Raw genomic sequence first — 52,258 nt, 5'->3', positions numbered from 1 at the left:
CCCCCGCAACCCTTCGCAAGGCCCATGGATCTGTTCTCCCTCACCCTGTTCGGGTCGGTCTTCGTCACGCTCTTCGTGATCATGGACCCGCCCGGGATCACCCCGATCTTCCTCGCCCTCACCTCCGGCCGCGCGGCCAAGGTCCAGCGCCGCATGGCCTGGCAGGCCGCCACCGTCGCGCTGGGCGTCATCACCGTCTTCGGCATCTGCGGCCAGCAGATCCTGGACTACCTGCACGTCTCGGTGCCGGCCCTGATGATCGCCGGCGGTCTGCTCCTGCTGCTCATCGCCCTCGACCTGCTCACCGGCAAGGCGGACGAGCCCACCCAGACCAAGGACGTCAACGTCGCGCTGGTGCCGCTCGGCATGCCGCTGCTCGCCGGGCCGGGCGCGATCGTGACGGTGATCCTCGCGGTGCAGCGCGCGCACGGGTTCGGGCAGCAGCTGTCGGTGTGGGTCGCCATCGTCGCGATGCACGTGGTGCTCTGGCTGACGATGCGTTACTCGCTGGTGATCATCCGTCTGATCAAGGACGGCGGTGTGGTGCTGGTCACCCGGCTCTCCGGCATGCTGCTCTCCGCGATCGCGGTGCAGCAGATCGCCAACGGGGTCTTCGGCTTCATCCGCGGCGAGGGCTGACGGACCGTCGGCGGAATCCGGACGCGACGAGGGCCCCGTACCGTGGTGCACGGGGCCCTTCGCGTTCATGGCGTCCGGCCGTGCGGCCACGCCGGGGTGACGGGGCCTTACTGGGCCGGGCGGATGTAGATGCGCTGGCCGATCGCGGCGGCCTGCTGGACGATCTGGTCGACGGAGGCGGCGTCCACGACCGTGCAGTCGACGGCACGACCGTCCTGGTCGTTGAGGCGCATGATCTCGAAGCGCATGGTGTTCACGGCTTCTCCCTTCGTCCGGGCACTCCTCCATTGGAGTACGGGGCTGCTTCGCAGCCGTTACTTGCCTGGGTCATTCATGTATCAACAACAGTTGCCCCCGCGAAAACCTTCCCTGTCCTAAAGAAAATTTTTCCCACGCATCTACCGGTGGGTAGCCACCGGTACCGGCGGTCCTGGTTCCGGTTGTGTGTGCGGACGGAACCGCCGGACAATGTGATCTCTATGAACGACGACGCCCTTTCCGCCATCGCCGCCGGCATCGAGCGCACGAACGAGCTCCTGCAGCGGGTGCTCGCCGAGGTCGCCACGACCCCGGCGACCCACGCCGTGTTCGTCGACGCCGGGTACGTGTACGCCGCGGCCGGTCGCCTCGTCGCGGGCACCGAGGACCGGAGGGCCTTCGAACTCGACGCCGAGGGCATCATCGAGGCCTTCATCGACCGGGCCCGCACCCTCTTCGCCGACAGCCGCCTGCTGCGCGTCTACTGGTACGACGGTGCCCGCCGCCGCATCCACACCGCCGAGCAGGAACGCATCGCCGAGCTCCCCGACGTCAAGGTGCGGCTCGGCAACCTCAACGCCAGCCGCCAGCAGAAGGGCGTCGACTCGCTGATCCGCAGCGACCTGGAGTCACTGGCCCGGCACCGCGCCATCAGCGACGCCGTCCTGATCGGCGGCGACGAGGACCTGGTCTCCGCGGTCGAGGCCGCCCAGGGCTACGGCGCCCGTGTCCACCTGTGGGGCATCGAGGCCGCCGACGGCCGCAACCAGGCCGACCCCCTGCTGTGGGAGGTCGACAGCCTGCGCACCCTCGACCTCGACTTCTGCAAGCCGTACATCACCCGGCGCACGGCCCCCGTCTACGGCGACGCGCCGATCCCCACCGGGCCCATCCCGACCCGTGAGGACGTGCACTTCGTCGGGGCCCGGGTCGCCTCGCAGTGGCTGGCGACGCGCGGCCGGGACTCCCTGGCCGAGCTGCTGCCCGGCCACCCGTACCTGCCGCCCGCCTACGACCAGGAACTGCTCGTCGAGGCCGAGGGCATGCTCAACATCTCGCTGCGCGGCCACGCCGACCTGCGGCGCGTGCTGCGCGACGGGTTCTGGGAGCACCTGCAGGCGCGGCTCTAACCCCAGAAGCCGGTCAGTGCGCCGGCGGTGCGGGCCGGCTGCTCGGCGTTGGGGGAGTGCTCGGCCCCCTCGATCACCACGCGGCGGGCGCCGAGGCGCTCGGCCATCGCGTCCAGCCACGGGACGGGCCAGGCGTAGTCCACCGCGCCGGAGAGCACCAGCTTCGGCAGCGGTACGGCCGCGAGTTCCGCCACCCGGTCCGGCTCGTCGAGCAGCTGCCGGCCCGTGGCCGTCAGCTGCTCGGGCGCCGTCGCCAGCCAGCGGCGGTGCAGGAACTCCTCGACCGCGCCCTCGGCGTTCGCCGTGCCTTCGAGGTCCTCGGCGTCCGGCTCGCGCATCGCGCGCCACACGCCCTCCATGTCCATCGCGGACAGCGCCTCGAGCAGCAGCTTCGTACGGGCCTGCTGGGCGGGTTCGATGGCGGCCGGGCCGGAGCTCATGAGGGTGAGCGACGCCCAGGGCAGGGCGGCGCCGTCGCCGTGCTCGGCCAGAACGGCGGCGCGGACGACCAGGCCGCCCATCGAGTGCCCCAGCAGGTGCACCGGCTCGCCGGGAGCGGTGCCCAGTGCGGCGGTCTGCGCGACGACGTCGGCGGCCAGTTCGGCCTGTGCGTACGCCGCCTCGTCCCGCGGGCCCGGCGACTCGTGCTGGCCCCGGCCGTCCACGGCGACCGTGCGGTAGCCGGCGGCCGCGAGAGGTTCGAGCAGCGCGACGAAGTCCTCCTTGCTGCCCGTGAACCCGGGCACCAGCAGGGCCGTGCCGCGCCGCGGCGTGCCGGCCGGTGGGACGGCGTCCAGCACGGCGAAGGGGCCGCGGGCCGTCTCCAGGGGGTACGCGGTGGCGTTCTCGGGCAGCGTCAGGAACGGCGGTCGGCTCATGCGCCGAGGCTAGCCGGGCCGGGTTGCCCCCACACGACGCGGGCCCCGACCTCCGGCGCCGCGCGGGCGAACGCCGACGGCCGGGCGCCCCACGAGGGGCGCCCGGCCGTCCGGGTACGGGTGTCGCGTCAGCCGGTGGCCTCGTCGGCCGGCTTGGCCGTCCGTGTGCGGCGACGGCGGCGGACGGTCTTGGCCGCGCCCTCGCCCTCTGCGGGAGCCGCTTCCGGGGTCGCCGCCTCGGCGGCGGCCGCAGTCTCGGCACCGGTGGCGGCGCCGGACCGCGTACGGCGACGGCGGGGGGCCGGGACCTCCTCGGCCACCGGGGCGGCGGCCGCGGCGGCCGCGACGGTCTCGGCGCCCGACGTGCCCGACGTGCCCGACGTGCCCGAGCCCGTACGGGTGCGGCGACGGCGGCGCGGAGCCGGAGCCTCGGCGGCCGGGGCCTCGACGGTCTCGACGACCGCCTCCGCCTCGGCGGACGCCCCGTCGAGCGCCTGTCCGCCGCGGGTGCGGCGGCGCTGGCGCGGCGTACGGGTGCGGGCCGGACGCTCCTCCGCCTCGGCCGAGGCGGCCGGGCCGGACTTGCGGCCACCACGGCCGCGCCCGCGGCCGCCGGTCTCGCCGAGGTCCTCGATCTCCTCCGCGTCGAGGCCGGCCCGGGTGCGCTCCGCCCGCGGCAGGACGCCCTTGGTGCCCTCGGGGATGCCGAGCAGCTCGTAGAGGTGGGTGGAGGTGGAGTACGTCTCCTCCGGGGCGTTGAACGGCAGGTCCAGCGCCTTGTTGATCAACTGCCAGCGCGGGATGTCGTCCCAGTCGACCAGCGTGATCGCCGTGCCGGACGCGCCCGCGCGGCCGGTGCGGCCGATGCGGTGGAGGTAGGTCTTCTCGTCCTCCGGCGTCTGGTAGTTGATCACGTGGGTGACGCCCTCGACGTCGATGCCGCGGGCGGCTACGTCGGTGCAGACCAGCACATCGACCTTGCCGTTGCGGAAGGCGCGCAGCGCCTGCTCGCGGGCGCCCTGGCCGAGGTCGCCGTGGACGGCGCCCGAGGCGAAGCCGCGCTGCTCCAGCTGCTCCGCGAGGTCGGCCGCGGTGCGCTTGGTACGGCAGAAGATCATCGCCAGACCGCGGCCCTCGGCCTGCAGGACGCGGGAGACGAGCTCCGGCTTGTCCAGCGAGTGGGCGCGGAAGACGTGCTGGGTGATGTTGGCGACGGTGGCGCCCTCGTCGTCCGGCGAGGTGGCGCGGATGTGCGTGGGCTGCGACATGTACCGGCGCGCCAGGCCGATGACGGCGCCGGGCATCGTCGCGGAGAAGAGCATGGTCTGCCGCTTGACCGGCAGCATCTCGATGATCTTCTCGACGTCGGGGAGGAAGCCCAGGTCGAGCATCTCGTCGGCCTCGTCGAGGACGAGGGCGCGGACGTTGCGCAGGTTGAGCTTCTTCTGGCCCGCGAGGTCCAGCAGACGCCCCGGGGTGCCGACGACCACCTCGACGCCCTTCTTCAGGGCCTCGACCTGCGGCTCGTACGCGCGGCCGCCGTAGATCGCCAGCACGCGCACATTGCGCACCTTGCCGGCGGTGAGCAGGTCGTTGGTGACCTGCGTGCACAGCTCGCGGGTGGGGACGATCACCAGGGCCTGGGGACCGTCGACGACGTCCTCGGGCTTGGCGCGCCCGGCCTCGACGTCGACCGGGACGACGACCCGCTCCAGGATCGGGAGGCCGAAGCCCAGGGTCTTGCCGGTGCCGGTCTTGGCCTGGCCGATGACGTCGTTGCCCGCGAGGGCGACCGGGAGCGTCATCTCCTGGATCGGGAAGGGGGTGGTGATGCCGACGGCCTCGAGGGCCTCGGCGGTCTCGGGGAGGATCCCCAGGTCACGGAAAGTCGTGATGGTGGTCAGGATGCTCTGCCTCTTCTGTTTGGGACGCGGCGCTGAGCGTGTGAACGGGGGAGGGTCGAGCGCAGGGAACTGCGCTGACCGCGCGAGGTGTCGTACGGCCCTGGGTGGCCGAGGTGCGCGGGACCGCTGCCCTCGCGCGCGCCGCGATACGGGCCCCTCCCCACGTGGGGAGGGCGGTCGGTAGGAGCCGATCGGGCCACCGACCGGGCATCCATTCATGCGTGACCCGCCGGGTCACCTGGCGGGTCCATATCACTGTACCCCGGAATCACACACCTGCGGCGGATGGATTTCGGGGTACGTGGGACAGGTCACGCCGAGGCTTCCGCGCGCCGGGCCCGCACGGGATGGTTGCCGCGCTGGTGGGGTTGGCTATTGTGCGCAGCATGGAGACGCCTGACACCCCCGCCGACACCCCCGCCGAGACGACCATCGCCGCCAAGGACTGGGCCGCCGCGTCCGCGGACCCGCAGTACCGCGCGGCGGTCGTGGACCTGCTCGGGGCACTCGCGTACGGCGAGCTGGCCGCCTTCGAGCGGCTCGCGGAGGACGCCAAGCTCGCGCCGTCCCTGGAGGACAAGGCGGAGCTCGCGGCGATGGCGTCCGCCGAGTTCCACCACTTCGAGCAGCTCCGCGCGCGGCTCACCACCGTCGAGGCGGACCCGACCGCGGCGATGGAGCCCTTCGCCGCCGCACTGGACGAGTTCCACCGCCTGACCGCGCCGTCGGACTGGCTGGAGGGTTTGGTCAAGGCGTACGTCGGCGACTCCATCGCGTCCGACTTCTACCGCGAGGTCGCCGCCCGCCTCGACGCCGACACCCGCGAGCTGGTGCTGGCCGTGCTGGACGACACCGGCCACGCCTCCTTCGCGGTGGAGAAGGTGCGCTCCGCCATCGAGGCCGACCCGCGGGTCGGCGGGCGGCTCGCGCTGTGGGCGCGCCGGCTGATGGGCGAGGCGCTGTCGCAGGCGCAGCGGGTCGTGGCGGACCGCGACGCGCTCAGCACGATGCTGGTCGGCGGGGTCGCGGACGGCTTCGACCTCGCGGAGGTCGGCCGGATGTTCACCCGGATCACCGAGGCCCACACCAAGCGGATGGCGGCGCTGGGCCTGGCCGCCTGAGCGGTCCGGGCCGTAGCCGTGGGGGAGCCGTGGGGAGCAGCCGTACGGAGGCCGTGCGGCTCAGGCCGTGCGCGGCGCCGACCGGCGGGCGCTCCGCGGCGGGCGCACCAGCAGCGAGAGCAGGGCGGCCGCCACCCCCACCGACACGGCGAGGCTGATCAGGAACCGGTCCGAGCCGAGGACGGTGCGGGTGACGAGACCGCCGAGGACGGCGGCGACCGTTCCCGTGGCGAGCACCAGCGTCGCCGCGGGAAGAAGGCGCCGGGGGAGCATCCGGGTCGCGGCGTACGCGACGGACAGTCCGACGGCGGCGAACGCGAGCGCTTCCCACATCATCGTGCGGCCCCTCCCGGAGACTTCGGTCGCACGGGTCCTACCCCGCGGGCCCGCACAGCGAAACGGCGGGTCACCCCATTCGGGGGTGACCCGCCGTGCGTCGTCCCGGTGCGCGAGCGGCGAGGCTCTGACCTGCTCTGCCCTGCCCTAGAGCTGGGCGCCGAAGCCCACCCGGCGCGCCGCCTGCTCACCGATCTCCACGTAGGCCAGCCGTTCGGCCGGCACGAGCACGCGCTTTCCGTGCTCGTCGGTGAGGCTGAGCAGCTTGGCGGTGCCCGTGAGCGCCTCGGCGACGGCCTTCTCGACCTCCTCGGCCGTCTGCGCGCTCTCGATGATGATCTCGCGCGGCGCGTGCTGCACGCCGATCTTGACCTCCACGGCTTTTGTCCCTCCGAACGGTCTGCGGTGTGCGCGGTTGGAAATCGCGCCGTACGCAGGACACATTAGCCGCGCCCGGCACCGGGGCACCGGCCGACGGGCACGCCCAGAGCGAACAGCCGCCGTGCGGAGGGTCAGTGCTCGGCGCCGTGCAGCGGGAAGCCCGCGATGCCGCGCCAGGCCAGCGACGTCAGCAACTGCACCGCGGTCTCGCGGGGCATGGAGCTGCCGCTGGAGAGCCAGTAACGGGCCACGACCTGCGAGACGCCGCCGAGGCCGACGGCGAGCAGCATGGACTGCTCGGTGGTCAGCCCCGTGTCCTCGGCGATGACCTCGCTGATCGCCTCGGCGCACTGCAGCGCGACCTTGTCGACGCGCTCGCGGACGGCCGGCTCGTTGGTGAGGTCGGACTCGAAGACCAGGCGGAAGGCACCGCCCTCGTCCTCCACGTACGCGAAGTAGGCGTCCATGGTGGCCGCCACGCGCTGCTTGTTGTCGCTGGTGGAGGCCAGGGCGGTGCGCACCGCGTCCAGCAGGGCCTCGCAGTGCTGGTCCAGCAGGGCCAGGTAGAGCTCGAGCTTGCCGGGGAAGTGCTGGTAGAGCACGGGCTTGCTGACGCCCGCGCGCTCCGCGATGTCGTCCATCGCGGCGGCGTGGTAGCCCTGGGCGACGAACACCTCCTGGGCTGCGCCCAGCAGCTGGTTTCTCCGGGCCCGGCGCGGCAGGCGTGTGCCGCGAGGGCGCGCCTCAGTCTGCTCGATGGCTGTCACGCCGCCTCCCATGTGATGTCGTTCTGCGCTGCGGGTGCCATCGTACTTTTCGGTAGCGGGGGCATGCGCTGTGCGAACGCACATTCTCACCAAGTGGAACTCAGCGATAGTCGTCCTCGTCGAGTTCCACCACCCTGCGCTGCTCGGCCACGTCCGCCGGATCGGCGTCGTCGGGGCGTTCGGTGATCGGGACATCGCGGTGCTGCAGCAGTTCGAGGTGCTGTTCGGCGATGTCCGCCTCGGGCGCCTCGATGTCGGTCTCGGCATCCTCCAGGTCGTCGATGACGTCGTCGTCGAAGGTCTCGATGTCGTCGGACACGGGCACCTCCCGTCTGGTCGTGCGCTGCCGTCCCCCGCTGCTACCACTGTCCCCCTCTTTCCCCTTCTGCGAGCGTAGGAGACAGGGACGGGGTGTGCAGAGTGACGGATGGGGCGGAAAATCCCCACGACGCGTGTGAGTGCGAACACACGAGCGCACGCGTGATCACCTCGTAACATTGCCCCATGTCCTCGACGGAGTCGCCTGAAGCCGCGTTCGCCGCCGTGCCCGTACCGCCTTCGGGAGCCAGAGCCGGGGACGGGGAGACGGTGCGGACCGTGGCCTTGCCGGGCCGGACGCTGACCGTACGATCGCGGGCGGAGCAGGCCGAAGGGCTGCCGCCCGCGCTCTTCGTGCACGGCCTGGGCGGGTCGTCCTCCAACTGGTCGGCGCTGATGCGGCTGCTGGCGGACCGGGTGTCCTGCGAGGCCCTGGACCTGCCCGGTTTCGGGCACTCCCCGCCGCCGGACGACGGCAACTACTCGATCGGGGGGCACGCGCGCGCCGTCGTGCGCCTGCTGGAGGCTTCCGGGCGCGGGCCCGTGCACCTCTTCGGCAACTCGCTGGGGGGAGCCGTCGTCACCAAGGTCGCCGCGGCCCGGCCCGACCTGGTCCGCACCCTGACGCTGATCTCGCCCGCGCTGCCGGAGGTGCCGCCCCAGTACGGCGCCTGGCCGACCGCGTTCCTGGGGCTGCCGGGTGCGACCGCGCTGGTGGCCCGCGCCACCCGCGACTGGTCCGTGGAACGGCGGACCCGGCAGCTGCTGTGGCTCTGCTACGGCGACCCGTCGCAGGTCAGCGAGGAGTCCTTCGCCGAGCACGCCACGGAGTACGAGCGCCGGCTGGCGCTGCCGTACTTCTGGGACGCGCTGACCCGCTCGGCGCGCGGCATCGTGGACGCCTACACGCTGGGCGGCCAGCACAACCTGTGGCGGCAGGCCGAGCGGGTGCTCGCGCCGACACTGCTGGTGTACGGGGGCAAGGACAAGCTGGTGGCCCCCCGGATGGCGTACCGTGCCGCCCGGACGTTCCGTGACTCGCGGCTGCTGACGCTCCCCGACAGCGGGCACGTCGCGATGATGGAGCACCCCGATGCGGTGGAGCGGGCCTTCCGCGAACTGCTGGACGCCACGGACGCGCGGACGGATCACTGACTTCATGGGCAGGCACAGCGCACCGGGCGGCCGCGACGGCCGCCGCGACGACGTACCGGGCATAGCCGGCGGCAACTCGGGCACCGGCCGCCGCCGGCGTTCCGGCCCGGGGACGACGACCCCGCAGCGGCCGGGCGGACCGGGCCAGGTGCCCGGTGGTTCCGTGCCGGGCGGGCGGGACGGCTTCCGGCCCGGGGACGCCGGGCACGGTCACGACGACGTCCCGGGCCACTCCCACCCCGAGCACCGCGAGCACTCGGCCTGGGGCCGGGCCGGTTCCTGGGCCCCGCCGCGCACGCCGCGCGGGACCCGGCCCGCGGAGCTGGCGGACACCGCGCTCGGCACGGAGTACCCGGAGGACGACGACCCCCTCGACGCGGACCTCTTCACCGCGCCCCGAATACCGGGCTTCCCGCGCCAGCGCCGGGCGCCCGGCACGGGAGCCCGTGGCGGCCCCGGTCCACGGCGGGACTTCGTCGCGGCCTTCGACGCACCCTCCGCCACCACGGGACCCGGGGCACCCGTGGAGGGTGCCGCGGAGGCAGGGGAGAGCGACGGACAACCCGAACGGCCCAAGAAGGGCGTCAGGACTCGCGCGCTCAGCGGCGCCGGCGCCGCGGCGGTCGTGACGGTGCTGGCCGTCGTCGTCGCGGGCCAGATGGCCGCCGGAGGTGAGAAGCGTCACTCGTCCGCCGCCGCGGCACCGGGCGGCAGCCGGGGCACCGACGACTCCGCGTCCCGCTCCCAGGGCCGGGCGACCCCCTCGACCTCACCGTCCGCGGTCACCGCCCCGCTCACCTACGACCAGGCGATGGTCCGGCGCTACCCGCTCGACCAGGACCTGAGCCTGGCGGGGACGTTCCAGACCGTGGCCGGCCACGAGAAGGCCCCCGGCAAGGGCGAGCTGCTGCGCGTGCGGGTGGACGTCGAGAAGGGCCTGCCGCTGGACGGCCGGCTCTTCGCCGACGCGGTCTACAAGACGCTGAACGACAAGCGGAGTTGGGCGCACGCCGGGTCCCGCACCTTCGAGCGGGTCTCAACGGGCCCGGCCGACATCGTGATCACCCTGGCCAGTCCCGGTACCACGGCCACCTGGTGCGCGAAGTCCGGCCTGGACACGACGGTTGACAACGTGTCATGTGACGCGGCGTCGACTCCCCGGACGATGATCAACGCGTACCGCTGGGCGCAGGGGTCGGAGACCTACGGCCCGGACCGCATGCCCGCCTACCGCGAGATGCTGATCAACCACGAGGTCGGGCACCGGCTCGGCTACGACCATGTGCTCTGCCCCAAGCAGGGTGCCCTCGCCCCGGTGATGATGCAGCAGACGAAGTTCCTCTCCTACGGGGGCCTGACCTGCAAGCCCAACGCCTGGCCCTACCCCCGGGGCTAGCTTTTTGACATCGGGCGATTAATCGTTCAATGTTTTCGGCATGCCGCACAGCCCCGCCACAGACGCCGACGCCAGCATCGAGCTGGCGCTCATCGGCGTGGCCGGGCACAGCGTGGCCGACATCCTGTGTCGGCGCTCCACGGTGCCGGGCGCGTAAAGGGCACGTTCTTCCCTCCCGCCCCGGACCTTCCCGCCCGTGGGCACAGTGCTCGACATTCGATCGATCCTTCACGGCCTCCTCATGAGGCCGTCGCCGCTGCCTGCGGGCCTTCCCCAGCCCCGCCCTCTCCACCTCGCAGCCGCGAAAGGGATCTTCGATGTCTCACCTGTCCGTCACACCTCGCCGCCTCGCAGCGGCAGTCGTCGTCCTGGCGATCACCGGCGGCGCCGCCGCCTGCGGCCCGGAGGACAGCGGGGCCAAGGCGGCCGACGGCAAGCCGGCCAAGGGCGGCACGCTCTACGTCCTCAACCAGTCCCCGCAGGAGGACTTCGACCCGGCGCGGCTCTACACCTCCGGCGGCGGCAACGTCCCCGGCCTGGTCTTCCGCACGCTGACCACCCGCAACCGCGAGAACGGCGCGGACGGCGCGAAGGTCGTCCCCGACCTGGCCACCGACACCGGCACGCCCAACCAGGACGCCACCGTCTGGACGTACCACCTCAAGGACGGCCTGAAGTACGAGGACGGCAGCGCGATCACCACCGCCGACATCAAGTACGGCATCGAGCGCTCCTTCGCCGCCGAGCTGTCCGGCGGCGCCCCCTACCTGCGCGACTGGCTGGTCGGCGGCAAGGAGTACCAGGGCCCGTACAAGGACAAGGGCGGCCTGGCCTCCATCGAGACCCCGGACGCGAAGACCATCGTCTTCCACCTGAACAAGCCCGAGGGCGACTTCCCGTTCCTGGCCACCCAGACCTCCTTCGCCCCCGTGCCGAAGGCCAAGGACACCGGCACCAAGTACGAGAACCACCCGTTCTCCTCCGGCCCGTACAAGGTCGTCGGCAACGAGAACGACGGCGAGCACCTCGTCCTGGAGCGCAACACCCACTGGGACCCGAAGACCGACGAGGAGCGCAAGGCCTACCCGGACCGCATCGACGTCCGCTCCGGCCTCGACGCCGCCGTGATCAACCAGCGGCTGTCCTCCGGCTCGGGCAAGGACGCCGCCGCCGTCACCACCGACACCAACCTCACCGCCGCCGAACTCGCCAAGATCACCGGCGACAAGGAGCTCGCGGGCCGCGTCGGCACCGGGCACTTCGGCTACACCGACTACGTCTCCTTCAACCCGAAGGTGAAGCCGTTCGACGACCCCAAGGTGCGCCAGGCGATCTCCTACGCGGTCGACCGCAGCACCGTCGTCAACGCCCTCGGCGGCTCCTCGCTCGCCGAGCCGGCCACCACCTTCCTGCCCGCGCAGGAGTCCTTCGGCTACACCCCGTACGACGCGTTCCCGGCCGGCAAGAGCGGTGACGCCGCCAAGGCCAAGGAGCTGCTGAAGGAGGCCGGTTACCCGAACGGCCTGACCGTCACGCTGACCCACGACAGCAGCGGCGGCGACGAGCAGGGCCCGGAGGTCGCCACCGCGCTGCAGGACGCCCTGAAGAAGGCCGGCATCACCGTCAAGCTGGAGGGCCTGGAGTCCAGCGCCTACAGCGAGAAGATCCACGGCCTCAAGACCGAGCCGGGCTTCTTCCTCGCCGGCTGGGGCGCCGACTGGCCGTCCGGCGGCCCCTTCCTGGCCCCGATCTTCGACGGCCGGCAGATCGTCAAGGACGGCTACAACTTCAACAACGCCCAGCTCGACGACCCTGCCGTGAACCAGGAGATCGACGAGATCAACAAGCTCACCGACCTCAAGGCCGCCGCCGTGCGCTGGGGCGCCCTCGACAAGAAGATCGGCGAGCAGGCGCTGACCGTGCCGCTGGTCCACCCGGTCTACAAGCGCCTGTACGGCAAGGACGTCAAGAACGTCGTCATCAGCGACTGGACCGGCGTCCTCGACGTCTCGCAGGTCGCGGTCAAGTGACCACGACCGACGTGCTCGCCGCGCCCGGCAGCTCTGGCGGCGGCTGCGCGCCCAGCGCGCCGCCCTCGCCGGGGTCGCCGTGATCGCCCTGCTCGTCCTGGTGGCCCTCGCCGCCCCGCTGCTCGCCGCCCTGGAGGGGCAGGACCCGGACGCGTACCACGCCTCCGCCGTCGACTCCGCCCTCGGCGGCGTGCCGACCGGCTCCTTCGGCGGCGTCAGCGCCGACCACTGGCTCGGCGTCGAACCCGGCACCGGACGCGACCTGTTCGCCCGGCTCGTGTACGGCGCGCGGATCTCGCTCGGCATCGGCCTCGCCGCCACCGTCGTGCAGGTCGTCCTCGGGGTCGCGGTCGGCCTCGCCGCCGGTCTCGGCAACCGCTTCCTGGACAACCTGCTCAGCCGGACCACCGACGTCATGCTGGCGCTGCCCACCCTGGTCTTCTCCATCGCCCTGCTGGCGATCGTCCCCGCCGGCTTCCCGCGTCCGGTGCTGCTGGTCCTCGTCCTCGGCCTGCTCGGCTGGGGCGGCACCTCCCGCATCGTCCGGGCCCAGACCCTGAGCCTGAAGTCCCTCGACTACGTGGCCGCCGCCCGGCTCGGCGGCGCCGGCCGGTGGCGGATCGCGCGCCGCGAACTGCTGCCGTCGCTGGCCGCGCCCGTGGTGACCTACAGCGCGCTGCTGGTGCCCTCCAACATCGCGTCGGAGGCGGGACTGTCCTTCCTCGGCATCGGCGTCAAGCCGCCCACGCCCTCCTGGGGACAGATGCTCTCCTCCGCGACCACCTGGTACCAGGCCGATCCGACGTACGTGCTGCTGCCCGCCGGCCTGATCTTCGTCACCGTCCTCGCCTTCACCGCCCTCGGCGACGGCGTGCGCACCGCCCTGGACCCGCGCGCCGGCAGCCGCCTGCGGTCCCTGGCCCGCAGGCGCAAGGAGGCGCGGTCATGATCCTCCTCACCCGTTTCGCGCTGCGCCGGCTGCTGGCGGCCCTGCTGGTCCTGCTCGTGCTGAGCATCGCGGTCTACGCCCTCTTCTACGTCCTGCCCGGCGACCCGGCACGGCTGGCCTGCGGGCCGAAGTGCTCCGCCGACCAGGTCGCCCAGGTCCGCACCCAGCTGGGCCTGGACGACCCTGCCTACGCGCAGTACGCCCACTTCCTGCACGGCCTGTTCGCCGGCACCGACATCAGCACCGGTGTCGGCACCGAGCACTGCGGCGCACCGTGCCTGGGCTTCTCGTACCAGAGCGGCGAGCAGGTGACCTCCCTGCTCGCCCAGCGGCTGCCGGCCACCGCCTCGCTCTCGCTGGGCGCGATGGTGCTGTGGCTGGTCATCGGCGTCGGCACCGGGGTGCTCTCGGCGCTGCGACACGGCGGGCTCACCGAACGGCTGCTGACCGGGCTCACCCTCGCCGGCAACGCCGTGCCCGTCTTCATCATCGGCATCCTGCTGATGCTGCTGTTCGTCTCGGTGCTGGGCTGGCTGCCCTTCCCGTCCTACGTCCCGCTGACCGAGGACCCCGAGCAGTGGGCGTGGAACCTGGTGCTGCCCTGGCTCTCCCTGGCCATCCTGGAGAGCGCCAAGTACGCCCGGCTGACCCGCAGTTCCATGCTGGACACGCTCGCCGAGGACCATGTGCGCACCTTCCGCGCCTACGGCGTCCGCGAGCGTTCCGTCATCGGACGGCACGCCCTGCGCGGCGCCCTGCCGCCGGTCATCGCACTGACCGCGCTGGACCTGGGGACGATGTTCGGCGGCGCGGTGCTCACCGAGTCGCTCTTCGGCATCCCCGGGCTCGGCAAGAGCCTGGTGGACTCGGTGAAGACCGAGGACCTGCCGGTCGTGGTCGGACTGGTACTGGTCACCGGCTTCTTCGTGGTCCTCGCCAACGCCCTCGCGGACGTCCTGTACGCGGTGGCCGACCGACGGGTGGTGCTGGCATGACGTCACGGCTGATCGAGGTCGAGGACCTCACGGTCGACTTCCCCACCGGCACGGGCACCGTCCGGGCCGTGGACGGGCTCTCCTTCTCCCTGGAGCAGGGCGGCGCCCTCGGCGTCGTCGGCGAGTCCGGCAGCGGCAAGAGCGCCACCGCCTTCACCCTGCTGGGACTGCACCGCGGCAGCGGTGCGCGGATCGGCGGCTCGGTGCGGGTGGCCGGCGTCGACGTCCTGACCGCGGGAGAGAAGGAACTGCGCGGGCTGCGCGGCGGGCTCGCGGCAATGGTCTTCCAGGACCCGCTGTCCTCGCTCGACCCGTACTTCGCGATCGGCGACCAGATCGCCGAGGTGTACCGGGTCCACCACCCCAAGGCCTCCCGGCGGGCGGCCCGCGCGCGGGCGGTCGAGGTGCTCGACCGGGTCGGCATCGCCGACGCACCGAGGCGGGCCCGCTTCCGGCCGCACGAGTTCAGCGGCGGCATGCGCCAGCGGGCGCTCATCGCCATGGCGCTCGCGTGCGAGCCGCGGCTGCTCGTCGCGGACGAACCGACGACGGCCCTCGACGTCACCGTGCAGGCGCAGATCCTCGACCTGCTCGGCGAACTGCGGCAGGAGACCGGCATGGGGCTGCTGCTGGTCACCCACGACCTGGGCGTGGTGGCCGGGAGCGTCGACGAGGTCCTGGTGATGAAGGACGGCCGTACCGTGGAGCGCGGGCCGGTCGGCACCGTGCTGGGCGCACCGCAGCAGCCGTACACGCGGGACCTGGTGGCCGCGGTCCCGCGGGTGGAGACGGCGAAGCCGCGCGGCGCGGCCGTGGGCGAGGTCCTCCTCGAAGCCATCGGCGTGCGGCGGGAGTTCGGCGGGCGCGGCTCCCGGGTCGCGGCGGTCGACGGCGTCTCGCTGACCGTGCGCGCGGGCGAGACGCTCGGCGTCGTCGGGGAGAGCGGCAGCGGCAAGACCACGCTCGGGCGGATGCTCGTGGGGCTCCTGGAGCCCACGGGCGGCGAGCTGCGGCGCCCGGGTGTGCGTCCCGGCCCGGGCACGCCGGGACTGCAGATGGTGTTCCAGGACCCGGTGTCCTCGCTCAACCCGCGGCGCAGCATCGGCGAGTCCATCGCGGACCCGCTGCGGACGGCCGGCGTGCTCGACGACGCCGCGGTCGTCGCCCGCGTGCGGGAACTGCTGGAACGGGTCGGGCTCGACCCCGACTGGTACCACCGCTATCCGCACGAGTTCAGCGGCGGTCAGCGGCAGCGCGTCGGCATCGCCCGGGCGCTGGCGCCCGAGCCCCGGCTGATCGTCTGCGACGAGCCGGTGTCGGCGCTCGACGTCACGACGCAGGCGCAGGTCATCCGGCTGCTGGGCGAGTTGCAGCGCGAGCTGGGACTCGCACTGGTCTTCATCGCCCACGACCTGGCCGTGGTGCGCCAGGTCAGCGACAACGTCGCGGTCATGCGGGCGGGCCGGGTCGTGGAGTACGGGCCCGCCGGGCGGGTCTACGAGGCGCCGGAGCACGAGTACACCAAGGGGCTGCTGGCGGCGGTCCCGGTGCTCGACCCGCAGGAGTCCGCCGCGCGGCGCGCCGCCCGGCGCCACGCACTGGCGGCCACCGCCTGACGCGCCGGGGTGCGCCCGGCCCGGTCGGACGGGCGCGCCCCGCCCCGCCGTGCCGCGCGGCGGTCAGGCGGGGTCCTCGCGCCCGGGCCACAGCTCCACGTCATGGGCGGCCACGGCCGCACGGACGCGCTCCAGTACCACGTGCGCGGGCAGCGGCGGAAGGCGGCGGCCGTCGCGGAGCCGCAGGGCGACGTGCGCGTCCGCGGCCTCCTTCGGGCCGATGACGGCCTGGTAGGGGACGAGGCGGGCCTCCCGGACGCGCGCCCCGAGGGTGCCGCGGTCCGGTGCGCGCAGGTCCGCGCGCAGGCCCAGGCCGAGGCACCGACCTACCAGCGCCTCGGCCTCGGGCAGCTCCGCCTCCGACACCGGCAGGACGACCACCTGGGTGGGCGCGAGCCACGGGGGGAACGCTCCGCCGTGCTGCTCGACCAGGTGCGCCACGGCCCGCTCCACGCTGCCGACGACGCTGCGGTGCACCATGACCGGACGGTGCTTCGCGCCGTCCGCGCCGATGTAGTGCAGCCCGAACTGCCGGGGCTGGTGGAAGTCGATCTGCACGGTGGACAAGGTGGCCTCGCGGCCCGCGCCGTCGGCGACCTGGACGTCGATCTTGGGGCCGTAGAACGCGGCCTCGCCCTCCGCCGCCTCGTAGGGCAGCCCCGAGCGGTCCAGGACCTCGGTCAGCAGGGCGGTGGAGCGTTCCCACAGCTCGGGCTCGGCGACGTACTTGCCGCCGGGCCCGGGGAGGGAGAGCCGGTGACGGGCAGGGGTGATGCCCAGGGCGCGGTACGCCCGGCCGATCATCCCCAGGGCGGCGGCGGCCTCGTCGGCGACCTGGTCGAGGGTGCAGAAGATGTGCGCGTCGTTGAGCTGGATGGCCCGTACGCGGGTGAGCCCGCCGAGCACGCCGGACAGCTCGGAGCGGTACATGCCGCCCAGCTCGGCCATGCGCAGCGGCAGTTCGCGGTGGCTGCGCGGGCGCGAGCGGTAGATCAGCGCGTGGTGGGGACACAGGCTCGGCCGCAGCACGACCTGCTCGCCGCCGAGGTCCATCGGCGGGAACATGTCGTCGCTGTAGTGCGCCCAGTGCCCGGAGATCTCGTACAGCTCGCGTTTGCCGAGCACGGGTGAGTACACGTGGCGGTAGCCCGCCCGGCGTTCGGCCTCGCGGACGTACTCCTCCAGGGCGTGCCGGACGGCGGCGCCGTCCGGCAGCCAGTAGGGCAGTCCCGCGCCGATCAGCGGGTCGGTGTCGAACAGGCCGAGCTCGCGGCCGAGTCTGCGGTGGTCGTGCACGGCGGTCTCCTCGCGGACGGCGGGCGAATGACCGCAAGCGGAAGCCCCGGGCACTCGCCCGGGGCTTCCTCATGACAGGGGTCAGCGCGCCGGGACACTCTCCGGCGTCGTCGTGATGGCAGCGCGCTTCATACCGGTGACGATAACAGCCACGGCCGGCGCCCGCGCGGGATTCGCACCGCGCCCCGCCCGCCCGGGGACCACCCGGTGAACGTCTACCCGGTCACAACGCACAACGCTGGGGAAAGTTACGTCTCTTCACCCCTTTCGGTGGCACGGCGGACAACCGTCCGTCGTGCCCCCACTTCGCCGGAATACGGTCATCGCGCCCGAACGGACCGGTGCGGAGAGGGGGCAGACGTGCGTATCGCATTACTCGCGGAGGGTGGTTATCCGTACGCCCGGGGTGAGGGGGGCGCCTGGGTCGACCGGCTCGTGCGCGGGCTCCCCGGGCACGAGTTCGCGGTGTACGCGCTCGGCAGGAACGAACGGGCCGGGACGGCGGGGCTGCCGGCGCTGCCGCCGCAGGTGCGGGACGTGCGCGTGCTGCCGCTGTGGGGGCCGGCGCCGGGGCCCGGGGGCGTGCCGGGCAAGGCGCGCCGGCGGCGGGCGCAGGCGCTGGAGCAGTACCGCGACCTCGTCGGCGTGCTGGCGGGCGACGCCGGGGCCAATGGCGTGGCGGACCGTTTCGCCTCCGCGCTCTACGGCCTCGCCGAACTCGCCCGCGAGGACGGTGGCGTCCCGGCGCTGCTGCGCTCCGAGCACGCGGTGCGCGTGCTGGAGGAGGTCTGCCGGGCGCCCGGCGCGCGACCCCTCGTCGGGGAGGCGGGGGTGGGCGATCTCCTGCTCGCGGCCGACCAGTTGGAGCGCGCGCTGCGGCCGCTGGCCGCGCCCTGGTACGACGAGTTCGGCGACGCGCTGGCCACCGCCGACCTCTGCCACGCCGTGACCGGCGGCACCGCCCTGCTGCCCGCTCTCCTGGCCAAACGGTTCTTCGGCACGCCGCTGCTGGTGACCGAGTACGGCGTGCGGCTGCGCGAGACCCTGCTGCTGCACCGCGCCGCGGGACTGTCCGCCCCGGTACGCGCCCTGCTCGCCGCCTTCCACCGCCACCTCGCGGGCGAGGCGTACCGCCGGGCCGCCCTGGTCACCCCCGGCAACGCCCACGCGCGCCGCTGGCAGGAGCACTGCGGCGCCGAGCGGGACCGCGTGCGTACGGTCTACCCCGGCTACCACGGGCCCGTACCCGAGCCCCCGGCCGACGCCGAGGGCGGCGAGCCGGCGCTGGTGTGGGTCGGCCGGGTCGACCCCGGCAAGGACCTGGTCGGGCTGCTGCACGCCTTCGGGGAGGTGCGCAAGGAGGAACCCGGAGCGCGGCTGCGCGTCGTCCGCGCCGGCGAGGGCGACCCCGCGTACCTGGAGCAGTGCCGCTCCCTGGCGGCGCAGCTCTTCCCCGACGAGGCGGCCGACGCCGTCACCGCGGGCGAGAACCCGGTCTCCTTCGAGGAGCTCGGCTCGCCGGGCGCCCCGGCGCTCCCCGACGCCTACGCGGCCGGGGACGTGGTCGTCCTCTCCAGCGTCGTCGAGGGCTTCCCGGTCACCCTGGTCGAGGCCATGTTCTGCGGCCGGGCCACCGTCTCCACGGACGTCGGCGCCGTACGGGAGGTCATCGGCGGGACCGGCCTGGTCGTGCCCCCGCGCAACCCGAAGGCGCTCGCCGAGGCCTGCGTCGCCCTGCTGCGCGACCCCGAGCGCCGGCAGCGGCTGGGCGCCGCCGCACGCGAACGCGCCCTGGAGCTCTTCACCGTCGAGCGGAACCTGGCCGCGTTCCGGGAGATCTACCTCGACCTGGTCGCCCACGCGCCCGGCCGTCAGGCCCCGCTGCGCGACCCGGACGGCACCCCCGTCCCCTTCGGCAGGCCCGCCGAATCCCGTGTCCCCGGCCACTGGACGGCCACACCGGCCTGGGCGCTCGCCGCCCGTGAGCCGGCGTACGCCGGAGCCGAGAGGCGGGAACGCGCATGAGCCACGTGCAGGAGACCGAAGCCGGCGCCCGCAGGGGCGGCCCCCGCAAACGCGGCCCCGCCGACCCCGTCCGCGCCCTGATGCACCGTCACCGGCAGCTGTGCGCCGAGGCGGTGGACCCGCTGGAGATCGTGGCCGGACTGGAGGCGCAGGGCGTCACCGACCGCGTCGCGGCGGGCTTCCGGCACCGCGACGTCTTCTCCCTCGCCGAGGAGCTCTACGCCCGGGTGCCCCGCGCCACCGCCCCGCCTGCCGCGGGCCGGCCGGCGGACCGCCCCGCCCTGCTGCTCACCCTCGCCCCGGGCGCCGTCTGTGCCGCCGCCGGCGCGGCGCTGCGCTGGCTGCCGCCGGTCACGGTGGTCGCGGTGGCCGTGCCGCTGCTCCTGCTCGTGCTCCTCGCCGCCCTGCGCCGCGGACCGCTGAGGGCGCCGTACGGCACGGGTCCGGCCGGTGCGGTGTGGAGCTGCTGGCTGGTGGGGTTCGGGCTGTACGGGCCACGCGCCGTCGACGGCTTCGCCGGGGGCGTGCTGCCCGCCGCGGACGCCGCCGAGCTGACCGCGCTCGCGCTCTCCCTCGCGCCGGCCGCCTGGTGCGCCCACCGCTTCGCGGTGCGCTCCCGCGGGCACCTGCTGCGCAGCCGCAGCCTGGAGGAGTTCGGTGGTGCCGTGCGGCCGTTGCTGGCGGGCACGCTCGCGCTCTTCCTCGCCTTGGTGCTCGCGCTGCTGTGCGCCGCCCGGGCCGTGGCGGGCGCCCCGCTCACCCCCGCCGCGCTCGCCGGGCCCGCGGCGCTCGCCCTGCTGCTGTTCACCGCCCGTCTGCTCGCGGTGCACGGCCACCCCGACCCGGCGGCCATCGGCACCGGGCTCGCCTGCGCCACCGAGGCCGTGGCCCTGGCCGCGGCCCTGCTGAACCGGTTCCCCCTCCCGCCGGCCGCCGTCCCCGCGCTGGCCTGCGCGGCCGCCGCCCTGGCGCTGGCGGCCCACGCCCTGACCACCCTCTCGCGTGCGTCGGCGCACACGGCCGCGGCGGCGCCGCGATGAGCGGCCGGCGGCCGGGGCGGCCCGGCACACCCCGCAGTTCCGTAGAAGAAGCCAAGGAGCCATTCACGATGACCCACCCGCACCCCCGACCACGGCGAGCGCAGCGGAGGCGCTCGCTATGAGAGTCCTCCTCCTGGGCGCCAACGGATTCGTCGGCCGTCACGTGGCCGAACGGCTGCTGGCCGACCCCGCCGTGCAGCTGACCGCCCTCGGCCGCAGCGACGACGCGGACGTGCGCTTCGACCTGTCGTCCGGCAGTCCCGGCGCGCTGGCGCGCTTCATGGACGCCGTCCACCCCGGGGTCGTCGTCAACTGCGCGGGCGCCACCCGCGGCGGGGCGCGCGAACTCACACGGCACAACACGATCGCGGTCGCCTCCGTGTGCGAGGCGATGCGCCGCAGCGCCACCTCCGCCCGGCTGGTCCAGGTGGGCTGTGCCGCGGAGTACGGGCCCTCGCCCACCGGTTCCTCGACGGCCGAGGACGCCGTGCCCCGGCCGGGCGGTCCGTACGGGGTCAGCAAGCTCGCCGCGACGGAACTGGTGCTCGGCTCCGGGCTCGACGCCGTCGTGCTGCGGGTCTTCACCCCGGTCGGGCCGGGGACGCCCACCGCCTCGCCGATCGGGCGGCTCGCGGAGGCGATGCGCCGGGCCATGCAGACCGGCGACGGCGAGCTGAAGCTGACCGGACTCGGCGTGCAGCGGGACTTCGTGGACGTGCGCGACGTGGCCCGCGCCGTGCACGCGGCCTCGCTCTCCGCCGCCCAGGGCCTGGTCAACATCGGCACGGGCCACGCCGTACCGCTGCGCGAGGTGGCCGCGGCCCTGGCCAACGCCGCGGGCTACGCGGGCGCCCTCCACGAGGTCGAGGACCCGCACCTGATGGCGAACGGCACCGGCCACCCCCACTACCCGGACGGCTGCGGCGCCTGGCAGCAGGCCGACATCCGCACCGCCCGCGACCGCCTCGGCTGGCGCCCGCGCATCGCCCTCGAGGAATCCCTCGCCGACGTCTGGATGGAGGCGGCATGCCGCGTGTGACACCGATCGGCCTGCGCAGGCCGATCGACCGTTGCGACGGACTGGGCTTCGGGGTCCCCGCGTACGCGCACCCGCTGGTCGCCCCGGGCGAATGGGCCGAACTGGCCCGCCCCGAGGCGCCGATGCACTGGGTGGTGCTCAACGTGGCGCGGGGCCCCGGCGCCCGGATCGACCCGCTCTACACGCAGGCGTGCGCCCGGCTGCGCGACGCGGCCGTGCCGGTGCTCGGGTACCTGGACACCCGGCACGGGGCGCGTCCCTTCGGCCAACTGGTCGCCGACGCGCACCGCTTCCTCGACTGGTACCGGGTCGACGGCTTCTACCTCGACCGTGCCCCGACCACGAGTTCGGAGCTGTCCGACTGCCGCCGGGTGATCACCACCCTGCGCGCGCTGCTGACGGTGGAGGGCGGCAGCACCGGGCATGTGGTGCTCGGTCACGGCTGCCATCCGTACGAGGGCTACGCCGAAGCCGCCGACCAACTGGTGACCTTCGCCGGGCCGTGGATGCAGTACCGCTGGTCGGAGGCCCCGGAGTGGACGGCCGCGTACCCGCCGGAGCGTTTCTGCCACCTGGTGCACGGCGTCCCGGCCCCGCACCTGGAGAACGCCATGCGGATCGCCCGCTGGCAGGGCGCGGCGACGGTCTACTTCACCGACCGCACCGATCACGCGGCCTGGGACGGCCTGCCGGGCTACTGGGACGAGGCCTCGCGCATGCTCCGCCGCCAGCCGCCGCCCAGCATGTGACCCACATCAGTCTCGCCCCTCGGGACGGCGGTCTCGGAATGAAGAAGGGCGTGGCAGTGTTACGGGAATAACCACCGTAGTGATCGATCGACAAACGGAGTCCCCGTGTCGCTGCCACCCCTGGTCGAGCCGGCCGCCGAGCTCACCGTCGACGAGGTCCGCAGGTACTCCCGCCACCTGATCATCCCCGACGTGGGGATGGACGGGCAGAAGCGGCTGAAGAACGCCAAGGTGCTCTGTGTGGGCGCCGGCGGTCTCGGTTCGCCCGCCCTGATGTACCTGGCCGCCGCCGGGGTGGGCACGCTCGGCATCGTGGAGTTCGACGAGGTCGACGAGTCCAACCTGCAGCGCCAGATCATCCACAGCCAGGCGGACATCGGCCGCTCCAAGGCGGAGTCCGCCCGCGACAGCGTCAAGGGCATCAACCCCTACGTCAACGTGGTCCTTCACGAGGAGCGGCTCGAGGCCGACAACGTGATGGACATCTTCAGCCAGTACGACCTGATCGTCGACGGCACGGACAACTTCGCGACCCGCTACCTGGTCAACGACGCGTGCGTGCTGCTGAACAAGCCGTACGTCTGGGGCTCCATCTACCGCTTCGACGGCCAGGCGTCGGTCTTCTGGTCCGAGCACGGCCCCTGCTACCGCTGCCTGTACCCCGAGCCCCCGCCGCCGGGCATGGTGCCCTCCTGCGCCGAGGGCGGTGTCCTGGGCGTGCTGTGCGCGTCCATCGGCTCCATCCAGGTCACCGAGGCCATCAAGGTCCTCACCGGCACCGGCGAGCCGCTCGTCGGCCGCCTGATGATCTACGACGCCCTGGAGATGCAGTACCGCCAGGTCAAGGTCCGCAAGGACCCGGACTGCGCGGTCTGCGGCGAGAACCCGACCGTCACCGAGCTCATCGACTACGAGGCCTTCTGCGGCGTCGTCTCCGAGGAGGCGCAGGAGGCGGCGATGGGGTCGACGATCACTCCCAAGCAGCTCAAGGAGTGGATCGACGACGGTGAGAACATCGACATCATCGACGTCCGCGAGCCCAACGAGTACGAGATCGTCTCGATCCCGGGTGCGCGTCTGATCCCCAAGAACGAGTTCCTCATGGGCAACGCCCTCCAGGACCTCCCCCAGGACAAGAAGATCGTCCTGCACTGCAAGACCGGCGTCCGCTCCGCCGAGGTCCTCGCCGTCCTGAAGTCCGCGGGCTTCTCCGACGCGGTCCACGTCGGCGGCGGCGTCATCGGCTGGGTCAACACGATCGAGCCCGACAAGCCGGTGTACTGACCGACAGGTGAGGCGAAGGCCCGCGGCGTCCGACCGGTTCGGACGCCGCGGGCCTTCGCTGTCCCCGCGGGCCGGACGTCACGGACCTGCCGGCGCGGCCCCGGCCGGCCCCGGGCCGGTGGACCGCGAACGGACCGGCGCGAGCAGGGACTTCCAGGAGCGGTGCCGCTTGAAGGGCAGCTCGAAGACCCGGGCGAACAGCCACGCCACCAGCAGCGAGACGGGCAACGCCACTACGAGGGTGAACCAGAACGTGGGCAGCCCGGGGGAGACGAACCTGGGGGCGACGCGCCTGATGACGGTCATGACGACGGGCAGGTGCACGAGGTAGAGGCTGTACGAGAAGTCGCCCAGGACACGGACGGGGCGTGCGGTCAGGAGCCTGAGCAGGAAGGCGGGCCTTCCGGTGGCGACCGCGGCGATCAGCATCGTCATGGCGGGCGCGACGGCGAGATCCACCCAGAAGTAGTGGTCCACCGTCCAGACCCGGCCCTTGACGGCGGCGAGCGCCACGACCGGCACGGCGGCCAGGACGGCGAACCAGTGCCACGGCAGGCGCCGGACCCGGGCCGACGCGACGACGATCCACGCGCCCGCCAGACCGGCGACGAACACCGGGGCGAGATGCGGGGTGAGCCAGTTGTCCCCCTCCACCGGGGTCGCGTGCGCGGCCATCAGGCCCCGGGCGACGACCAGGAGCGTCACGCCCGCGACCAGGACCACGGCCCCCAGCCGCCGCCGGACGAACAGCAGGAGCGGGAAGAGGAGGTAGAGCTCCGCCTCCACGCCGATCGACCAGAACGTGCCGTTCGGCGTCGGCGCGGTGAACACGTCCTGGGCGACCAGCCCGTACACCAGGACCGTCGCGCCGGTGGGCAGCCCGAAGTGCGAGGCCGGCACCACGAAGAAGGCGACGAGCAGGCTCAGCGCGAGCGCCGCCCAGTACGGGGGGAGGATGCGCCAGGCCCGGCGCCGCAGGAAACGGGCGGCACCGCCCAGCCGCCAGCCGTCGCGCGCCGGGGAGATGGCCAGGGAGAACCCCGACAGCACCAGGAAGAAGACGACGGCGAGACGGCCGTACATCAGCCCGTCCAGCCACCGGGGGGCCGAACTGTCGGGATACCCCGGGAACGTGTACAGCCAGCAGTGGAACAGGAGTACGTACAGTGCGGCCAGGCCGCGCAGGCCTTCGAGGCCCGGCACTTCCTGCCGGCCGTGCGCCGTGCCGGCGCTGCTGACGGGGCGGCTCGCGTCCAAGGGGATCGTTCGGCCCTTTCCCTCCACGTCGGCGACCTGGTGCCACCCACGGTGACAGGTACGTCGCGTTCGGCCGAGCGGTTCAACGGGCGGCGCACGCCGCCGTCCGGGTCACTGCACGCCGTTGCGGATGACGTCCGGGCGGTTGGTGATGATGCCGTCGGCGCCCAGGGCCGCCATGCGGACGGCGGTGGTGAGGTCGTCGACCGTCCACGCGTTCACGCGCAGCGGCTTGCCGTCGGGGCCCTTCGTGCCGTGGACCGCCTGCACGTAGGCGTAGGTGACGTCCTTCTCGTCCGGGTTGATCTGGTCGGCGAAGGCCGCGTACTCCTTCAGCTGTGAGACCGGCGGGCTGCCCAGGAAGCCGGTCTCGACGGCAGGGCGCAGTGCGTGGGTGCGGCGCAGGGCGTCGGCGCTGAAGCTCTGGATGACCAGGCGGCCGGAGAGGTGGGCCCGGTCGAGCCAGCCGGCCTTCTCGAGGGTGTCGACGGTCTGCTTCTCGATGCCGGGGTAGAGCTCGGGCTGCTTGAGCTCCAGCAGCAGGCCCTGCTGGTCGCGGTCGAGGAGGGTCAGGTACTCCTGGAGGGTGGGGACGCGTTCGCCGCGGAAGCGGGGGGCGAACCAGCTGCCGGCGTCGAGCCGGCGGATCTCGGCGAGCGTGAAGTCGGCGACGCGCCAGGGGGAGCGGTCCGGGAAGACCTGCTCGACGTCGGTGGTGCGGTTCAGCGTCGCGTCGTGGATCACCACCAGGGCCCCGTCCTTGGTGCGCTGGACGTCGTTCTCGATCCACTTGATGTGCTGCTCGTTGGCCTTGCGCACGGCCGCCAGGGTGTTCTCGGGGGCCTCGGTGGACGCGCCCCGGTGGGCGAAGACCGTGGGGGAGGAGGGGTCCGCGGGGGCCGCGTGGGCCGGCATGGTGACGAACGCGGAGGCTCCCAGCAGGGCGACGGCCGTGGCGGTACGGGCGAGGTGCTGGTGCATGCGTACTCCTCACGACGGCGCGGGTCCCCTCCCCGACCGAGGGTCGCAGCCCGTACCCGGACACGGCAGTGCACGGCATGACAAACGGGTGAATATCGTCATCCCGTTCCCCCGCCAGGGTGGCACGGATGACGTCCGGCCGCAGGTCCTGAGGCCCACCCGGGTGGCGGCCGCCCGACAACGGGCCGCGGGGCCGCCCGGGGCGCCGCTGCGGGCACCCCGGGCGGCCCCGCCGTCACGGAGCGTGAGGTTCTGTGTGAGGTTCCGGGCCGGGTCCCGGGATCAGCGGTGGCGGCCCTCCACCATCGCCTCCAGCGTGTCCCGGTGCAGGATCAGCGCGTCCGGGTCGGCCGGCATCTCGCGCTCCCCGAAGTGCACCTGGCGGTGACCGATCCGCAGCATCACGATCGCGTGCCGCAGCGCGGCGTACAGGAGGTGGAAGTCCAGGTGGCCCGGGGTGTGCCCGGTGAGCTCCGCGTAGGTCGCCGCGACGCGGTCGCGGTCGAGGAAGTCCGGCATGCCGGGGAAGCCGGCGGAGACGGTGAGGTCCTGGAAGAAGCGGTGCAGGTACACCAGCCAGGCGAGATCCAGTTCCCGGGGGCCGGCGGAGGCCATCTCCCAGTCGAGGACGGCGACGGGGGCGAAGTCAGCGTCGTAGACGATGTTGCCGATCCTGGCGTCGCCCCAGCTGAGCACGGACGGGCCGGGGTCGGCGGGCCAGTGCTTCTCCAGCCACGCGAAGGCCCGCTCGATGACGGGGGAGGGCGCCAGCCCGTCCACGACCCACTCGTAGTAGGCGCGTTGGGCGTCGACGTGCGCGCGCAGCGTCCCCTCGCCGGGGACGGTGTGGAGTTCGGCGAGGACGCGCACCGTCGAACGCTCCAGCCGCGCCCGGTCCTGTTCGGAGGCGTCGAAGAGCCAGTTGCCGCCGTAGGTGTAGGGCATGACGTCCGGCGGGACGCGCCCCGGGACGCGCTCCATGACGAAGAAGGGCGCGCCGAGCGGCCCCGGGTCGGGCTCCAGCCACAGCAGTTCGGGCACGGGGACGCGGGTGCGCGTGGCGACCGTCCGGATGACGCGGTACTGCGCGGCCATGTCGTACGTCGGGAAGACGGTGTAGGCGTCGGGGTCGCCGGCCAGCCGCAGCACGCAGGGGCGGATGCGCTGGCGCGCGGTGCCCTCCGGATGGGGGACGGCCAGGTCGAACAGGACGGTCTCGCTGGACAGGCCGTTCGCGGAGGGGGCGTGCACCGCGCGGCTGTGGGCGCCGGGGTGCTTCGCGGCCAGCCACTCGTCGAGGCGGCTGCGCAGCAGTCGGGGATCGCGGGTGGTGGTGCGCACCGTTGTCACATGGCCTCCTGACCGGTGAAGCCGCTCGGGGTGTGGCGGCCGAAGCTGCCGTGCTCAAAGATGCCGTAGCCGACCCGGCCGTCCCAGGCGAAACGCGCGGCGTGGTCGGTGACTCCGTACGCGGCCGGCGCCATGACCGCCGGATCCGTCAGGTCGTACGCACGGCGGTCGAGCCATCCGCGGCCCTTCCACTCGCCGTGCTGCCAGTCGCGGGCGGGCGGGTAGCCGGCCCCGACGGCGAGCGGGCTGGAGACCAGCACCTCGGCCTCGATCTTCCCGCCGTCGAGGTGGACGACGGCGGTGACCGGGGTGCGGGTGCCCGCCCGGTAGGTGATGCCGACCTGGGCCCGGCCCAGTTGCCGGTCCGGGCCGTGCTCGGTGATCTGCAGGGCCTCGTCCAGGGAGCGGTAGCCGTCGGCGTCCTCCTGGGCGATCACCATGACGAAGCGGTCGTCGAACCGGATCGGTATCCACAGCCAGTGGAAACCTTGCGGGCGGTGTTCCTCCTCGGCCCGTCCCGGGGCCTCGCCGGGCACCGGGCGCACACCCCAGCTGCGGTCCCGGGTGGCCGTCCAGCGGCCGCGTTCCACGCGGATCTCCTCGCCGTCGCCGGTGCGGACCACGCCGTGGCAGGTGCCGGCCTGGACGAAGCGGCTGGCCTCCAGGAAGAGCCGGCCGCCCCGGTACTGGGCGTGGTGCGGCTCCTCGACGGCAGGGAACGCGGCCTCCCATTCCAGGTCGTACGAGAGGAACTCGTCGTCGCAGGTCAGCCGGAGCCTGCGGAGCGGTTCCAGGACGTCGATGCGCAGCGGCCCGACCTGCTGCCGCATGCGGTCCTCGCCGAGCGCGTCCGAGGCGCGCACCGCGAGCATGCCGGTGCCGCGCGTCAGGGTCGCGTAGGCGTCGGTGACGCCGAGGTTGGGATGGACGCCGAGGCCGGTGACGAGCAGGGCCCGGCCCTCGTGGTCGAAGAAGTGGAAGATCGAACGGTCGTAGGCGTTGCGGTCACCGGTCGCGACGTGGCGCATGGAACGGGCGATCTGATGGACCGGATACTCGTCCAGGGGCACGGGTCGAGGCGCGGGCATGCGCCTGATGATGCGTCAGCGCGGTCGCGGTGGGAAGGGGTCGTGCCGCGGCGTCCTGCCGCGCCGTCAGTCCCCGCCGGCGTCGCCGTCCGGCGTGCGCCTGGCCCGGCTCGGCTGCACCCGCAGCGGCTCCCCGGGCATCTTGGGGTGGTCCGGCGGGTACGGCATGTCACCCAGCCCGCGGTCGTGCTCGTCGCGTTCGGCCAGTTCCAGGACGGAGTCCAGCCGGAAGGCGTGCTCCTCCATGCCGGCGTGGACGTCGCCCAGCTCGGCGTAGCGCGCGGGCATGGTGACCAGGTCGAAGTCCCGCGGGTGCGCCTGCGGCACCTCCTCCCAGCGCAGCGGCGCGGAGACCGGGGCGTGCGGCTTGGGCCGTACGGAGTAGGCGGAGGCGATGGTGCGGTCGCGCGCGGTCTGGTTGTAGTCGACGAAGATCTTCTCGCCGCGCTCCTCCTTCCACCACGCGCTGGTGACCTGCCCGGGCATCCGACGTTCCATCTCCCGGGCGATGGCGATGGCGGCCCGCCGCACCCCGGTGAACGTCCACTCGGGCTCGATGGGCACGAAGACGTGCAGGCCCCGCCCGCCGGAGGTCTTGGGCCAGCCGCGCAGGCCCAGCTCCTCCAGCAGCCCGCGCAGTTCGCCGGCGACGCGCACGGCGTCGGCGAAGTCGGTGCCCGGCTGCGGGTCCAGGTCGATGCGCAGTTCGTCCGGGTGGTCGAGGTCGCCGCGCCGGACCGGCCACGGGTGGAAGGTGAGGCAGCCGAGGTTGGCGCCCCAGACGACCGCGGCCACCTCGGTCGGGCAGATCTCGTCGGCGTGGCGGCCGGAGGGGAAGCGGATGCGGCCGGTGGGGATCCAGTCCGGGGTGTTCTTCGGCGCGCGCTTCTGGAAGAACGACTCGCCCTCGACCCCGTCCGGGTAACGCTCCATCGTCGTCGGCCGGTCGCGCAGCGCCCGCAGGACGCCGTCGCCGACCGTGAGGTAGTAGCGGGCCACGTCCAGCTTGGTGAAGCCCGGTTCCGGGAAGTACACCTTCCCCGGGTTCGAGATCCGGACCGTCCGCTCGCCGACGGTCAGCTCGACCGCCTCTGCCATGCCGTCACCGCCTCTCCCGTCCCCGACACGGTAGGCCCGACGGGCGGGCGGCGCCCGTCGGGCGGAGAATCGCGGCATGGACCTGCCGGTGATGCCGCCCGTGAAGCCGATGCTCGCCAAGTCCGCCACCGAGATCCCGCCCGGCATGCTGTACGAGGGCAAGTGGGACGGGTTCCGCGCCATCGTCTTCCGCGACGGCGCCGAGGTGGAGATCGGCAGCCGCACCGGCAAGTCCCTGACGCGCTACTTCCCGGAGGTCGTCGAGGCGGTCCGTGCGCAACTGCCGCCGCGCACCGTCGTCGACGGGGAGATCGTCATCGCCGGCGAGGGCCGGCTGGACTTCGACGCCCTGCTGGAGCGCATCCACCCCGCCGACTCGCGCGTGCGGCAGCTCGCCGAACGCACCCCCGCCTCGCTCGTCGCCTTCGACCTGCTGGCGCTCGGCGACCGCTCCTTGATGGCGGACCCGCAGACCTGGCGCCGCCAGGCCCTGGTCGACGCGCTCGGCACGGCACGGCCACCGGTCCACGTCGCCCCCGCCACCACCGACATCGAGCTGGCCCGGCGGTGGTTCGAGCAGTACGAGGGCGCGGGACTGGACGGCGTCGTCGCCAAGCCCCCGGACGTCGGCTACCGCCCCGACGAACGCGTCATGATCAAGGTGAAGCACGAGCGCACCGCCGACTGCGTGCTGGCCGGCTTCCGCTGGCACAAGTCCGGTCCCGTCGTCGGCTCCCTCCTGCTCGGCCTGCACGACGCCGCCGGCCGGCTCCAGCACGTCGGGGTCTGCGCCTCCTTCGCGATGCGCCGGCGCGAGGAACTCGTCGCCGAACTGGAGCCGCTGCGCATGGAGTCCGCCGAGGGCCACCCCTGGGCCGACTGGGCCGAGGTGGGGGCACACCCGGCGAAGCCAGGGGGAGAGCCCGGCGGCCGCATGCCCGGGGCCCAGAGCCGCTGGAGCGCGGGGAAGGACCTGTCCTGGATCCCGCTGCGGCCCGAGCGGGTCCTGGAGGTCGCGTACGACCACATGCAGGGCGACCGCTTCCGGCACACCGCCCGGTTCCGCCGCTGGCGGCCCGACCGCGACCCCGCCGGCTGCACCTATGCGCAGCTGGAGGAACCGGTCGGCTACGACCTCGGCGACATCCTGCGGTGAGGCCCCGCAACCCGCACCGGGGCGAGCCGCAGCCGCAGCGGCGGCCGCAGCAACCGCCCCTCCGGGCCGGCGGGCAGGGCGGGCTCCGCGGGGCGTGCACCGGCCTGCGCGTAGGCGGCGAACCAGACCACGACGTCCTCGCCGGTGCGCACGGGCAGCGCCGGGAAGCCGTTGGCCGCGTGCTCGGTGCGGTGCACGGCGCGGGCGCAGTCCGGGGGCGCGAAGCCGGACGGGTCGGCGGGGTGGCAGACGGTCGCGACGACCAGCCCGGTGTCGTCCGGCACGCGGTAACCGGGGCCGCGCAGCAGCAGGACGTCGTCGGAGTCGGTCATGGTCGCGTTGGCCTCCTCGCGGTGCGCCCGCCAGACGGGGCCGTCGTAGAAGGCGTGCAGGGCGCGGGTCCTGGCCGCCATGTCGGGGAAGGCCCGCATCCATACGAACCGGTCCGGGTCGTCCAGGTCGCGGAACCGGCCGCCGACCCGGATCCCGGCGGCCTCCTGACCGGTGACGAACTCGCGCTCGAACAGCTCGACCAGGGTGTCCCGGGCGCCGGGGCGCAGGGTGTACTGCCGCAACTCGACGATGTGCGTGGTGTCCATGACCGGGGACCGTAGGGGCGGCCCACTGACATCCCCTGTCAGTGGGCCCGCGTCACAGCGCCTGCCGCCTGGTGAGCTGGGTGAACGCCAGCCAGCCGGGCAGCACCGGCAACCAGAAGGTCAGCACCCGGAACAGCAGCACCGCGGAGGTGGCCGTCGCCGAGTCCAGGTGGCCGATGGTGGTCAGACCGGCGATCAGCGCGCCCTCGACCGCGCCCAGGCCACCCGGGGTCGGGGCGGCGGAGCCCAGCGCGTTGCCCGCCAGGAAGATCACCGCGACCGCCGCGAAGTTCACCTCGCCGTGGAAGGTGCGGATGCTGGCGTCCAGGCACAGCACGAAGGCGAGGGTCAGCAGCAGCGTGCCGCCGATGCCCGTGGTGAGCTTCATCGGCTGCTGCAGCACGTCCAGCATGCGCGGCACCACCCCGGCGAACAGCGCCCGCACCCGCGTGGACACGAAGCGCCGCAACGGCGGCACCGCGGTGACGACCAGGAAGAGCACCCCGGCCGTCAGCAGACCCGCCATCACCGTCCGCGACGGCGACAGGGAGGGCGTTTTCTCGGTGCCCGTGATGTAGCCGAACACCAGCAGCAGGCTGATGTGCGAACCGAGGCCGACCAGCTGCGAGGCCCCCACGCTCGCCACCGCCAGGCCCGGGCGCACGCCCGACTTCTGCAGGTAGCGCGTGTTGAGCGCCACGCCGCCGATGGCCGCAGGGGCCACCAGCTTCACGAAGGAACCGGCGACCTGCGCCAGCGTGGTGCGGACGAAGGACAGCTTCTCCGGCACGAAGCCGGACAGCGCCATCGCCGCCGCGACGTAGCTGAGCGCGGAGGCCAGCACGGCCACGATGACCCAGATCCAGTTCGCCTCGGCCAGCAGCGTCGCCGGGTCGATGCTGCTGATCTGGGAGAGCAGGAAGTACGCGGCGAAGGCGCCCGCGATGATGCTGATCAGCGTGCGCGGCCGCACCCGCTCCAGCCGTACCGGCTCCACCGGGGCCTGCGGACGGATGAGCAGCACCTGGTGGCGGATCCGGGTGAGCAGGTCCTCCTCGCGGACCCCGTCCAGCGCGTCCTCGATCGCCTTCTTCTCGGCCCGCCGCTCGGCCTTGGTCTCCTTGCCCGCGTCCTTGCCGGCTGCCTCACCCGCGTCACCGGTCTCCTCGTCCGCCCTCCGGGCGCGGGACGCGGCCAGCACCGCCTCGCGTTCACGCTGCGCCCGCTCCCTGGCGAGCTGCTTCAGCGTGGCCCGGGTGGTGCGGCTCAGCGCGATCGGCTGCAGCAGCGGCAGGGAGTCGGCGACGGCGTCCGGGCCCAGCACGGCCACGGCCGAGGCCACCGACCGCTCCGGGCCGACGCGCAGCGCCAGGGTGGTGAGCAGCTGCGCCACGTCCATGCGCAGCACGATGTCGCCCGCCGCGATCTCCCCGCCGCGCAGGTCGGTCAGGAAGACGTCGCCGTGGCGATCCATCTTCAGCGCCTCGCCGACCAGCCTGCGGTGCGCGATCCGCCGCGACTGCAGCGCCCGGACCTGCTCCCAGGCGCCGTGCAGCACCTCGTCGGTGATCTCCTCGTCCGACAGCGCGTCCAGGGAGCGCCCGCCCATGTGCTCGTACACCAGCATCACGGCGTCCGGGCCCAGCTCGGAGGTGGCGATCAGCCGCGGGGCGTTGGCGCCGGCGGCGATGGCCGCGTACGCCAGCAGCGCCTCCTGCTCCAGCGCCTGGCGCAGCGACTGCAGGCTGCGCCGCTGGGTGATCCCGCGCAGCTGGAGCCGGCGCCACATGCGGTAGAAGAAGCCGTGCGCCTGCTGCTCGCGGTCCACGACCGTGACGTCGAGCAGCGGGCCCTGCTCCAGGGTCACCAGGTAGCGGCGGCCCCGGTCGGAGTCGGGCGCGTCGGGGAACTCGTCCTCCGCGCGGACCGCCGTCAGCGGGGCGAAGCCCACCCGGCGCAGGCCCGCGAGCAGGTTCTGGCCGGTCGGGCGGACGTTCGGCGAGCCGACCCCGTAGAGCGTGCCGTACGCCACGGTCCAGCCGATGAGCACGGTCACGATGATCGAGAACGGTGTCGTGTAGCCGCCCACCAGCACCGCGAAGGAGTCCACGACCAGCACGAACCACAGCGCCACCCGCCAGCGCGGGCGCCGGGCCATGCCGACCGCCGTCATGTAGGCGATCACCGGGGCCAGGTAGCCGTGGACCGGGTCGGTGATCCCGCCGCCGGGCGCGTCGCGGGTCAGCGCGTCCCGGATCGCCACCGGCGCCGCGTCCGACACCCACAGGTCGGTGGCGAGCGACACCCCGTGGGCCAGGACCGCGGCCAGCACGCCGTCGGCGATGCGCAGCCCGTCCCGCTTGATCAGCCGCTCCACGGCGAACGCCACGGGCACGATCAGCACCGCCACGGTCGCCAGCAGCCCGGCGATCGTGATCAAGGGCTCGGGCGCGTGCGTCGCGCCCTCGGCGATGTCCTGCTCCACGCCGGAGGTCGTCGCGTGCGCGAAGCCCGCGATCATCAGCACGATCGCGATGCCGAGGAGTCCGAAGAGGAAGCGCATCAGGTCGACGGGCCGGTGCACGCGCGCGGGCAGCAGCGGCTCGTCCCGCGCCACCGGGTCGGTGTGCGGGGTGGTGCCGGTGACGGACTCCTCGGCGCCGGGGCCGTCGGCGGTGCCGGGGGCTTCGGTGTCCGGGGCCTCGGCGGTGCCGGGGGTGCCGTCCTGGGCGTCGTCCCCGGACCGCGCGGGCGTCACCGCCGGCTCTCCGGCCGGGGCCTTCGATGTGGCGCGGGTCTCACCGCGCGGGGCGTCACCGGACGCGGACACGGCCTGCCCGGCGCGCTCGTCCGGGGTCGCCGGGGCGCCGTCCCCGGGGCCCTCGGAGGCAGCCGGGACCGCGCGAGCGGCTCCGTTCCCGCTCACGTCGTGCTCTCCTGCTGTCTCTTTTTGATCTCGTATCACCAGTCACCGCCCGGATGATGGTGGCACGAGCGGCGCGCGCATGGGCGCAGGAGGGGGCAATTCGCCGTCCCGGGCGCCCCCGTACGCGCAGGCGCCGGCCGCGACTGTCGGTGCCGTGGGGCACCATGTGACGGATGAGCAAGGACACCGCACACGCCCCGGACGACGGTCCGGACGACGAGGTCCAGGAGCTGCCCGCGTACGCGGAGCGCGTGCTGGACGTCGCCGAGCGGATCCCGCCCGGACGGGTCATGACCTACGGCGACGTCGCCGAGTGGCTGGAGGAGGGCGGTCCCCGGCAGGTGGGCCACGTCATGGCGCTGTACGGCGGGGCCGTGCCGTGGTGGCGCGTGGTGCGCGCGGACGGCGGGCTGCTGCCGGGCCACGAGCTGCGCGCCCTGGAGCACTACCGCGCCGAGGGCACCCCGCTGCGCCAGGCCCCGCGGGCCGCGAAGGGCCACATACCCCGCCTCGACATGCGCAGGGCCCGCTGGGACGGCACGGACCCCGTGCCCGCACCCGGCGGGGACGACTGACGACCGGACGCTCACACCATCCAGCTTCCGCCATCGGCGACCGGTTGATGCCATCGGCCGTCCGGACGGAGTACGGCGCCCCGCGCCCGGCCGCTCCCGCATCCGTACGGGAAGGACGGGACGCGCGGCGGTCCCGTCGACCGGTGGCGTACCGTCGGCACCCGGCCTCCCCCGGCCACCGGCGGCACAGGCCGCCGCACACGCACCCGCACGCACACGGAACCGGCGAACCACGTGACCTCCTCCTCCACCCGCCAGACGGACGCCGCCGCACGGCGCTCCGGGGGGACGGTCGGGCCGTCCGGCGGCTACCGACTGCTACGGACCGCTCCGGAACCGGTGACGCCCCCTGAACTGGACGCCGCACAGCGCGCGGTGGTTGAGCACGCGGGCGGTCCGCTCCTGGTGCTCGCCGGTCCGGGCACCGGGAAGACCACCACCCTGGTCGAGGCCGTCGCCGAACGCGTGCGACGCGGCACCGACCCGGAACGGATCCTCGTCCTCACCTTCAGCCGCAAGGCCGCGGGCGAACTGCGGGACCGCATGGCCGCCCGGATGGGCGGCGCGGCCGCACCGCAGGCGACCACCTTCCACTCGTTCTGCTACGCCCTGGTCCGCGCCCACCAGGACCCCGAGCTGTTCGCCGACCCGCTGCGGCTGCTGTCCGGCCCCGAACAGGACCTGGCGGTACGCGAGCTCCTGGCGGGCGAGGCCGAACTGGAGCGGCGGGGCCGGACCCGGGTGCGCTGGCCGGACGAGCTGCGCGCGGCGCTGACGACCCGCGGCTTCGCCGACGAGGTGCGGGCCGTGCTGGCCCGCACCCGCGAGCTCGGCCTCGGCCCGCGCGCCCTGGCCGCGTCCGCCGGCCGCACCGGCCGCCCCGACTGGTCGGCGGCGGCCGGCTTCCTCGCCGAGTACCTGGACGTCCTCGACCTCCAGGGCGTCATCGACTACGCCGAACTGGTGCACCGCGCGGTGCTCCTGGCCGGGCGTCCCGAGGTGGCCCGCCAGCTCGCCGGGGCCTACGAGGCCGTCTTCGTCGACGAGTACCAGGACACCGACCCGGCGCAGGTGCGGCTGCTGCAGGCGCTCGCGGGCGGCGGCCGCCACCTGGTGGCCTTCGGCGACCCCGACCAGTCCATCTACGCCTTCCGCGGCGCCGACGTGAACGGCATCCTCGGCTTCCCCGAGGCCTTCCGGCACGCCGACGGCCGCCCCGCCGGCGTCCGCGTCCTCACCACCTCCCGCCGTTCCGGTGCCGCCCTGCTGGCCGCCACCCGGCTCCTGACGCGGCGGATGCCGCTGACCCGGCTCCCGGCCGCCGCCGTCCGCGCCCACCGCGAGCTCGCGCCGGTCCGCGAGGGCGGCTCGGCCGCCGTCCGCACCTACCCCACGCCCGGTGCCGAACTCGACGGCATCGCCGACGTGCTGCGCCGCGCCCACCTCGAGGACGGCGTCCCCTGGTCCGACATGGCCGTCCTGGTGCGCGCGGGTTCCCGCTCGCTGCCCGTGCTGCGGCGGGCCCTGACCTCCGCCGGGGTGCCGGTCGAGATCGACGGGGACGACCTCCCGCTGCGCGACGAGCCCGCCGTCGCCCCCCTCCTGCTCGCCCTGCGGGTCTGCGCGCACGCCGCCCTGCCCGACGCCCCCGAGCCGGGCCTGCGCGTCGAGGACGCGCTCACCTTGCTGGTCTCCCCGCTCGGCGGCATGGACGCCGCCGACCTGCGCCGCCTGGGCCGTGCCCTGCGCGAGGAGGAGCGGGCCGCCGGGGTCGCCGTACCGCGGCCGTCGGACGAGCTGATCGCCGAGGCGCTCGCGGAGCCCGAGCGGCTAGTGGCGCACGACCCGTCGTACGCGCGGGGCGCCCAGCGGCTCGGCGGGCTGCTGCGCAAGGGGCGCGAGCTGCTGGCCGGCGGTGGCACCGCCGAGGAGGCGCTGTGGGAGCTGTGGGACGGCACCCCCTGGCCCGGCCGGCTGGAGCGGGCCGCGGCGCGCGGCGGCGCGGCAGGACGCAACGCCGACCGGGACCTGGACGCGGTGTGCGTGCTCTTCGACACCGCCGCCCGCGCCGAGGAGCGCACCGGCGGCCGTGGCGCGCTGAACTTCCTGGAGGAGCTGTCCGCCCAGGACATCGCCGCCGACGTGCTGACCCGGCGCGCCGTCCGGCCGGACGCCGTACGGCTGATGACCGCGCACCGCTCCAAGGGCCTGGAGTGGCGGCTCGTCGTCGTCGCCGGCGTCCAGGAGGGGCTCTGGCCCGACCTGCGCCGCCGCGGCTCACTGCTGGAGGCCGATCGCATCGGCCGCGACGGCCTCGCGGAGCCGCTCGCCCCGGGCGCCCTGCTCGCCGAGGAGCGCCGGCTGTTCTACGTCGCGGCCACCCGCGCCCGTGAGCGGCTCGTCGTGACCGCCGTGAAGGCCGCCGCCGACGACGGCGACCAGCCCTCCCGCTTCCTCGCCGAACTCGGCGTCGAGCCCGTCGACGTCACCCACCGGGCCCGCCGCCCGCTGTCGGTCGCGGCCCTCGTCGCCGAGCTGCGCGCCACGACCGTCGACCCGGCCGCCTCCCCCGCCCTGCGCGAGGCCGCCGCGCGGCGCCTGGCGCGCCTGGCGGCCCTGGAGGACGCGGGCCAGCCGCTGGTGCCCGCCGCCCACCCCGAACGCTGGTGGGGCCTGTACGAGCAGACCCGCTCCGAGGTCCCGCTGCGGGACCGCGACCAGCCGGTCACCCTCTCCGGCAGCGCGCTGGACCAGCTGGCCAACACCTGTGCCCTGCAGTGGTTCCTCGGCCGCGAGGTGAAGGCCGAGCCGCCCTCCACGGCGGCCCAGGGCTTCGGCAACGTCCTGCACGTCCTCGCCGACGAGGTCGCCTCCGGCAGCACCCCGGCCGACCTGGACGTGCTCATGGAGCGGCTGGACTCGGTGTGGAACGCCCTGGCCTTCGACGCGCCCTGGAAGTCCCAGCAGGAGAAGGAGAACGCCCGGGCCGCCCTGGAGCGCTTCCTGCGCTGGCACGTCATGGAACGCGGCCGCCAGGCCGTCGCCTCCGAGCACGGCTTCGACGTCACCCTGGAGACGGGGGACGTGGCCGTCCGCATCCGCGGCAGCATGGACCGCGTCGAGACCGACGCCGAAGGCAACGCCTACGTCGTCGACTTCAAGACCGGCAAGGCCAAGCCCACCGCCGCCGAGGTCGAGGGCCACCCGCAGCTCGCCGTCTACCAGCTCGCCGTCCGCGAGGGCGCCGTCGACGAGCTCTTCCACGGCACCCGGCCCGCCCCCGGCGGCGCCGAGCTCGTCCAGCTCCGCCTCGGCGCCGCCCGCCGCGACGGCGGCGACACCCAGCCCACCGTCCAGCACCAGGAGGCGCTGAGCGGCGACTGGGCCGACACCCTGCTCGCCGGCGCGGCCGCCCGCGTCCTCGACGAGCGCTTCACCCCCTCCACCGGCCAGCACTGCGAGAACTGCGCCTTCCGGGCCTCCTGCAGCGGCCGCCCCGAGGGCCGGCACGTGGTGGAGTGAGGCGGGGGTTTCAGCAGCCGGGGGCCTCGGCCCGCGGCCCGAGGTCCTGGGCAGCCTTCAGCACGAGCGGATCCGCGCCTGCCTGGCCGGCGAGGAGCTGTGCCGTCGCGAGGTGGCTCGAGTCGAGCGGGCGGAGCAGTGGATCACCGTAGGCGGAGGCCGTGGCACGGACGGCTGCACCGATCTCGAACCGGTAGAGCCGGGTGATCACACCGGGGACGCCGGCGAGTGCCTGCGGGGCCGGATGGCATCCGGCGGGAACGGGCGGCGGCGGCCGGTGTCGGCGGTGCCCGATAACCTCCCCTTCGTGTCCTCCCTCATCACCGGTCCCGAGCAGCTCAAGGAGCTGCTGGCCATCCCGTTCACCCCGGAGCAGCTGGCGTGCATCACCGCGCCGCTCGCCCCGCAGGTGATCGTGGCCGGTGCCGGTTCCGGGAAGACGACGGTCATGGCGGCCCGCGTGGTGTGGCTGGTCGGCACCGGGCAGGTCGCCCCCGAGCAGGTGCTGGGGCTGACGTTCACCAACAAGGCCGCCGGCGAGCTCTCGGAGCGCGTGCGCAAGGCCCTCGTCCGGGCCGGGGTCACCGACCCGGACCCGGCGGACCCCGACCACGCGCCGGGCGAGCCGCAGATCTCCACGTACCACGCCTTCGCCGGACAGCTCCTGAAGGAGCATGGGCTGCGCATCGGGCTGGAGCCGACCGCGCGGCTGCTCGCCGACGCGACGCGCTACCAGCTGGCGGCGCGCGTCCTGCGGGCCGCGCCCGGTCCCTTCCCGGCGCTCACCAAGGGCATCCCGACCCTGGTCAGCGATCTGCTGGCGCTGGAGGGCGAGCTGGCGGAGCACCTGGTGCCGCCCGAGCGGCTGCTCGCCCACGACCGGGAGTGGCTCGCCGCCCTCGACGGCGTCCGGCTCACCAACGCGGATCTGCGCAGGCTCCCCGAGACGGCGCGCGCCCGCATCGACCTGACCGGGCTCGCCGCCGCATACCGCGCCGAGAAGAAGCAGCGCGACCTGCTCGACTTCGGCGACCAGATCGCCCTGTCGGCGACCCTGGCCCGCACCCGCCCCGAGGTCGGCCGCATCCTGCGCGAGCAGTACGCCGTGGTGCTGCTCGACGAGTACCAGGACACCTCCGTCGCCCAGGGCCTGCTGCTCTCCGCCCTGTTCGGCGACGGCACGGGCCATCCGGTGACCGCGGTCGGCGACCCCTGCCAGGCCATCTACGGCTGGCGCGGCGCCTCGGTGGCCAACCTCGACGACTTCCCGCTCCACTTCGCGCACGCCGACGGGACGCCCGCCCGGCGCCAGTCCCTGTCGGAGAACCGGCGCAGCGGCGGCCGGCTGCTCGACCTCGCCAACGACCTCGCCGCCGAGCTGCGCGAGCGTCACGAGGGCGTCGAGGCCCTGCGGCCCGCGCCCGGCGCCGAACGGGACGGTGTCGTGCGCTGCGCGCTGCTGCCCACCCAGGAGGCGGAGATCGCCTGGATCGCCGACTCCATCGCGCACCTGGTGCGCACGGGCACCGCGCCCGGCGAGATCGCGGTGCTGTGCCGGGCCGCCGCTCACTTCGCCGACATCCACGCGGCGCTCGTCGCCCGGGACGTGCCGGTGGAGGTGGTCGGCCTGTCCGGGCTGCTGCACCTGCCGGAGGTCGCCGACCTGGTCGCCGTCTGCGAGGTGCTGCAGGACCCGACGGCCAACGCCGCCCTCGTCCGGCTGCTCACCGGGCCGCGCTGGCGGATCGGGCCGCGCGACCTGGCGCTGCTCGGACGGCGGGCCCGGCTGCTCGTACCGGGCCGCGGCGGCACCGCGGACCGGCTGGCGGCCGCCGTGGAAGGCGTCGACCCGGCCGAGGTGATCTCGCTCGCCGACGCCCTGGAGACCTTCGTCGACGGCGAGCCCGACGACCACCTGCCCTTCTCGGCCGAAGCGCGGGTGCGCTTCGCGCGCCTGGCCACCGAGATACGCGAGCTGCGCCGGTCGCTGGCCGACCCGCTCATGGACGTACTGCACCGGGTGCTCGCCGTCACCGGCCTGGAGGTCGAGCTCTCCGCGTCCCCGCACGCGCTGGCCGCCCGCCGCCGGGAGACCCTGCACGCCTTCCTGGACGTGGCGGCCGGCTTCGCCTCGCTGGACGGCGACGCCACGCTGCTGGCCTTCCTGGGCTTCCTGCGCACCGCCGCCCAGTACGAGAAGGGCCTGGACAGCTCGCTGCCCGGCGGCGAGAACACGGTGAAGGTGCTCACCGCGCACAAGTCCAAGGGGCTGGAGTGGGACGTCGTCGCCGTCCCCGGGCTGGTGCGCAAGGGCTTCCCGAGCGAGCGGGGCCGCGAGCTGTGGCACTTCAACGCCAAGGCGCTGCCGCACGCGCTGCGCGGTGACGCCGCCACCCTCCCCGACGTCGAGGAGTGGTCCCGGGCGGGCCTGGCCGCCTTCAAGGCGGCCATGGCCGAACACAACCGGGTCGAGGAGCTCCGGCTCGGCTACGTCACCTTCACCCGGCCCCGCTCCCTGCTGCTCGGCTCCGGCCACTGGTGGGGACCCAGCCAGAAGCGGCCCTTCGGCCCGTCCGCCTTCCTCGACGCCCTGCGCGCGCACTGCGAGGCCGGCCACGGCGAGGTCGAGCACTGGGCGGAGGAGCCCGCGCCCGAGGCCGTCAACCCGGCCCTGGCCCGTACGGCCGAGACGCCGTGGCCGCTGCCCCTGGACCCGGCCGCCCTGGCCCGCCGTCGCGAGGCCGCGCGCAAGGTGCTGGCCCACCTGCGGGCGCCGGCCGCGTACCCGGTGGCCGTCGCTCCCGACCCCGACTGGCCGCCGCCCCCCGAGGACGAGGAGGAGCCGCCGTACGACGCGTACGACGACCAGTACGGCGAGGAGGACACCGGCGACTGGGAGGACTGGTCCGACGACCGGCCGCCCGCCATCCCCGGGCAGCCCGGCCCGCACGGGCCCGGGCCCGCCTCGGTACCCGTGGCCGCTTCCGGGTTCGACGGCGGTGAGCTGCTGCTCCCCGAGGAGGCCCGCGCCGTCGCGTCCTGGGACCGGGACCTCGACGCGCTCACCGAGGAACTGCTCCGCTCGCGCGCGGCCGTCCACGACGTCCCCCTGCCCACCACGCTCAGAGCCTCCGCGCTGCTGCGGCTGGCCGCCGACCCCGAGGGCTTCGCCCGCGAGCTGGCCCGCCCCATGCCCCGCCCGCCACGGCCCGCGGCCCGGCGCGGCACCCGCTTCCACGCCTGGGTCGAGTCCCGGTTCGAGGAACTGCCGCTGATCGCCCCCGAGGAGCTGCCCGGCATCGAGGGCGACGACGAGATCGCCGACGAGCGCGACCTCGCCGAACTCAAGGAGGCCTTCCTGCGGACCCCGTACGCCGAGCGCACCCCCTACCGCGTCGAGGCGCCGTTCCAGATCGACCTCGCCGGGAGGGTGATCCGCGGCCGGATCGACGCGGTGTACCGGGAGGGTGAGGGCTACGAGATCGTCGACTGGAAGACCGGGCGGGCCGGCACCGCCGACCCGCTGCAGCTCGCCGTCTACCGGCTCGCCTGGGCCGAGCGGCACGGAGTGCCGTTGTCGCAGGTCACGGCCGCATTCCTGCACGTGAGGACGGGGGAGCTGACCCGGCCCGAGGCGCTGCCCGGCCGGGCAGCGTTGGAACGCCTCCTGCTGGGCGGCCCGGAGCCCGGGCCGGGGGACGCGCCCGGTGCCGACGCCGAGGGTCCCGGCGTCGCCCGATAGGCTCAAGGGCATGAGCACCACCCCGGACAGCGCCGTCCGCAGTTACGTCGAAGCACATCGTGACGCCTTCCTCGGCGACCTCGCCGAGTGGTTGCGCATCCCCTCGGTCTCGGCCGATCCGGAGCGCTCCGCCGACGTACGGCGCAGCGCCGAATGGCTGGCGGCGAAGCTGAAGGAGACCGGCTTCCCCGTGGCCGAGGTGTGGGAGACCCCGGGTGCTCCCGCGGTCTTCGCCGAGTGGCCCTCCGACGCGGCGGACGCGCCGACGGTGCTGGTCTACGGCCACCACGACGTGCAGCCCGCCGCCCTCGAGGACGGCTGGGACGGCGAGCCCTTCGAGCCGCGGATCCGCGACGGCCGGATGTACGGACGGGGCGCCGCCGACGACAAGGGACAGGTGTTCTTCCACACGCTCGGCGTCCGCGCCCACCTGGCCGCCACCGGCCGCACCGCCCCCGCGGTGAACCTGAAGCTGCTGGTCGAGGGCGAGGAGGAGTCGGGCTCCCCGCACTTCACCGACCTCGTCCGCGCCCACGCCGGACGGCTGGCCTGCGACACCGTGATCGTCTCGGACACCGGCATGTGGGACGAGGACACCCCCACCGTGTGCACCGGCATGCGCGGCCTGGCCGACTGCCAGATCGACCTGTACGGCCCCGACCAGGACATCCACTCCGGTTCCTTCGGCGGCGCCGTCCCCAACCCGGCGACCGAGGCCGCCCGGCTGGCCGCGGCGCTGCACGACGCGGACGACCGCGTGAGGATCCCCGGCTTCTACGACGGCGTCGTCGAGCTCACCGACCGCGAGCGCGAACTGTTCGCCCGGCTGCCCTTCGACGAGGAGCGCTGGCTGCGCACCGCGAAGTCGCACGCGACGAGCGGCGAGGCCGGCTACTCCACCCTGGAGCGGGTCTGGGCCCGGCCGACCGCCGAGGTGAACGGCATCGGCGGCGGCTACCAGGGCCCCGGCGGCAAGACGATCGTGCCGTCCTCGGCGCAGCTGAAGCTGTCGTTCCGGCTGGTGGCCGGGCAGGACACCGACCGGGTGCAGCGGCTGGTCGCCGACTGGGTCGCCGCGCGCGTCCCGGCCGGGATCCGGCACGAGATCACCTTCTGGGGGGCCACCCGCCCCTGCCTGACCCCGCTGGACCACCCCGCGCTGGGCGCGGTGACCCGGGCCATGGGCCGGGCCTTCGGCAAGGAGGTCCTGTTCACCCGCGAGGGCGGCTCGGGCCCGGCGGCCGACCTGCAGGACGTCCTCGATGTCCCCGTCCTGTTCCTGGGAATTTCCGTGCCGTCCGACGGTTGGCACTCGGTGAACGAGAAGGTGGAACTCGACCTTCTGCTCAAGGGCGTGGAGACGTCCGCGTACCTCTGGAGCGAGTTCACGACTCTGTGAGCATCCGCATCCATCCGCGCGCTACGGGGAGTTGACAGAAATCTTGTCCGATACGTCCGGAACCGGAACCACCTTCGACGCGACGGCCTTCCCGCCGCCCCTCGCCCGCCCGTCGGGCGTGGACCGCGCCGCCGAGCACCGGCTCGACGAGGCGTGGCTGGCGGCGGCCTGGAGCCACCCGAAGACGCAGGTGTTCGTGGTCTCCGGGGGGCAGGTCCTGGTCGAGGACACCCCGGACGGCCGCACCGAGCTGGTCATGATGCCGAGCTTCGAGGCACCGGAGAGCGAGGTGCACCGCTACTTCCTCGGCGTCGACGAGGAGGGGGTGCGCTACTTCGCACTGCAGAAGGACGCGCTGCCCGGACGCCTGGACGAGGCCGCCCGCCCGGCGGGGCTGCGGGAGGTCGGGGCCCTGCTGTCGGACCGCGACGCGGGGCTCATGGTGCACGCGGTCGCCCTGGAGAACTGGCAACGCATGCACCGCTTCTGCTCGCGCTGCGGCGAGCGCACCGTGGTGGCCGCCGCGGGGCACATCCGCCGCTGCCCGGCCTGTGGCGCGGAGCACTACCCACGCACCGACCCGGCGGTGATCATGCTGGTCACCGACGAGGAGGACCGGGCGCTGCTGGGCCGCCAGGCGCACTGGCCGGAGGGACGCTTCTCGACGCTGGCCGGCTTCGTCGAGCCGGGGGAGTCCATCGAGCAGGCCGTGGTGCGCGAGGTCGCCGAGGAGGCCGGCGTGACCGTCGGCGAGGTGGGTTACGTCTCCAGCCAGCCCTGGCCGTTCCCCTCCAGCCTGATGCTGGGCTTCATGGCGCGCGCCACGTCCGCGGAGATCACCGTGGACGGCGAGGAACTGCACGAGGCGCGCTGGTTCTCCCGCGAGGAGTACCGCAAGGCGATGGAGACCGGCGAGGTGCTGCCGCCGTACGGGATCTCCATCGCGGCGCGGCTGATCGAGCGCTGGTACGGGATGCCGCTGCCGGCCCGCCGCTGAGCGCGGGCCCGTGCGGCCCGGCCGTGCCTGCCGCGCGGCCGGGCCGGGACGCTCAGCCGGCGAGGGCCTGCTTGACCTGGGCCAGGCTCGGGTTGCTGAGTGCGACCGGCTCGGCGCCGCTCTTGGGGGACACCAGGAGGGTCGGGACGAGCTGGTTGCCCCCGTTGACGCTCTCGACGAACTTCGCCGACTCCGGGTCCTGCTCGATGTTGACCTCCGTGAAGGTGATTCCCTCCCGGTCCAGCTGACCCTTCAGGCGGCGGCAGTATCCGCACCACGTGGTGCTGTACATCGTCACAGTGCCGGACATCGGTGTTCGCTCCTCAAGGTGGGGGATGACGTCGATCCCGAGAACGCTAACCCCTTGCCTCGGCATTCCTTGCAATCGTTCGCGGTACGACCATCCCACCTCAGCTGTGGATAACTTTCCCGGCCGTCTCCCGGGACCTGGCAGCATGGCGGGGTGACTGCACCAACCCACACCCCGCTCTTCCCGGACTTCCCCGCCGTCCCGGACTCGGCGGACGCCGTGCTCGCCGGGCTCGACCCCGAGCAGCGCGCGGTCGCCACCGCCCTGCACGGCCCGGTGTGCGTGCTGGCGGGAGCCGGCACGGGCAAGACGCGCGCGATCACCCACCGGATCGCGTACGGGGTGCGGGCCGGGATGATGCAGCCCGCCAGTGTGCTCGCGGTCACCTTCACCGCCCGTGCGGCCGGTGAGATGCGCGGGCGGCTGCGGCAGCTCGGCGCGGGCGGCGTGCAGGCGCGCACCTTCCACTCCGCGGCGCTGCGCCAGCTGCAGTACTTCTGGCCGCGGGCCATCGGCGGCGACATGCCGCGGCTGGCCGAGCGCAAGATCCAGCTGGTCGCGGAGGCCGGGGCACGCTCCCGCATCCGGCTGGACCGCAACGAGCTGCGCGACGTCACCGGCGAGATCGAGTGGGCCAAGGTCACCCAGACCGTCCCCGAGGACTATCCGGCGGCCGCCGCCAAGGCGGCCCGCGACATCCCGCGCGACGCCGCCGAGATCGCCCGCATCTACACGACGTACGAGCAGCTCAAGCGCGACCGCGGGGTCATCGACTTCGAGGACGTGCTGCTGCTCACCGTCGGCGTCCTGGAGGACCGGCCGGACGTCGCCGAGGCCGTCCGCTCCCAGTACCAGCACTTCGTCGTCGACGAGTACCAGGACGTCAGCCCGCTGCAGCAGCGGCTGCTGGACCTGTGGCTCGGCGGCCGGGACAACCTCTGCGTCGTCGGCGACGCCTCGCAGACCATCTACTCCTTCACCGGCGCCACCCCGGAGTTCCTGCTCGGGTTCCGCAGCCGGCACCCGGAGGCCACGGTGGTCAAGCTGGTCCGCGACTACCGCTCCACCCCCCAGGTGGTGCACCTGGCCAACGGGCTGCTGTCCCAGGCCCGGGGCCAGGCCGCCCAGCACCGTCTGGAGCTGGTCTCGCAGCGCGAGGCCGGCCCCGAGCCGGTCTACACCGAGTACGCCGACGAGCCCGCCGAGGCCGAGGGCACCGCCCGGCGGATCCGCGAGCTGATCGACGAGGGCGTGCGGCCCAGCGAGATCGCCGTGCTCTACCGGGTGAACGCCCAGTCCGAGGTCTACGAGCAGGCGCTGGCCGACGCCGGCGTGCCGTACCAGCTGCGCGGTGCCGAGCGCTTCTTCGAGCGTCCCGAGGTCCGCGAGGCCGGGATGCTGCTGCGCGGCGCCGCGCGGGCGGGCGGCGGATCCGACCCGGGTCTGGACGACGCGGACCTGCCCGCGCACGTGCGGGCGGTGCTCAGCAGCCGCGGCTGGTCCTCCGAGCCCCCGGCCGGGTCGGGCGCGGTCCGCGACCGCTGGGAGTCGCTGGCGGCCCTGGTGCGGCTCGCCGAGGACTTCGCGCGGGCCCGGCCGGAGGCCACGCTCGCGGACTTCGTCGCCGAGCTCGACGAACGCGCAGGCGCCCAGCACGCCCCGACCGTCGAGGGCGTCACCCTGGCCTCGCTGCACGCCGCCAAGGGCCTGGAGTGGGACGCGGTGTTCCTGGTCGGCCTGACCGAGGGCACGATGCCGATCACCTACGCCAAGACCGACGAGCAGGTCGAGGAGGAGCGCCGGCTGCTCTACGTCGGCGTCACCCGCGCCCGGTTCCACCTCGCCCTGTCGTGGGCCCTGTCCCGCTCGCCGGGGGGCCGCGGCGGCAGGCGGCCCTCGCGGTTCCTGGACGGGCTGCGGCCGGGCTCGGCGGCCCGGGGCAGGGCGGGCGGCCGTTCGGCCGCCACGGGCGGCGTGGAGCGCGGCTCGGGCGGCAGGAAGCGGCGCGGGCCGGTGCAGTGCCGCGTGTGCGGCCGCACCCTGTCCGACGCGGGTGAGATCAAGCTGATGCGCTGTGAGGACTGCCCCTCCGACATGGACGAGGCGCTGTACGAGCGGCTGCGCGAGTGGCGGGTGGAGCAGGCGAAGGCACTGGGCCAGCCGGCCTACTGCGTCTTCACCGACAAGACGCTGCTGGCGATCGCCGAGGTGCGGCCCACCACGGAGGGTGAATTGTCCGTCATCTCCGGGGTCGGGGCCCGCAAACTGGACAAGTTCGGCGCCGACGTCCTCGCCCTGTGCACGGGGCAGGAGCCCGTCGGTGAGGCCGGTGACGAAGCTGTTGCGGAAGAGCCCGGAAAATAGTTTGCGCGCCCCGAGGAAATCCCCATAGCCTGCGTGAGCGCGAACGGCGCGGCTCTGTGAAGGACCTTCCCGGAGCGGTGCGATCCGTGATGTACTGACCCAGCACCACCTGTCAGACCAGCCCAACGAGACGCCGAGAGGAGGCGAGACCAGTGACCAGGTTCATGACGAAAATGACCGATCGTCCGGTCGCCGCCGCCTGCTCCCTTGGTGCCTCGCTCCGTGGCACCGGTCTGTCCAGCCGCCTGTCCGGCGGTCTGCCCACCACCGTTCTCTCCATCCGGGAGCGCGGCGGCGAGCGACCGACGCAGGCGCCGGCGGTGGCAGTAATGGCTGAGGCCCAGGCCTATGCCTTTGCGGCGACCAATGGTGCCGGAACCCAGAAGCAGCAGCACCCGAAGTGGGCCTCCCGCGGGCTCGAACCCTGGAGTGATCCAGCCTGATCGACGATCAGGCCGGCACCTCCAGGGCCGCGGAATCCCAGACCGGGATCCGCGGCCCTTCTGTTTTCCCACCCCCCGACAAACAGATGAGGAACGAAGCGATCGTGCATCTCACCCCGCACGCACCGTCCGTACCCGCCCCCGTACGCCCGCCTGACCCGGAGGTCCCCTTGCTGCCCCTCACCGAGCTCGACGACGAGATCGACCGCCTCGGCGTCCCCGTCCCGTGCCGGACCTACGACCCGGAGGTCTTCTTCGCCGAGTCCCCGGCCGATGTCGAGTACGCCAAGTCGCTCTGCCAGACCTGCCCGGTCCTCGAGGCCTGCCTCGCCGGCGCGAAGGACCGCCGTGAGCCCTGGGGTGTCTGGGGTGGAGAGCTCTTCGTCCAGGGTGTCGTGGTGCCGCGCAAGCGTCCCCGTGGCCGTCCGCGCAAGAACGCGGTTGTGGCATGAAGCGCCCTGCCGTCGGAACGATCGACCGTCCCCTCACGCACGACCCCAAGAAGCAGGCCCCGATGAACCCGTCCGCCACCGAACGCCCCGCCCCGCCCTCCGACGCTCCCGCTGAGCGTCAGAACAGGAACCTCGAAATGCAACTCATGCCAGAAGCCATGGCCCGTGCCCATATGCAAGAGCGCCTCTACGAGGCCGAGCACGAACGGATGGCCCTCCGCGTGCTCAACGCCCGGCGCCTGCAGCGCCGCGCCGAACGCGCCTCGCTGCGCGCCCGCCGGGCGCTGGCGATGGCCGTGATGCAGTAGCGCTCACACATCGGCAACGACACACAACCGCGGGGCCGGTCGATTTCGACCGGCCCCGCGGTATCGTCACGAAGTGGACCAGAAGACTCAATTCGAACGGGTCGGGACTGCTCCCACCACGACGACGTGCGCCCGCTGCGGGGCCGTCGCCGAGGGACTCCCCCTCACCTGGACCTGCTCCGTCGAGAACGGCAGTCGCGTGTACTTCTGCGACGACTGCGCCCGCACCAACATCCGCAGTATCGAGGGCCGGCTGGACTCCTCCTGGTGGTAGGGCCGTCCCGGCGGCCCCCCTGTGCCTAGGCCGAGGCGTCCTCGGCCTCGGGCAGCGGGGCCAGGTCCTCCCCGGAGAAGCCCGGTAGCCACTCGAGCAGCTCGTCCCGCAGCCTGACCGTGGCCGCCAGCTGGCACAGCACCCCGATGGTGCTGAGCGTCACCCGGTGGATGAGCAGGTACGAGGGCGGCAGGTTGAGCTGCTTGCCCAACTGGTGCGCGGGTGAGCGCGGGTCGGCGACCCGCGCCGCCTGCGCGCGCATCCAGCCACGCGCGAAGGTGAACTCGTCCACCGCCGCGGGCTCGATGATCGGCCGCAGGTAGTCCAGCACGGCGTCCGGGTCGAGTGCGATCGTCGGCTTGACGAAGCCCTCCTGGCGGAGCATCGAGTGCACCGACTCCGCGTCGTCGGCCAGCGCCAGGCGCAGCGCCGTCCCTATCGGCACCGGCAGGCCCTCCGGCAGGCGGTCGACGGTGCCGAAGTCGAGCACGCCCAGCCGCCAGCCCTCCGCCGGGCCGTCGTCGACGAGCAGCCGAAAGTTGCCCGGGTGCGGGTCGGCGTGGAGCAGCCCCGTGCGGGCGGGGCCGGCGAACAGGAAGCGCGCCAGCAGTTGACCGGCGCGGTCGCGCATCTCCGGCGTGCCCCGCGAGATCACCTCCGCCAGCGGCACCCCGTCCATCCACTCCGTGACCAGCACCTGGTCCGTGCGGTGCACCACGTCCGGCACCTCCACGTCCGGGTCGTCGGCGAACTCCACCGCGTGGGCGTGCTGGGCCTGCGCCTCCAGCTCGTAGTCCAGCTCCTCCGAGACCCGGTCGCGCAGCTCCGAGATCAGCGGCTTGATGTCCATGCCGGGGATCAGCGGCCCGAACAGCCTCGCCACCCTGCCGAGTTGGTTGAGGTCCGACAGCAGGGCGTCCCCCGCGCCGGGGTACTGGACCTTCACCGCCACCTTGCGGCCGTCGTGCCACACGGCCCGGTGCACCTGCCCGATCGAGGCGGCCGCCGCCGGCTGGTCCTCGAACTCGGTGAAGAAGGTGCGCCAGTCCTCGCCGAGGCGCTCGGCCAGTACGGCGTGCACGGTGCGGGCGGGCATCGGCGGCGCCGCGTCCTGCAGCTTGGTGAGGGCGGCGCGGTAGGGGCCCGCGACCTCCTCGGGCAGGGCGGCCTCGAAGACCGACAGGGCCTGCCCGAACTTCATGGCACCGCCCTTCAGCTCGCCGAGGACCTTGAAGAGCTGTTCGGCCGTCCGCTCCTGCAGCTCGGTGGCGACCTCTTCCGCGGGGCGCCCGCCGAGCCGCTTGCCCAGTCCCAGTGTCGCCCGCCCGGCGAATCCCAGTGGGAGCGCCGCCAACTTGGCGGTACGGGTCACCGCTTTGCGCGGAAGATCAGACATGCGCCCCCTCTTTCCGATCGGTCACGTCGTCATTGTCCCCCGCCCCTCCCGGACCATGGCACCGGCCGTGTCACAAACCTCCGGCGTCGTCCGCCGCACCGGCACCCGCGGCGTGCGCACCGCAGCCGCATCTGCGGTCACCCGGCACCGGCCGCACCTCCGCGGTCAGCCGGGCGAGGCCCATCTCGACGCGCCCCCCGCAGCTCGGCGGCCGGCCGCCGTCGACGAAGGCCAGGGCGTGCGCCGCGGCGAGCCCCGCGACCGTGGTGGCCAGCGCGACGTCGCAGGCGGGGACCCCGCTCCGCCCGGACCTCAGCTGCGCCAGCACCCTGGGCCAGGCCGCGTCGGCATCCGCCATCCGCAGTCCCAGACATCCCGCACACCCCGTGCTCCCCGGCACCACCAGGGGACCCACCACGCCCCGGCCTTCCAGCACCCCCGCGTACAGGTGGGGGATCCCGGCGGCCATCAGCGGTTCGGCCTCCTGGGCGTCAGGGGCGTAGGCGGCCAGGCCGTCGCGCGGCGCGACCACCACCAGTGACAATCCGGGCTCGGGCGCGGCGGACGGCCCCCGGCGGCCCACCGCCGCCGCCCGCGGATCGGGCGCCGCCCTGCGCACCAGACCTCGCGCCGCCGCGTCCCGGCGCTCGCCGATGTGTTCGGCGGGGATGCCGCCCGGCGCGGTGTCCCAGGGCTCGACCCGGCCCCCGTCGCGCACGTCGACCCGGCCGACCCCCGCCGCGGAGAGGACCGCCGCGATGGTCGCGCCGACCCGGCCCGCCCCGGCCACCCGTACGCGGGCCGCCCGCCGCCGGCCCATCCGGTCCGCCGCACCACCGGGGTCGGAGTGCACCACGGACAGCGCCGCCAGGTCGGGGCGGAGCCGGTCCAGCGCGGCCGAGTGGTGCCGTATCGTCTCGGACAGCTCGGCGTGCGCCGTCGCGTCGTCGAGCACACCGCCCTCGGCCAGCAATCCGAGCAGCCGCCGCGCCTGCGGGGGCCGCAGCCCCAGCGATTCGGCATCGCGGGCGAGCGGACCGAGTCCGCGCGTGCCGTCGAGCAGGTCGAGGAAGGCGGCGGCCGCACCGTCCACCGGGTCCAGGACCACCGCGTGCGCCGGGTCGACGCCGAATTGCAGGCTTTCCCGGCTGCGCCAACTGCGGCGCATCGCCGGCTTGAGCATGGGACGCATCGCCACCCCCGTGGGCAGAGTTCCCGATCGAGAGATCGTTCCGATTCCGTGTCGGGCCAGCATGCCCGATATCCCCGCACGGGCCGTGAAAGTTATCCACAGGCGATGCAAATGATCATTCGATATGACTACGGCCCGGTATCTCTCTGCTCTCCTTTCTCACCGAGCACCCCCGCGGGCGGGACTTCCCGGACCCGGTGCGGGTAACGTCGGGGCGTGTCCGCCGACCCCGCCCAGAGCCTTTCCGGCCAGCCCCCGCGCGCCCCTCGGACCAGCGCGGTCGAAGTGCGCCGAAGCGCCCGTCGACGCCGGACGGTGTCGGCGTACCGCGAGGGCGACGTCACCGTGGTCCTCATCCCCGCCCGGATGTCCGTCGCCGAGGAGAAGCGCTGGGTGACGGTCATGCTGGACAAGCTCGCCGCCCAGGAGAGCCGCCGCAGGATCGGCGACGACGGGCTGGCCGCCCGCGCCGCGCAGCTGTCCGCGCAGTACCTCGGCGGCCGCGCCATGCCGCGGACCGTGCGCTGGGTCACCAACCAGAACTCCCGCTGGGGCTCGTGCACACCGGCCGAGGGCAGCATCCGCCTGTCCCACCGCCTCCAGGGCATGCCCGAGTACGTCGTCGACTACGTGCTCCTCCACGAGCTCGCCCACCTCCTGGTGCCCGGCCACGGGCCGGACTTCTGGAAGCTGCTGGAGTCCTACCCGCGCACCGAACGTGCGCGCGGGTACCTCGAGGGCGTCGCCGCCGCGGCCCGGCTGCCCCACCCGCCCACGGCACGCGAGGAATAACGGGGGAATAGCCCCTGTCACGGCCAGCGGTTAGCCTGGCGCAACGCAGCAAGTACGTACGTACGGATGGGGGGACGGTCCTTAGCGATGGCCAGGGAATTCCAGCGCGGCCACAAGGCCAAGATCAGTGACCTGACCGCAGGGACGGATCTGTACATCGGCGTGCAGATCAGCGGTCCCGGTCTCGGCTTCGACATCAGCTGCTTCGGGCTCGACGCCGAGGAACAGCTGTCCGACGACCGCTACTTCATCTTCTTCAACCAGCCCAAGTCGCCCGAGGAGGCGATCCAGCAGCTGGGGGCGCAGGCCGGGGACACCGAGTCCTTCCGTGTGACGCTGGACCGGATCCCCGCGCAGATCCAGAAGCTGAGCTTCACCGCGACGATCGACGGCGCCGGGCAGATGTCGCAGATCGGCCCGGGCTACGTCAGGATCGTCGCCGGGGGCGAGGAGGTCGCCCGCTACGCCTTCACGGGCGCCGAGTTCAGCACCGAGCGCGCGGTCATGCTCGCCGACTTCTACCTCAAGGACGTCTGGCGCTTCGCCGCCGTCGGCCAGGGCTTCGACGGCGGGCTCGACGCCCTGCTGAAGAACTTCGGCGGCGAGGTCGCCGAGGAGCAGCAGGCCGCGCCGCAGCAGCCCGCCGCGGCACCGGGCTTCGCGCCCCCGGCGGGTGCCGCGCCCGGGTTCGCGCCCCCGGCGGCCTCCGCGCCGCCCGCCCCGCCCCAGCC

Annotated in this window: 46 protein-coding genes and 1 pseudogene; 28 read left to right on the top strand and 19 right to left on the bottom strand. The window is 73.8% G+C overall.

Annotated elements, in window-relative coordinates:
- The first annotated feature begins 24 nt into the window (after window positions 1-24).
- Window positions 25-639 carry a MarC family protein gene (locus PV341_RS09725; protein ID WP_499513801.1) on the top strand — a complete coding sequence of 205 codons (615 nt, stop codon included), beginning with the start codon at window positions 25-27 and terminating at the stop codon, window positions 637-639.
- A gap of 107 nt (window positions 640-746) precedes the next feature.
- Here PV341_RS09725 and PV341_RS09720 read toward each other — a convergent pair whose 3' ends face one another.
- Entirely contained in the window at window positions 747-887 is a 141-nt protein-coding gene (locus PV341_RS09720; protein ID WP_086020735.1) for a DUF8834 family protein, read from the bottom strand.
- A gap of 231 nt (window positions 888-1,118) precedes the next feature.
- Between PV341_RS09720 and PV341_RS09715 the strand changes: the two genes are divergently transcribed.
- A complete protein-coding gene (locus PV341_RS09715; RefSeq protein ID WP_431960347.1) occupies window positions 1,119-2,027 on the top strand; it encodes an NYN domain-containing protein in 909 nt (302 codons plus the stop codon).
- On the opposite strand, the gene PV341_RS09710 is transcribed toward PV341_RS09715, so the two are convergent.
- Both PV341_RS09710 and PV341_RS09705 read right to left on the bottom strand, forming a co-directional pair.
- The gene (locus tag PV341_RS09710; protein ID WP_500357378.1) at window positions 2,024-2,905 is read right to left on the bottom strand and encodes an alpha/beta fold hydrolase; all 882 of its coding nucleotides are present in this window, start codon (window positions 2,903-2,905) and stop codon (window positions 2,024-2,026) included. The genes PV341_RS09715 and PV341_RS09710 overlap by 4 nt on opposite strands.
- A 128-nt stretch (window positions 2,906-3,033) precedes the next feature.
- Window positions 3,034-4,710, bottom strand: coding sequence for a DEAD/DEAH box helicase (locus PV341_RS09705; protein ID WP_500327972.1), 1,677 nt, complete (start codon window positions 4,708-4,710; stop codon window positions 3,034-3,036).
- Between the two features lie 485 nt (window positions 4,711-5,195).
- Here PV341_RS09705 and PV341_RS09700 point away from each other — a divergent pair, with 485 nt between their 5' ends.
- Complete coding sequence (locus PV341_RS09700) at window positions 5,196-5,930, top strand: ferritin-like fold-containing protein (protein ID WP_499513804.1); 735 nt, start codon at window positions 5,196-5,198, stop codon at window positions 5,928-5,930.
- Window positions 5,931-5,990: 60 nt separating this feature from the next.
- Here the strand turns inward: PV341_RS09700 and PV341_RS09695 are convergent, their stop codons facing one another.
- The 4 genes from PV341_RS09695 to PV341_RS09680 form a co-directional block, all read right to left on the bottom strand.
- A complete protein-coding gene (locus PV341_RS09695; RefSeq protein WP_500327971.1) occupies window positions 5,991-6,266 on the bottom strand; it encodes a hypothetical protein in 276 nt (91 codons plus the stop codon).
- A 147-nt stretch (window positions 6,267-6,413) separates the two neighbouring features.
- Entirely contained in the window at window positions 6,414-6,644 is a 231-nt protein-coding gene (locus PV341_RS09690; RefSeq protein ID WP_499513806.1) for a DUF3107 domain-containing protein, read from the bottom strand.
- A gap of 134 nt (window positions 6,645-6,778) precedes the next feature.
- Complete coding sequence (locus tag PV341_RS09685) at window positions 6,779-7,414, bottom strand: TetR/AcrR family transcriptional regulator (RefSeq protein WP_499513807.1); 636 nt, start codon at window positions 7,412-7,414, stop codon at window positions 6,779-6,781.
- A 100-nt stretch (window positions 7,415-7,514) separates the two neighbouring features.
- Window positions 7,515-7,733: a hypothetical protein gene (locus PV341_RS09680; RefSeq protein ID WP_499513808.1), complete on the bottom strand. Its 219-nt coding sequence runs from the start codon at window positions 7,731-7,733 to the stop codon at window positions 7,515-7,517.
- 185 nt (window positions 7,734-7,918) lie between these two features.
- Here PV341_RS09680 and PV341_RS09675 point away from each other — a divergent pair, with 185 nt between their 5' ends.
- From PV341_RS09675 to PV341_RS09645, 7 genes and pseudogenes are all read left to right on the top strand, one after another.
- Window positions 7,919-8,887 carry an alpha/beta fold hydrolase gene (locus PV341_RS09675; RefSeq protein ID WP_500327969.1) on the top strand — a complete coding sequence of 323 codons (969 nt, stop codon included), beginning with the start codon at window positions 7,919-7,921 and terminating at the stop codon, window positions 8,885-8,887.
- Window positions 8,888-8,891: 4 nt separating this feature from the next.
- Window positions 8,892-10,283: a DUF3152 domain-containing protein gene (locus PV341_RS09670; protein WP_500357377.1), complete on the top strand. Its 1,392-nt coding sequence runs from the start codon at window positions 8,892-8,894 to the stop codon at window positions 10,281-10,283.
- Window positions 10,284-10,323: 40 nt separating this feature from the next.
- Window positions 10,324-10,440, top strand: coding sequence for an Ms4533A family Cys-rich leader peptide (locus PV341_RS09665; protein WP_500357375.1), 117 nt, complete (start codon window positions 10,324-10,326; stop codon window positions 10,438-10,440).
- Window positions 10,441-10,600: 160 nt separating this feature from the next.
- Window positions 10,601-12,313 carry an ABC transporter substrate-binding protein gene (locus tag PV341_RS09660; RefSeq protein WP_500357373.1) on the top strand — a complete coding sequence of 571 codons (1,713 nt, stop codon included), beginning with the start codon at window positions 10,601-10,603 and terminating at the stop codon, window positions 12,311-12,313.
- Between the two features lie 22 nt (window positions 12,314-12,335).
- Window positions 12,336-13,262: pseudogene (locus PV341_RS09655) on the top strand (ABC transporter permease); the annotation flags it as partial.
- A complete protein-coding gene (locus tag PV341_RS09650) occupies window positions 13,259-14,257 on the top strand; it encodes an ABC transporter permease (protein ID WP_500327963.1) in 999 nt (332 codons plus the stop codon). The pseudogene PV341_RS09655 and the gene PV341_RS09650, both read left to right, overlap by 4 nt.
- Window positions 14,254-15,873 (top strand): dipeptide ABC transporter ATP-binding protein, encoded by a 1,620-nt coding sequence (locus PV341_RS09645; RefSeq protein WP_500357372.1) that lies wholly within the window; start codon window positions 14,254-14,256, stop codon window positions 15,871-15,873. The genes PV341_RS09650 and PV341_RS09645 overlap by 4 nt, the downstream gene beginning before the upstream one ends.
- A 63-nt stretch (window positions 15,874-15,936) precedes the next feature.
- Here the strand turns inward: PV341_RS09645 and thrS are convergent, their stop codons facing one another.
- Window positions 15,937-17,223, bottom strand: a complete 1,287-nt coding sequence (gene thrS / locus PV341_RS09640) for a threonine--tRNA ligase (protein WP_500327961.1) — start codon at window positions 17,221-17,223, stop codon at window positions 15,937-15,939.
- 306 nt (window positions 17,224-17,529) lie between these two features.
- Here thrS and pelF point away from each other — a divergent pair, with 306 nt between their 5' ends.
- The 5 genes from pelF (at window position 17,530) to moeZ (ending at window position 23,306) form a co-directional block, all read left to right on the top strand.
- Window positions 17,530-19,194: a GT4 family glycosyltransferase PelF gene (gene pelF / locus PV341_RS09635; protein WP_500327960.1), complete on the top strand. Its 1,665-nt coding sequence runs from the start codon at window positions 17,530-17,532 to the stop codon at window positions 19,192-19,194.
- Entirely contained in the window at window positions 19,191-20,234 is a 1,044-nt protein-coding gene (locus tag PV341_RS09630) for a hypothetical protein (protein ID WP_500327958.1), read from the top strand. The genes pelF and PV341_RS09630 overlap by 4 nt, the downstream gene beginning before the upstream one ends.
- Window positions 20,235-20,352: 118 nt before the next feature.
- Window positions 20,353-21,273, top strand: coding sequence for an NAD-dependent epimerase/dehydratase family protein (locus tag PV341_RS09625; RefSeq protein WP_500357371.1), 921 nt, complete (start codon window positions 20,353-20,355; stop codon window positions 21,271-21,273).
- Entirely contained in the window at window positions 21,261-22,022 is a 762-nt protein-coding gene (locus PV341_RS09620; protein ID WP_500357369.1) for a spherulation-specific family 4 protein, read from the top strand. Before PV341_RS09625 ends, PV341_RS09620 begins: the two co-directional genes overlap by 13 nt.
- 105 nt (window positions 22,023-22,127) lie before the next feature.
- The gene (gene moeZ, locus PV341_RS09615) at window positions 22,128-23,306 is read left to right on the top strand and encodes an adenylyltransferase/sulfurtransferase MoeZ (RefSeq protein ID WP_499513820.1); all 1,179 of its coding nucleotides are present in this window, start codon (window positions 22,128-22,130) and stop codon (window positions 23,304-23,306) included.
- Between the two features lie 78 nt (window positions 23,307-23,384).
- Here the strand turns inward: moeZ and PV341_RS09610 are convergent, their stop codons facing one another.
- From PV341_RS09610 to ligD, 5 genes are all read right to left on the bottom strand, one after another.
- A complete protein-coding gene (locus tag PV341_RS09610; protein WP_500357367.1) occupies window positions 23,385-24,563 on the bottom strand; it encodes an acyltransferase family protein in 1,179 nt (392 codons plus the stop codon).
- A gap of 111 nt (window positions 24,564-24,674) precedes the next feature.
- Entirely contained in the window at window positions 24,675-25,544 is an 870-nt protein-coding gene (locus tag PV341_RS09605; RefSeq protein WP_500327953.1) for a glycerophosphodiester phosphodiesterase, read from the bottom strand.
- Between the two features lie 282 nt (window positions 25,545-25,826).
- Window positions 25,827-26,894 (bottom strand): phosphotransferase family protein, encoded by a 1,068-nt coding sequence (locus PV341_RS09600; protein WP_500327952.1) that lies wholly within the window; start codon window positions 26,892-26,894, stop codon window positions 25,827-25,829.
- Window positions 26,891-27,982 carry an Rv3169 family protein gene (locus PV341_RS09595; protein ID WP_500357365.1) on the bottom strand — a complete coding sequence of 364 codons (1,092 nt, stop codon included), beginning with the start codon at window positions 27,980-27,982 and terminating at the stop codon, window positions 26,891-26,893. The genes PV341_RS09600 and PV341_RS09595 overlap by 4 nt, the downstream gene beginning before the upstream one ends.
- Before the next feature lie 66 nt (window positions 27,983-28,048).
- Window positions 28,049-29,080 carry a non-homologous end-joining DNA ligase gene (ligD, locus tag PV341_RS09590; RefSeq protein WP_500327950.1) on the bottom strand — a complete coding sequence of 344 codons (1,032 nt, stop codon included), beginning with the start codon at window positions 29,078-29,080 and terminating at the stop codon, window positions 28,049-28,051.
- A gap of 76 nt (window positions 29,081-29,156) precedes the next feature.
- Between ligD and PV341_RS09585 the strand changes: the two genes are divergently transcribed.
- On the top strand, window positions 29,157-30,236 hold the full coding sequence (locus PV341_RS09585) for an ATP-dependent DNA ligase (protein ID WP_500327949.1): 1,080 nt from the start codon (window positions 29,157-29,159) through the stop codon (window positions 30,234-30,236).
- Here the strand turns inward: PV341_RS09585 and PV341_RS09580 are convergent.
- On the bottom strand, window positions 30,209-30,835 hold the full coding sequence (locus PV341_RS09580; protein WP_500357363.1) for an NIPSNAP family protein: 627 nt from the start codon (window positions 30,833-30,835) through the stop codon (window positions 30,209-30,211). The genes PV341_RS09585 and PV341_RS09580 overlap by 28 nt on opposite strands.
- A gap of 52 nt (window positions 30,836-30,887) precedes the next feature.
- The gene (locus tag PV341_RS09575; protein WP_500327946.1) at window positions 30,888-33,761 is read right to left on the bottom strand and encodes a lysylphosphatidylglycerol synthase transmembrane domain-containing protein; all 2,874 of its coding nucleotides are present in this window, start codon (window positions 33,759-33,761) and stop codon (window positions 30,888-30,890) included.
- 173 nt (window positions 33,762-33,934) lie between these two features.
- Here PV341_RS09575 and PV341_RS09570 point away from each other — a divergent pair, with 173 nt between their 5' ends.
- Together PV341_RS09570 and PV341_RS09565 are read left to right on the top strand one after the other, a co-directional pair.
- A complete protein-coding gene (locus tag PV341_RS09570) occupies window positions 33,935-34,336 on the top strand; it encodes an MGMT family protein (RefSeq protein ID WP_500327944.1) in 402 nt (133 codons plus the stop codon).
- Between the two features lie 234 nt (window positions 34,337-34,570).
- Window positions 34,571-37,858 (top strand): ATP-dependent helicase, encoded by a 3,288-nt coding sequence (locus PV341_RS09565; protein ID WP_500357361.1) that lies wholly within the window; start codon window positions 34,571-34,573, stop codon window positions 37,856-37,858.
- A gap of 10 nt (window positions 37,859-37,868) precedes the next feature.
- On the opposite strand, the gene PV341_RS09560 is transcribed toward PV341_RS09565, so the two are convergent.
- Window positions 37,869-38,069: a hypothetical protein gene (locus tag PV341_RS09560; protein WP_500357359.1), complete on the bottom strand. Its 201-nt coding sequence runs from the start codon at window positions 38,067-38,069 to the stop codon at window positions 37,869-37,871.
- 96 nt (window positions 38,070-38,165) lie between these two features.
- On the opposite strand from PV341_RS09560, the gene PV341_RS09555 reads away from it, so the two are divergent.
- The 3 genes from PV341_RS09555 to nudC are packed head-to-tail and all read left to right on the top strand — an operon-like array spanning window position 38,166 to window position 43,996.
- Entirely contained in the window at window positions 38,166-41,600 is a 3,435-nt protein-coding gene (locus tag PV341_RS09555) for an ATP-dependent helicase (protein ID WP_500357358.1), read from the top strand.
- A 10-nt stretch (window positions 41,601-41,610) separates the two neighbouring features.
- Complete coding sequence (locus PV341_RS09550; RefSeq protein WP_500327937.1) at window positions 41,611-42,999, top strand: dipeptidase; 1,389 nt, start codon at window positions 41,611-41,613, stop codon at window positions 42,997-42,999.
- A gap of 43 nt (window positions 43,000-43,042) precedes the next feature.
- Complete coding sequence (nudC, locus tag PV341_RS09545; RefSeq protein ID WP_499513834.1) at window positions 43,043-43,996, top strand: NAD(+) diphosphatase; 954 nt, start codon at window positions 43,043-43,045, stop codon at window positions 43,994-43,996.
- A gap of 52 nt (window positions 43,997-44,048) precedes the next feature.
- Here nudC and PV341_RS09540 read toward each other — a convergent pair whose 3' ends face one another.
- Entirely contained in the window at window positions 44,049-44,306 is a 258-nt protein-coding gene (locus tag PV341_RS09540) for a glutaredoxin domain-containing protein (protein ID WP_500327935.1), read from the bottom strand.
- A 153-nt stretch (window positions 44,307-44,459) separates the two neighbouring features.
- On the opposite strand from PV341_RS09540, the gene PV341_RS09535 reads away from it, so the two are divergent.
- The 5 genes from PV341_RS09535 (at window position 44,460) to PV341_RS09515 (ending at window position 48,147) form a co-directional block, all read left to right on the top strand.
- Window positions 44,460-46,670, top strand: coding sequence for an ATP-dependent DNA helicase UvrD2 (locus PV341_RS09535; protein ID WP_500357356.1), 2,211 nt, complete (start codon window positions 44,460-44,462; stop codon window positions 46,668-46,670).
- A gap of 152 nt (window positions 46,671-46,822) precedes the next feature.
- Entirely contained in the window at window positions 46,823-47,113 is a 291-nt protein-coding gene (locus PV341_RS09530) for a hypothetical protein (protein ID WP_499513837.1), read from the top strand.
- 104 nt (window positions 47,114-47,217) lie between these two features.
- The gene (locus tag PV341_RS09525) at window positions 47,218-47,565 is read left to right on the top strand and encodes a WhiB family transcriptional regulator (RefSeq protein WP_499513838.1); all 348 of its coding nucleotides are present in this window, start codon (window positions 47,218-47,220) and stop codon (window positions 47,563-47,565) included.
- The gene (locus PV341_RS09520; protein WP_499513839.1) at window positions 47,562-47,873 is read left to right on the top strand and encodes a putative WhiB-interacting protein; all 312 of its coding nucleotides are present in this window, start codon (window positions 47,562-47,564) and stop codon (window positions 47,871-47,873) included. Before PV341_RS09525 ends, PV341_RS09520 begins: the two co-directional genes overlap by 4 nt.
- Window positions 47,874-47,946: 73 nt before the next feature.
- Window positions 47,947-48,147, top strand: a complete 201-nt coding sequence (locus PV341_RS09515) for a hypothetical protein (RefSeq protein ID WP_326572546.1) — start codon at window positions 47,947-47,949, stop codon at window positions 48,145-48,147.
- Between the two features lie 25 nt (window positions 48,148-48,172).
- Here PV341_RS09515 and PV341_RS09510 read toward each other — a convergent pair whose 3' ends face one another.
- Entirely contained in the window at window positions 48,173-49,543 is a 1,371-nt protein-coding gene (locus PV341_RS09510; protein ID WP_500357354.1) for an ABC1 kinase family protein, read from the bottom strand.
- Window positions 49,544-49,613: 70 nt separating this feature from the next.
- Window positions 49,614-50,735 carry a TOMM precursor leader peptide-binding protein gene (locus PV341_RS09505; protein WP_500327930.1) on the bottom strand — a complete coding sequence of 374 codons (1,122 nt, stop codon included), beginning with the start codon at window positions 50,733-50,735 and terminating at the stop codon, window positions 49,614-49,616.
- 216 nt (window positions 50,736-50,951) lie between these two features.
- Here PV341_RS09505 and PV341_RS09500 point away from each other — a divergent pair, with 216 nt between their 5' ends.
- Together PV341_RS09500 and PV341_RS09495 are read left to right on the top strand one after the other, a co-directional pair.
- Window positions 50,952-51,527, top strand: a complete 576-nt coding sequence (locus PV341_RS09500) for a M48 metallopeptidase family protein (protein ID WP_500327928.1) — start codon at window positions 50,952-50,954, stop codon at window positions 51,525-51,527.
- 87 nt (window positions 51,528-51,614) lie between these two features.
- The coding region (locus tag PV341_RS09495; protein ID WP_500357352.1) for a TerD family protein at window positions 51,615-52,258 on the top strand (644 nt) is incomplete at its 3' end.

Origin of the sequence: Streptomyces sp. PA03-1a (assembly GCF_033792805.1) — a bacterium.
GTDB lineage: Bacteria > Actinomycetota > Actinomycetes > Streptomycetales > Streptomycetaceae > Actinacidiphila.
This window is presented reverse-complemented; position numbering and strand designations above follow the sequence as displayed.

Coding starts and splice junctions, on each gene's coding strand:
- PV341_RS09670 (WP_500357377.1), top strand. CDS start 8,892: ATGGGCAGGCACAGCGCACCGGGCGGCCGCGACGGCCGCCGCGACGAC.
- ligD (WP_500327950.1), bottom strand. CDS start 29,080: ATGGCAGAGGCGGTCGAGCTGACCGTCGGCGAGCGGACGGTCCGGATC.
- PV341_RS09710 (WP_500357378.1), bottom strand. CDS start 2,905: ATGAGCCGACCGCCGTTCCTGACGCTGCCCGAGAACGCCACCGCGTAC.
- PV341_RS09620 (WP_500357369.1), top strand. CDS start 21,261: ATGCCGCGTGTGACACCGATCGGCCTGCGCAGGCCGATCGACCGTTGC.
- PV341_RS09580 (WP_500357363.1), bottom strand. CDS start 30,835: ATGGACACCACGCACATCGTCGAGTTGCGGCAGTACACCCTGCGCCCC.
- PV341_RS09660 (WP_500357373.1), top strand. CDS start 10,601: ATGTCTCACCTGTCCGTCACACCTCGCCGCCTCGCAGCGGCAGTCGTC.
- PV341_RS09720 (WP_086020735.1), bottom strand. CDS start 887: ATGCGCTTCGAGATCATGCGCCTCAACGACCAGGACGGTCGTGCCGTC.
- PV341_RS09630 (WP_500327958.1), top strand. CDS start 19,191: ATGAGCCACGTGCAGGAGACCGAAGCCGGCGCCCGCAGGGGCGGCCCC.
- PV341_RS09645 (WP_500357372.1), top strand. CDS start 14,254: ATGACGTCACGGCTGATCGAGGTCGAGGACCTCACGGTCGACTTCCCC.
- PV341_RS09585 (WP_500327949.1), top strand. CDS start 29,157: ATGGACCTGCCGGTGATGCCGCCCGTGAAGCCGATGCTCGCCAAGTCC.
- PV341_RS09520 (WP_499513839.1), top strand. CDS start 47,562: ATGAAGCGCCCTGCCGTCGGAACGATCGACCGTCCCCTCACGCACGAC.
- PV341_RS09540 (WP_500327935.1), bottom strand. CDS start 44,306: ATGTCCGGCACTGTGACGATGTACAGCACCACGTGGTGCGGATACTGC.
- PV341_RS09715 (WP_431960347.1), top strand. CDS start 1,119: ATGAACGACGACGCCCTTTCCGCCATCGCCGCCGGCATCGAGCGCACG.
- PV341_RS09510 (WP_500357354.1), bottom strand. CDS start 49,543: ATGTCTGATCTTCCGCGCAAAGCGGTGACCCGTACCGCCAAGTTGGCG.
- PV341_RS09695 (WP_500327971.1), bottom strand. CDS start 6,266: ATGATGTGGGAAGCGCTCGCGTTCGCCGCCGTCGGACTGTCCGTCGCG.
- PV341_RS09595 (WP_500357365.1), bottom strand. CDS start 27,982: ATGCCCGCGCCTCGACCCGTGCCCCTGGACGAGTATCCGGTCCATCAG.
- PV341_RS09650 (WP_500327963.1), top strand. CDS start 13,259: ATGATCCTCCTCACCCGTTTCGCGCTGCGCCGGCTGCTGGCGGCCCTG.
- PV341_RS09705 (WP_500327972.1), bottom strand. CDS start 4,710: ATGACGCTCCCGGTCGCCCTCGCGGGCAACGACGTCATCGGCCAGGCC.
- PV341_RS09505 (WP_500327930.1), bottom strand. CDS start 50,735: ATGCGTCCCATGCTCAAGCCGGCGATGCGCCGCAGTTGGCGCAGCCGG.
- PV341_RS09665 (WP_500357375.1), top strand. CDS start 10,324: ATGCCGCACAGCCCCGCCACAGACGCCGACGCCAGCATCGAGCTGGCG.
- PV341_RS09570 (WP_500327944.1), top strand. CDS start 33,935: ATGAGCAAGGACACCGCACACGCCCCGGACGACGGTCCGGACGACGAG.
- PV341_RS09550 (WP_500327937.1), top strand. CDS start 41,611: ATGAGCACCACCCCGGACAGCGCCGTCCGCAGTTACGTCGAAGCACAT.
- PV341_RS09725 (WP_499513801.1), top strand. CDS start 25: ATGGATCTGTTCTCCCTCACCCTGTTCGGGTCGGTCTTCGTCACGCTC.
- PV341_RS09700 (WP_499513804.1), top strand. CDS start 5,196: ATGGAGACGCCTGACACCCCCGCCGACACCCCCGCCGAGACGACCATC.
- PV341_RS09625 (WP_500357371.1), top strand. CDS start 20,353: ATGAGAGTCCTCCTCCTGGGCGCCAACGGATTCGTCGGCCGTCACGTG.
- PV341_RS09675 (WP_500327969.1), top strand. CDS start 7,919: ATGTCCTCGACGGAGTCGCCTGAAGCCGCGTTCGCCGCCGTGCCCGTA.
- PV341_RS09605 (WP_500327953.1), bottom strand. CDS start 25,544: ATGCACCAGCACCTCGCCCGTACCGCCACGGCCGTCGCCCTGCTGGGA.